The sequence below is a fragment of the Streptomyces sp. a15 genome (assembly GCF_059026085.1).
The window spans coordinates 1-56,664 of record NZ_JBWLKM010000009.1 but is presented as its reverse complement, the minus strand read 5'-3'; the positions used below and the strand labels follow the sequence as shown (position 1 = coordinate 56,664).

Sequence of the window (56,664 nt, the reverse complement as noted above, 5' to 3'; positions counted from 1 at the left end):
CCGCTCACCGAGGCGCTTGAACTCCTCGCGGTGCGCGTGGACGTCGGCGAGCTTGGCCGGAGCCGCGGCGACGACGCCGTCCAGACCGGCGAGCAGCGCGCGACGGACGGGACGTGACAGCCCCCGGAACCGCGTCGGCTCCTGAAGGGTCACGTCACCGCCCGACAGCGCGCACGCCAGGCGCAGCACGTCGGTCACGGTGTCCAGCAGCAGGTCCGCGCCCACCTTCAGCCGGGCCTCGTTGACGACGGCACGGTTCTCCCGGACCGGTATCGCCTCCGGCTGGGGCCCGCTCGCGCAGTGCCCCGCGAGCGTCTTCAGGTCGCTCAGCCCCTCCTCGCCCAGCGGCGTCGCGCTGCCGGCCAGCGCCAGGTACAGGCCGGTGACCTCGTCGTCGAGCGCGCCGCCGAGATGCAGCACCGTCATCCGGTCGCCTGCCGCGGCGATCAGCTCGTCGTGGGCGGCGAGCATCTCGGCGTAGGTGTGCTGGTAGTGGCCGTACGACGGGAGGGTGAGCAGGTTCACCACACCCCGGCGCAGCTGATCGAGCACGCCGGGGCGCGCCTTGCTGTCGTCGAGGGCCTCGGTGATGCAGCGCATCCAGAAGTCGAAGGTGTCCGGCACGTTGGCCGGGAAGTCGACGAAGTAGACGTTGTGCCCGACGTGGTCGCCGACCATCTCGCGGACCGTGCGCAGCGTGCGTACGGCGGTGTCGACGACCGTGTCCTCCGACAGCCCGGACAGGTGCCGCAGCAGCGGTGCCGACAGCTTGAAGCCGACGGACATCAGCGCGGCGTCGAACTGCCGCGCCGCGACCTCGCCCTCACCGGCCGGACCGGTGGGGGAGGGCAGGCGATGGGTGTGCCGGACGACCAGCGGTTCCAGACTCTCGACCATTCCGGGATGATCGCAGAGCGGCCCAGGCCACCGCACCGGAGTTTTCGACCGGTGTTCGAGTCAGGAGCGCTGGTCCTGCTCGGCCTTCTTCTCCTTGATGCGCACCGCTTCCTGGCGCACCTCGGCCTGGGTGGCGCGCTCCTTCTCCAGCCACTCGGGCCGGTCCTGCTTGAGCGCCTCGATCTGCTCGGTGGTCAGCGGCTCCGTGACGCCGCCGCGCGCCAGGCCGGCGATGGAGACGCCGAGCTTCGCCGCGACGACCGGGCGAGGGTGCGGGCCGTTGCTGCGCAGCTCCTGCAGCCACGCGGGCGGGTTCGCCTGGAGCTCGTTCAGCTCGGAGCGGGTGACGACCCCGTCCTGGAACTCCTGAGGGGTGGCCGGGAGGTACACACCCAGCTTCTTCGCCGCGGTCGCGGGCTTCATCGTCTGGGTGGTCTGGTGCGACTTCATGGTGTCCAGACTATCGACCGCGCGCGAGACGTCCGACCACGGCGGGTAGCCTGGCGTGGTGACAGGCTCTGCGGCATCCCCTTCGTTCCGGCTCGCATACGTCCCCGGAGTGACCCCCGGCAAGTGGGTGCGGATCTGGCAGGAGCGCCTGCCGGACGTTCCGCTGGAGCTGGTCGCGGTGCCGGCCGCCGAGGCATCCGATGTGTTGCGGGCCGGCGACGCCGACGCGGCGCTGGTACGGCTCCCGGTCGACCGTACGGTCTTCAGCGCGATCCCCCTCTACGAAGAGACGACCGTCGTCGTGGCCCCCAAGGACCACCTCGTCACGGCGGTGGACGAGCTGTCCGCCGAGGATCTCGCCGACGAGATCCTGCTGCACCCCCTCGACGACGTCCTCGACTGGGAGCGGCCCCCCGGACAGCCCGCCCTGGAACGCCCCGCCACGACCGAGGACGCCGTCGAACTCGTGGCGGCGGGCATCGGCCTCCTGGCCGTCCCCCAGTCCGTGGCCCGCCTGCACCACCGCAAGGACCTCACCTACCGCACCCTCGTAAACGCCCCCCAGTCCGGCGTCGCCCTGGCCTGGCCCGAGGACGCGACCACCGACCTGGTCGAGGACTTCATCGGCATCGTCCGCGGACGGACGGCCAACAGCACCCGCGGGCGTACCAAGCCCGAGCCCGAGGCCCGCCCGGAGCGCAAGCGGGCCGAACAGAAGGGCGGCGGCCGCAAACCGGCCGGGGGCAAGCCGACGGGCAAGGGCTCCCGCGGCGGTTCCGGCGGAGCCCGCGGTGCGGGCGGCTCCCAGGGCGCCCGCCGCGGCAAGCCGCGCCGCCGGTCGTAACCCGCGGCGCCGTCAGGCCGCGAAGGACGCCTTCCCCGCCGTACTCACCACCTTGTCGCCGTCGGCCCGGGCGAGCAGCCCGGCGGACACCCACGCGTCCACCACCGACCGCACCCGGGACACCAGTGCCCCCTTGCCCGCGAACGGCGCCGCGGCCCAGATCTCGTCCAGCAGGGTCGTGCCGTCGGCCTTCGCCGGATTGGCCACGCCGGAGTCGACGGTGCCGAGGACCACGCGGGGTTCGGAGCGCCGGAAGTAGGCGTGCGTCGGGTCCTCCGTCCCCTCGGAGAACGGGGCGAACTCGGTGCCGTCCAGGGTGTAGTGGAGCGGCTTGCCGGTCACGGGCGTGAGGGTGGGCAGCAGGTCGCCGGAGAGGCCGGCGTTGCGGTACAGGCCGAACGGCAGGTGGTCCGTGGCCGGGTTGCGGGCGACGAGGTTGACCGGACCGTAGAAGAGGGTCTGCAGCGACGGGTCGTCGAGGGCCTTCTCCACGCGCAGCCGGAAGGGTATGGCGACGCGCACGGTGTCGCCGGAGCGCCACGTCCGGGACACGGTGAAGTAGCCCCCGGGAGTCGGAGTACCGGACACCGCACTCCCGTTGACCGTGACCCGGAACCCGGCACTCGCCCAGGACGGCACGCGCAGCCGAAGCGCGAAGGCGGCGCCGGCGCCCCCGATCCTCAGCGTGGTCCCCTGCTCCGCCGGATAGGCGGTGGTCTGGGTGACCGTGACGCCCTTCTCCGCCCAGGTCAGCGTGGACGGGCTGTAGAGGTTGACGTACAGGGCGCTGCCGTCGGCCTTCTTGAAGTACACCGAGTCCTGGTACTTCGTCGCGCTCTCCATACCCGTGCCCTCGCAGCAGGTCGTGCCCTGCTTGGGCGTGTAGTCCCGCACATGACCGGGCGTCAGCCCGATGAAGTACGTGACGAGCGGCTTCTCCGCGTCGGCCTTGTCCTGCTTGGAGCCGAGCACCTGGTTGTAGAGCGCCCGCTCGTAGTAGTCCATGTACTTCGGGGACTGCTCGTGGAAGAACAGCATCCGGCTGAGCTTCAGCATGTTGTACGCGCAGCAGGTCTCGGCGGTCGTCGCGCTGATCGTCCCCGCGATCACCCCGGAGGCCTTCCAGAACTCCGCGGTGCTGGTGCCTCCGATGCCGTACATGCGTCCCGGTACGACCATGCCCCAGAAGTTCTTCGCGGCGGTGAGGTAGCGCTCCTCGCCCGTCGCGTCGTACAGCCGGACCAGACCGGTGAAGATCGGGATGTGCTGGTTGGCGTGCAGGCCGTCGAGGATGTCGGTGTTCGCGGCGCAGGCGTCGATGAGCTTGTCGAGGTCGAACAGCCTGGCCAGCGCGAGGTGCTCGGCCTTCCCGGTGAGCGCGTGCAGGTCGACGATCGCCTCGACGATGCCGCCGAACTCGCCGCTGGAGAAGATGCCCCACATCCGCTGGAGGGTGGCGTCGGGCAGCTTGGACAGCCGGGAGTACATCCAGTCGCACAAGCCGGACGCGAGGTCGAGCGCCCGCGCGTCGTCGGTGGCGCTGTACGCGTCCAGGAGACCCTTAAGGATCTTGTGCGCGGTGTAGTAGGGCGCCCACACCTTGGTGTAGTCGGGGCTGGTCCTCGACTCCAGGTCGATGAACTGCGTCTCCGGGTACGCCGCGAGGAACCCGGGATGGCTGGGCCCGCCCCAGGTGCGGCGCAGGGTGGCGGTGAGGCCACGGCCGGAGGCATCGGCGAAGGTCCCGCCGGTCGTCTCGTCGAAGGCGTACGAGGCCAGGTCGCCGCGGCCCGTCGCGGCGTCGGCGGCTCGCGCGGTCTGGAGCTGGGTGATCTCGCCGGCGGTCAGGGCGCGCGACCAGACATTGAACTCGTCGTAGGCGCCCGCGAGGACCGGGTCGCCGGAGTAGTTCGAGCGGCCGAGCCAGTTGTTGGCGAGCGTGCCGAGGGCCGCCGGGGTGAGGGACATCGACGCGTTCCGCGCCACGGCCGTCCCGTTGACGTACAGCGTGCCGGTGCCGCCCGCGATCGTCACCGCCAGATGGCTCCACTGGTTCAGCGGTAGGGCGGCGGTGCCGTTGAGGCCCTGCTCGCCGCCGGGTCCGCTCGTCGTGATGGCGAAGCGGGGTACGCCGTTGGCGTTGCGCGCGGCCAGATACAGGTAACGCGTGGTGTTGTCGCCGAAGTCGAAGATCCGGGTCCAGTTGGCGTCGTGCGTGGGCTTGACCCAGGCGGACAGGGTGATCGCCGAGGCGCCGCCGAGGACGCCGGCGGGGAGATCGACGTACTGGTACGAGCCGCGCACGTTCTCCGCCGAAGTCCCGAACTTTCCGGGGGAGTTCAGGACGACCGGGTCGTGGCGCAACGCCTCGCGCACCTCGGTCAGCGCCCCGATCATGGTGCGGATCTTGTCGACGAAGACCTGCTCGCCGGTGCCGGCGTACGCCTGGGACAGCATGGTCAGGAAGTGGCCGGGGTAGTGGCCGCGCAGGTTGCCGTTGGCCTCACCGTCCAGGCCCTCCCAGCCGCCGGGGGCGACCGCGCCGCCCGTGGCGAGACCGGCGTTGGCGCGAAAGACCTGGAGCAGCCGGTTCACGTCGTAGCCGCGGGCGTGGTCGAGCATCAGCTGTCGCTTGTCGGCGAAGACGCCCTGCCCCAGCTTCACGTCCTCGAGCGCGAAGGGCCGTACGGTCCACACGGACGGTTCCTCCGAGACTGCGGCGACGGCCCGGCCGGTCGCGGCGTACGAGATCGCCGGGGTGGCCGCGGCGAGCGCCGCGGCCTGGAAGAGGTGCCGTCTGGAGAGGGGCGGTGCCATGGGTGCGCCTCCACGGGGCCATGTTCACGGGTGGTTCAGGGCATTCAAGGGTGTTCGGCATATCGAACTGCGTGCGGGTGATCGACCAGACGATAGGGAGGGGACAGAGGAGCGTCAACGGGTCTGGAGTGGTCAGTTCCGGCCGTTGGACGGGGCGTCGGCGTGGATGTCGGTTTCGGTGACGCCCGTCGTGACCCCGCGGCGTAGGCCCGTGGCGGCGCCCCCGGTGGCAGAATCGCCCCGTGGACCGGGGGATCCTGGAGCGCGAGACCGAGCTGGTGCGACTGGCTGCGGCCGCCCGGGAGGCGGCGGACGGGGCCGGATCGGTGGTGCTCGTCTTCGGAGAGGCGGGCATCGGCAAGTCGAGCCTGGTCAAGGCCTTGCCGGAGCGGCTCCCGGACCAGGCCCGGATGCTCGTCGGGGAGTGCGACGACCTCGCCACGCGACGGCCGCTCGGCCCGTTCCGCGACCTCGTCGGATCCGTCGGCGCCGAACTGGCCCGGGCGGTCACGGAGGGCGGCGACCGGCCGCGCGTCTACGAGGCCCTGCACGAAGAGCTGGCCGGGAGTCCGCATCCTGCGGTACTCGTCGTCGAGGACGTCCACTGGGCCGACGAGGCCTCCCTCGACGCCCTGCGCTTCCTGGTGCGGCGCGTGGAGCGACTGCCCGCCCTGCTCGTCCTCACCTACCGGGACGACGAGTTGACCAGCGGGCACCCCCTGCGCCACCTCCTCGGCCAGCTCTCCCGCGTGCGCCGCGTCCACCGGCTCCCGCTGGCCCGCCTCTCCCTGGCCGCCGTGCGCACGCTGAGCGCGGCCGGGCGGCTCGACGCGGCGCAGGTGTACGCCGTGACGTCGGGCAACCCGTTCTTCGTCGCCGAGGTCGTGGCCGCGGGCGGCACCGGGGGCGTGCCGCCGACCGTCGTCGACGCCGTGCTCGCCCGACTGCGCGGGCTCGACTCCGCCACCGTGGCCGCCCTGGAACAGCTCGCCGTCGTCCCCTCGGCCGTCGAACGCCCGCTCATCGACGTCCTGCTCGCGGACGGCGTGGCCGTCCTGGCGGCGGCCGAGCAGCGCGGCCTGCTGGCCGTGGCCCCGGAGCGGGTGGCGTTCCGGCACGAGCTGATCCGGCGGGCCGTCGCCGACTCCCTGCCCGCCGCCCGGCGCATCGAGCTCAACCGCACCGTCCTCGCGGCCCTCGTCGCCCGGCCCGGCTCCGACACCGCCCGCATCGTCCACCACGCCGCCCAGGCCGGCGACCGGGACGCCATCGCCCGGTACGGCCCCGACGCCGCCAAGGACGCCGCGGGCGCGGGCGCCCACCGTGAGGCCGCCGCCCAGCTGCGGCTCGTCCTGCGGGACCGGCACCGCTACGCCCCGGCCGACCTCGCCGACCTCCTCGAGCGCTACGCCGTGGAGTGCTACACCGTCGCCGACTCGGCCGCCGCCGTCGTCGCCCAGCGGGACGCGGTCGCCCTGCGCCGCGCCCTCGGCGACATCCGCGCCCTCGGCGCCGACCTGCGCTGGCTGTCCCGCATCCACTGGTGGGCAGGCGACGCCGACCCGGCCGAGGAAGCCGCCCGCGAGGCCGTCGCCGTCCTGGAACACGCGGGCGACGACCGGCTGCTGGCGCTCGCCGTCAGCAACACCGCCCAGCTGCGGATGCTGTCCGAGCGCTACGCCGAGGCGGTCACGCACGGCGAACGCGCCATCGCCCTGGCCCGGAAGGCGGGCGATCCCGCGATCCTGTCGCACGCCCTCAACAACGTCGGTACGGCCCGCTGGCGGGGCGGAGACCCCGGCGGGCGCCGGCAGTTGGAGGAGAGCCTCGACGTCGCCCTCGCCGCCGGCGAGGTCGAACACGCCTGCCGGGCCTACGCCAACCTGATCTGGAACCTGCTCGACACCCTCCAGTACGCCGAGGCCGACCGCTTCCTGCCCCCGGCGATGGACCTGGCCGACCGCGCCGAACACCTCGGCTTCCTCAACTACCTCCACGTCGAGCTGGCCATGCGGCGGCTCGCGGCCGCCGACTGGGACGACGCCGAGAAACACGCCGAGTTCGGGATGCACGACTTCGTCCCCGCCCGCTGCCCCGCCCTGACGGTCCTCGCCCGGGTCCGCATCCGCCGCGGCGGGCCGCCCGGCGCCGAGGAACTCCTCGACGAGGCCTGGGAGATCGCCGTACGGACCAGGGAACTCCAGCGCACCGGGCCGGTGGCCGTGGCCCGCGCCGAGGCGGCCTGGCTGCGCGGGGATCCGGCCGGCGTCGTCGCGGCCGTCGAACCGGTCCACGCCCAGGCCTGTGACCTGCCGGGCGCCCCCTACCGCGCCGAGCTCGGCTACTGGCTCACCCGGGCCGGCCACCCGGTCCCGGCCGACGACACGGACCATCCCTACGCCCTGCAAGCCCGCGGACAGTGGCAGCGGGCCGCAGAGCTCTGGCAGGCGGCGGGCTGCCCCTACGAACACGCCGTCGCCCTCGCGCAGAGCCCGGAACCCGCCGACCGGCTCACCGCGCTCACGGCACTCGACGCGCTGGGAGCCGAGCCGCAGGCCCGGCTGATCCGCGCCGAACTGCGGCGCCTCGGCCTGCGCCACATCCCCCGCGGCCCGCTCGCGGCGACCCGCGACAACCCCGCCGGCCTCACGGAACGCCAGCTCCAGGTGGTGCGACTGCTCGTCGACGGCCTGACCAACGCGGAGATCGCCGCCCGGCTCGTCGTATCCGTCCGTACGGTCGACAACCACGTACGCGCGGTCCTGGACAAGCTGGGCGCGCCCACGCGGCGGCAGGTCGCGGTCCGCGCGACCGAGCTGGGCCTGTCGGGCGGCCGCGAAACCTAGGTACCGGCCAGGCCCGAGCTGGGTGACGGTCACGGATACCTACGCCTGCGCGACCCGCGTAGAACGGGCGGATCGACCCGAAACGACAACCCGGGGGAACCGCATGACCAGCACACCCGCCCAAGCAGCCCGACGCGAACTGGCGAACTTCACCGGGGAGTTGATCGGCCCCGCCGACACCGGCTACCAGGACGCCCGTGCCGTCTACAACGCGATGATCGACAAACGCCCCGCGCTCGTCGCCCGCTGCGCCGACGCGGACGCCGTCGCCCGAGTGATCGGCTTCGCCCGCGCACACGACCTCCCGCTCGCGGTCCGCGGCGGCGGCCACCACGGCGCCGGACTCGGCACCGTCGACGGGGGAGTGGTCGCCGACCTGTCGCCCCTCAAGGACATCCACGTCGACCCGGAGGCCCGTACGGTCCGGGTCGGCGGCGGCTGCGTCTGGGGAGAGGTCGACCGCGCCACCAACGCGCACGGCCTCGCCACCCCCAGCGGCATCATCTCCACCACCGGGGTCGGCGGCCTCGCCACCGGCGGCGGGCTCGGCCACCTGACCCGCAGGTGCGGCCTGACCATCGACAACCTGCTGGAGGCCGACCTCGTCCTGGCCGACGGCCGGCAGGTGCGGGCGAGCGCCGACGAGAACAGCGACCTGTTCTGGGCGGTCCGGGGCGGCGGCGGCAACTTCGGCGTCGCCACCTCGTTCCTGTTCCGGCTGCACGAGGTCAGCACCGTCATCGCCGGGCCGACCTTCTGGCCCGTCGAGATCGGCGCCGAAGTCCTCGCCGCCTACCGGGACTTCCTCCCGACCGCGCCCCGCGAGCTCAACGCGTTCTTCCTGTTCGGCACCGTCCCGCCCGCCCCGCCGTTCCCCGAGGAGTTCCAGCTGCGCAAGACCGCCGGTGTCGTGTGGTGCTACACGGGAGACGACATGGAGGCGGCCGCACGGGAGATGGCCCCGCTGCTCGACGTCCTGCCGCAGCCGATGCTGCACGCGCCCGGGCCCATGCCGCACCCCGACATGCAGGCCATGTTCGACGGGCTCTACCCGCCGGGCCACCAGTGGTACTGGCGCGCCGACTTCGTCGACGACATCCCGGACGAGGCCGTCGACCTGCACGCCAAGTTCGGCGCGGAAGTGCCCACCATGCAGTCGACGATGCACCTCTACCCGATCGACGGCGCCGCCCACGACGTCGGCCCGGACGAGACGCCCTGGGCCTACCGCGAGGCGCGCTGGGCGTCCGTGTACGCCGGCGTCGACCCCGACCCGGCCAACGCCGAGCTGGTCAAGCGGTGGACCGTCGACTACTTCGAGGCACTGCACCCGTACTCGGCGGGCGGCGCCTACGTGAACATGATGATGGACGAGGGCCAGGAACGCGTCCGCGCCAGCTATCGCGGCAACTACGACCGCCTGGCCCGCATCAAGGCCGCCCACGACCCGGACAACGTCTTCCGCCTCAACCAGAACATCCAGCCGGCGCCGAAGCCGCGGTACGAGGCCCGGCCCTGAAGTCAGCCCCAGTGGGTGGCCGAGCGACTAAGGGTTCTGCGTGAGGACGAAGTCCAGCGCGGCGCTGACGTCGACCAGTCCGGCTCCGGTGGCCTTGTCGGGCCCGAGCCGGGCGCGGCTGCCGAACCGTGGGTGACTGGTGCCGGCCGTGACGTCGGTGGCGGTCCTGGCGAGGGCCTCGGAAACCTGTGCGGGAGTGAGCCCCGGCCGGGCCCCGAGCAGCAGGGCCGCCGCGCCGGCGATCTGCGGTGCCGCGGCGGACGTACCCGAGAACAGCGCCCAGCCGTCGTCCTGCGCGGTGCCGTCCGGGCCGGCGTCCGGGTCCTCGGGGTCCGGCAGGCTCTCGCCGACGTCGATCTCACAGCCGGGCGGCACCGGCAGCATGAGGTACTGGGCGCGGGGCAGCATGCCGACCAGACCGGACACCGTCGGCACGACGACGCCGTCGATCCAGGGACTGGCGTACCCGCTCGCGTAGTTGGACGCCCGCAGCCGGCCGTCCGGACCCGCGAACACCCCGCCGGCGGCGATCACACCGGGCACCTGCGGCTCGATCGTGAACTGGCCGTTGCCGCCCGAGAAGACGACGACGATGCCCTGCTCCACCGCGTCCAGGATCTCCAGTGCGAAGATCACGTCGGACTGACTCGGCGGCCCCATCGGAGGGAACTTCTGGTCCCCGCCCCACGAGTTGGTGAGAACCTGCGGGCGATCGGCCTTCGCGCGCACGAATCCCGCCACGGCGGCCGTGAGGTCGCCCCGCCGGTCGCTCGCCCGGTACGGACGCAGCCGCGCGCCCGGCGCCACGGCGAAGATGTTCGCCGATTCACCGGTGCCGTGCCCGATCGGGTCCTCCGCGGGGCTGGTACCGGGCACGAGCGCGACGGTCGGACCGACGTCGTAGTCGTGCGCGGCGAAGTAGGCGTGCGGGGCCTGCCCCGTGTCGACCATGGCGACCAGCACTCCGCGGCCCACTTCCCCCGCGCCGTGGGCCGGCCTCGCGTTGAGGAGCCTGGCCACGTCGTGCGGAAGCGTCAGGTGGAACGACGTGACCGTCGGCGGCTCGGCGGCGGCCGGGAGCACGCGCATGGGGGTGCGGGGCCGTTCCAGCGCGACGGCCTCGATGGCGTCCTCGCCGGGCGCGGCACCGACACCGAGGGCGGCCGGTTGACGGTCGCCGACGATGTCGAGATGCGTGACGGAACGCACCCGGTTCATCGCCACCCGCTGACGCACCTCGTAGCTGGCGATCCGTCCGCTGGTCAGCTGTTCGTACGCGGCCGGCGTACCCGCCACGGTGAAGCCCAGGCGGCTCTCCGCGGTCACGGTCAGTCCCGCCGTCCGTGCGTACTCCTTGGCGCGCTCCTGGGCGTCGCCCTCGGCGTGGAACGGCTCGGCCGACCGGAGGCTGCTCGCCCGGGTCATCGGTACCCCGCCCCGAGAGCGGGCGGAGACATAGCCGTACACGGTGTCCGGAACGTCCTGCCCGTATGCGGGAGTTGTCGGGCTGGTCATCTGTCCTCCAGAGGTGGAGGCCCGGACGCACGCGTCACGGCAGCCGGTCACGAGCTCCGGGCGTGGGGGTCGGCAGCACGGTGACGGACCTCGCGGTATTCGCGAGCGCCGGCGGCACGGGCAGCGACTGGGGACGTGAGCGGTTCCCGAGACGCGGGACCTCGAACGCCTCGGCGAGAGTCCGGCCCGATCCGGTCAGCAGCGCTCCGGCGGTCATCGGCAGCACGTCGATGCCATGACGGGAGCACCACGGAACCAGGTCGCCGGCCGAAGCGTCGGCCCGCAGCTCGACCAGGGCCTCGACGAACTCCTCCTCGGACGCGTCACCTCGCCCTGATGTCACGTGTTTCTCCTGGTAGTTCACTCATCCCCTCAAGCTTCGCATTCGTTGCACAGCTCCGCAAAAGATGGTAAGTGGGTGCGATTGCCGTCGGTCGGTCACCGCGGCCGCTCCGGAACCGTCCGTACGAGCCAGTCGTACGCGGCCCGCGCCGTGAACTCCGCCTGCCCGCCGCGCAGGAGAAGGCCCGCCGTGGCGAACTCCGGGGCGTCGGCCTGCGCGGCGACGTACGGGATCGCGATGCAGCGCATCCCGGCCGCGTGGGCCGCGGCGGCGCCCGGCGCCGCGTCCTCCAGGACCACGCAGTCGGCCGCGTCCGCACCGAGCCGGCGGGCCGCCTCCAGGAACACGTCGGGGGCGGGCTTGCCCCGTGCGACCTCGTCGGCCGAGACGGCGGTCCGGAGGTATGTGTCCAGGCCCGTGCCGGCCAGGATCGCGTCGATGGCCGGGGGCGACGACCCCGACGCCACGGCCATCGGGACGCCCTCGCCCGCCAGCAGCTCCACGAACGTCCGCATCTCGGGGTAGGCGGAGGTGGACGCGCGCGCCAACTCCAGATAGCGGCGGTTCTTGGCCGCCAGGAGCTCCTCCACCGGCGCGCGAAGCCCGTACAGCTCCTTCCAGTGGGTGACCGTCTCCTGCGTACTGATGCCGACGTACCGCTCGTGGTCCGCCCAGGTGAAGTCCGGGACACCGTGCTCGGCCAGGATCTGCCGGCCCGCCTCGTAGTAGTTCGGCTCGCTGTCCACGAGTGTTCCGTCGAGATCGAAGATGACCGCGGGGGCGCCGAAAGTGCTCATGACCTCATGATTTCAAAGGTCACGTCCGAATGATTTCAATGGTCACTTCCGAGCAGCACGCCCGATCGACTCCACCAGCGGCAGCAGCCGCTGCGGAACGCGTTCGCGCAGCGCCACCTCGGTGCGGGTGCGGACGACGCCCGGCAGGCTGATCAGCTTCTGGATCACGTCCTCCAGGTGCGCGTTGTCCCGCGCCACGACCCGGGTCAGCAGATCCCCGCCGCCCGTGATCGAGAAGGCCTCGACGATCTCCGGTACGGCGGCCAGCGCGTCGCCCACGTCGTCCAGATTCCCCTGGGTGACCTCGATGTGCACGAACGCGAGCACCGGGTGGCCCAGTGCGGCGGGGGAGAGGGACGGGCCCGTGCCGGTGATCACCCCGTCCCGCTCCAGCCGGTCCAGGCGTGCCTGCAGGGTTCCGCGGGCCACCCCGAGGATGCGGGCGTACTCCCGCACGCTTGTGCGGGGCTGCTCCAGCAGCAGTCGCAGGATGCGGGTGTCGAGCTCGTCCACGGCCATGCGGTCCGGCCTCCTCGTACCTGGTCCGTTGGCTCGCCAGTGGACGAGCCGAAAGCATTGTGCCTGTGCCAATGGTTCAGCATTCCAGGAGCCACTTGAGCCAGATGGGTCCTTGATGTTGTTATGGACGCGTCGATGGCGCTGCGGATCCCGCGGCGCTTTTCTCATGCCAGGGGCCGAAGAGGGCGAAGGGGGCGGGAGGCAGTGCTGAAGAGGGTGTTCGTGGCGCCGGACCCGGGAGGGGCGCGGCTGCGGTTCGCCGCGCGGGCCGTGCTCGGCATCGTGGCGGCGGTCGTCGTGAGCGGGCTGGCCGGGCACTCGCTCGTCGGGGCCGTCACCGGCGGACTCGCCGCGCTGCTCGCCCTGTTCACCGTCACCGACGCCACCGTGCGCGGCCAGGCGGTGACCACCGCGCTGCTGCCCGCCGTCGGCCTGCCCGTGCTCGCCGCCGCCGCCGAACTGCACGACCACCCCGTCGCCCGGGACCTCACCTTCCTCGCCGTGATCGGCGCGGGCGTCTACGCGCGACGCTGGGGGCCGCGCGGACACAGCCTCGGCGTGTTCGCGTTCATGACCTTCTTCGTGGCCCAGTTCCTGCACGCCACCACCGACCAGCTGCCCGAGCTGTACGCCGCCGTCGTGCTGGCCGTGCTCACCGCCGCGGCCGTCCGCTTCGGCCTGTGGTGCTACGAGCGCCGTCTGCCCCCGGCTCCCGTCCCCGCCCCGCCCGGCGGCACCGGCTTGGCCCGCGTGACCACCCGCCAGGCGATCCAGGCGACCACCGGCGCCGGCTTCGCCCTCGTGGTGGGCCAGCTGGTGTCCGGACAGCGCTGGTACTGGGCCGTCGGCGCCACCTGGTGGATCTTCGTCAACACCACCTCGCGCGGCGAGACCCTGGTCCGCGGCTTCCGCCGGGTCCTCGGCACGGTGATCGGCATCGGCCTCGGCCTGCTCCTCGCCGTCCCCCTGCACGGGGCGGCGCTCCCCACGGCCGTGCTGCTCACCGCCTGCGTCTTCGGCATCTTCTACTCCGCGGCCGTGTCCTACACCTGGATGATGCTCTGCGTGACACTCCTCGCGGAGCTGCTCTACGGCTTGCTGGGCGTCCTCGACCCCGCGCTGCTCGCCCTGCGGCTCGCGGAGACCGGGATCGGCGCGCTCGGCGCCGTCCTGGCGGTGCTCTTCGTGCTGCCGGTCACCACCCACACCGTCACCGACGCCTGGATCCAGCGGGCCCTGCGCTGCGTCCACGCGTGCACCGCGGAGGCCGCCGCCCGTCTCGCGGGCAACGCGAGCGCCGACCCGGTGTCCCGCGTGGCCGAACTGGAGCAGCTGCTGGGCCGGGTACGGCTGTCGGTCGCCCCGCTGGTGCACCCGCTCAACCCGATGCTCGGCCGCAAGCGGCGTGCCCGCCGGGTGCTGGCCCTGCTCGACGACTGCGCCCGGGAGATCCGGGGCCTGGCCGCCGTGGCCGCCGATCCGGAGGCCTCGCACGACGCCCGCCTCGCCGCCGCCTGCCGGCGTGTCGAGGCCGCGGTCGAGGCGCTCATCGGCGACGGGCTCCGTGCGGGCAGGCGCGAGCGCCTCGCCGTGCCGGCGCCCCGCCCGCCCGCCGCGGAACCCGCGCTGGCCCACCTGCACGGCCTGGAGCGCGCCCTCGCGGAACTCGCCATGCCCCTGCGGACGCCGTCGCGTTCGCCGCTGGTCGACGCCTGAGCAGCCGACCCACCGCAGCCGAATAATCCCACCCTTTTGGTCTAGACCTCGCATGATCGCTGCTACCGTCACCCCGAACGGCACCGGAAGAGATGGGGACCGCGGTGACAGACAGCGGCAGGCGGCGACAGCGGGCCTTCATCGGGTCCTTCACGGCGGCCGGAGGCCCCGGGATCGTGACGGCGGAGGTGGACGGATCCACCGGCGCGCTCACCGTCCTGAGCAGCCTGGACGGCCTTCCCGACCCGTCGTACCTGGCCCTCGCGCCCGACGGGAACACGCTGTACGCGGTCAGCGAGACGGCCGAGGGCGCGGTGGCCGCGTACCGGGTGAGTGGTGACCAGCCCGAGCCGGCCGGCCCGCCCGTGTCGGTCGGCGCGAGCGGGCCCACCCACCTCAGCGTCCACGCCGGCCACGTCCTGACCGCCAACTACGGCTCCGGCAGCGTCACCGCCGTGCCCGTCCGCCCCGACGGCACCCTCGCGTCCGCCCCGTCCGGCGTCCTCCTGCACACCGGCTCGGGCCCGCACACGCCCCGCCAGCAGGGACCGCACGCGCACCAGGTGCAGCCCGACCCGAGCGGACGCTGGACCGTCAGCGTCGACCTCGGCACCGATTCCGTGCGCGTGTGCACACTGGCTGACGGCGCTCCCGTACTGCACCGGGAGAACGCCCTGCGGCCCGGCTCCGGGCCGCGCCACCTCGCCTTCCACCCCGACGGCTCGTACGCCTACGTCGTCAACGAACTCACCCCGACCGTCACCGTCTGCCGCTGGGAGGCCGCGGACGGCACGCTGAAGCCGCTGACGGAGACGCCCATCCTGCCCGGTTCGCCGACGGGCGACGCCTACCCGTCAGGCATCGCCGTCTCGCCCGACGGCCGCTTCGTGTGGATCGCCACCCGCGGCGAGGACGTCCTCTCCACGTTCGCCGTCGAGCACGAGGGCCTGCGGCTGATCGGCACGGTGCCCTCGGGCGGCCACTGGCCACGGGCGATCACCGCGGCGGGCGGCTTCCTGTACGCCGCGAACGAGCGCTCCGGCGACGTCTCCTGGTTCGCCGTCGACCCGGACACCGGACTGCCGCGCCGTGCCGGCTCGATCGAGGTGCCCGCGGCCTCGTGCGTGGTCATCGGCTGAACCGAGACCGCCGCCCAGCCCGGGCACGGGCCGGCCTCCGGCCCCGGACATGGCAGGGCCCGCTCCAAACGTGGAGGGGGCCCGTCGGCGTACGAGGGTGCCGTGCGGGTCAGCGGCGGAGCCGCCGGCCGCAGGAGCACACGCGGGCACGGGCCGGCCTCCGGCCCCTGACACGGCGAGGGCCCGCTCCCCGTATGCGGAGCGGGCCCTTCGCCGTACGAACGTGCCGTCCGCGTCAGCGGACCGGCGCACCCTGCGGCTGCGGCGGGGCGATGCCCAGCGCGGTCGTGTACTTGGCCAGAGCGAGCTTGCCGATGGCCGGATACGGGCCGAGCGGCTCGGCGGCGGAGCAGCCCGCCTCCGCGGCCGCCTCCGCGACCAGCGCGGAGTCGATCTCCGGCCCTATCAGATACGGCGCCAGCGCCAGCTGCTGGGAGCCCGAGGAGCGGAGCTGCTCGGCGACGGACGAGATCGACCCCTCCTGGTCCAGCGCCGCGGCCATCACCGGCACGGCCAGGCGCGCGGCCAGCAGCATGCCCGTGATCCCGGCCGCCTGCACGGCCTCCTCGCCGCCCACCGAGGCCAGGATGATGCCGTCCGCGGCGGTCGCCACGGTGAACAGGCGGGCACGGTCGGCACGGGCCAGCCCGGCCTCCGACAGCCGCACGTGCAGCGCCTCGGCGAGCAGCGGGTGCGGGCCCAGCACATCGGTCAGGTCGGCCGCGATCCGGCTGTCCATCACGGCCTGGCGGATCCGGCGCAGCAGCGAGCCGTCCGGGCCGGCCAGCAGCGGCACCACGACGGCCACGGGGCCGTCCGGCTCCTTCACGTCCGCACCGGCGGCCTTGGCCTGCTCGTAGCGGGCGGCGCGCACCTCGGCGGCGTGCACCAGCACGGCCTGCAGGGTGGGAAACTCCGCGTCGTCCCCGTCGAGGTACCCGATCCGGGCGTCGAGGCCGGGGAGCTCGGAGCGCGCGATGCTCACGACCTCCTCGGCGAGACTGCGCGTGGCGATGCCCGGCGTGCCCGGCACCGCGAGCAGGAGCGCGGGCGCGCCCTCGGGTGCCGCCAGCGGCTCGGGTCGGCGGTGCCGCCCGGGCTGGCGAGGTCGCGGCATTCGTACTGGCAGGCCGGACGCGGGCCCAGTGGGGGAGCTCATGGCGTCGCATGTTACTGGCTTCCTGGGCTCCCCTGTTCGGGGAGGGTGCAGGTGAGCGGTATCCGTCCGGTTTTGTCTGATGAGTTACGTACGGATCCGAAGTGATCAGCGGTTTTCCCCGGCGCGCGTCACAAGTCGCGGGGAGCGAAGCGGTACTTGTCGGACACGTGCCGCGCCACGGGATCAATCACCCTTCCCGGTCACGACGTAGAGCATCTTCTCGTCACCCGGCAGAGTGAGCGCACCGGCGGCCAGATCGCTCGCGATGCGCACCGAGCCGTGCAGCGGATCGCCCTCGGCCGCCACCCGCCGGGCGTGCGGCAGCCGCTTGGCCAGCTCCTCCTCCAGCGGTACGACGAGCGGGTCGCCCATCTTGAACAGGCCGCCGGTGAGAGCGACTCGGGGCTCGCCCGTGGCCGGGCAGACGGCGGCCAGGGAGTCGGCCAGGTGCCGGGCCGCCGCACGCAGGATGCCCGCGGCGACGGGGTCGTCGGCGGCGCACGCGGACACCTGGGGTGCGAAGGAGGCGAGGACGGCGGGGCGGTCGGGGCGCGGGTACAGCTTGCCGGGCAACTCCGTCATCGGGCCGAACACCTCCTCGGCGCACGCCAACAGCCGTACCGAGCCGCCGTCCCGCCCGTCGTGGGCGCGCAGCGCCGCCTCCAGCCCGGCCCGGCCGATCCAGGCGCCGCCGCCGCAGTCGCCCAGCAGATGGCCCCAGCCGTCCGCGCGACGCCAGCACACCAGGTCGGTGCCGATCGCGATCAGCCCCGTGCCGCCGGCCACGACCGCCCCGGCGCGCGGACCGAGGGCGCCGGTGTAGGCGGTGACGGCGTCGGCGACGAGGGCGACCGTACGGATCCCGAACTCCCGGGCCAGCGCGTCCGGGAGTTCGGCACGCAGTGCGTCACCCAGCGTGGCGAGCCCGGCCGCGCCGACAACGGCCGTACCCAGCCCGTCGACACCCGCCTCGGCAGCCAACGCACGCACCATAGGCACCAGTTGCTCCATGAAGTGCCTCGCATCGATGCCCCGGTCACCGGTGCGCACCGGCTCCCGGGACTCCCGCTGGGGGAGCGGGCCGCGCCCGGAGACGCCCACGACGACGCGGAGGCCGGAGCCGCCGGAGTCGACGGCGAGGAACCCGTCCCCCGCACCGGTCACGGCAGGCGCCAGTCCACCGGCTGTCCGCCCAGCCCGACCAGCAGGTCGTTGACCCGGCTGAAGGGACGGGAGCCGAAGAAGCCGCGGTCGGCCGACATCGGCGAGGGATGGGAGGACTCCACCGACGGCAGGTTGCCGAGCAGCGGACGGAGATTGCGGGCGTCGCGGCCCCACAGGATCGACACCAGCGGCTTGCCGCGCGCCGCCAGCGCGCGTATCGCCTGCTCGGTGACCTCCTCCCAGCCCTTCCCGCGGTGGGCCCCCGGGCTGCGCGGCGCCGTGGTGAGCGCCCTGTTGAGCAGCAGCACGCCCTGCTCGGTCCACGGCGTCAGATCGCCGTTGGACGGCTGCGGCAGCCCCAGGTCGGTGTTCAGTTCACGGAAGATGTTGATCAGGCTGCCGGGCAGCGGACGCACGTCCGGCGCGACCGAGAACGACAGGCCCACCGCGTGCCCCGGCGTCGGGTACGGGTCCTGTCCGACGATCAGGACCCGCACCTCGTCGAAGGGCTGCTGGAAGGCCCGCAGAACGTTCGGTCCGGCCGGTAGGTAGGTGCGTCCCGCGGCGATCTCCGCACGCAGGAAGTCGCCCATGTCGGCGATCCGTCCGGCGACGGGTTCGAGGGCCTGCGCCCAGCCCGGTTCGACGATTTCATGCAAGGGTCGTGGAGCCACGGGCGTCACCCTACTGCCGTACGGGCGGCGGGAATCAACCAGTGGCCAAGGCCGGCCGGACAGCCGGCCGGTAACCGCATCCGGTTCATCCGACCACCGCGGCCCGCACACACAGCACGTCCGGCAGATGCGAGGCCAACTGCCGCCAGCTGTCGCCGTCGTCCGCCGACGCGAACACCTCGCCGTTGCGGTTGCCGAAGTACACGCCCGCCGGGTCGGCGTCGTCCGTGCACATCGCGTCCCGCAGGACCGTGCCGTAGTGGTCCTCCTGGGGCAGGCCCGCGGTGAGCGGCTCCCAGCTCTTGCCCGCGTCCGTAGTGCGGAACACCCGACATCGCCGGCCGGCGGGGATCCGGTCCGCGTCGGCGTTGATCGGGAACACATACGCCATGTCCCCGCGGCGGGGGTGGGTGGCCATCGCGAAACCGAACGTGGACGGCAGGCCCTCGCCGATGTCCGTCCAGTGCGCGCCCGCGTCGTCGCTGCGGTACACACCCCAGTGGTTCTGCAGATACAGCCGGTCCGGCGTCACCGCGTCCTGGGCGATCTTGTGCACGCACTGGCCGAACTCCGGGTTCGGATCCGGCAGGAACACCGCGGAGACCCCGGAGTTGGACGGCTCCCAGCTGGCGCCGCCGTCCTTAGTGCGGAACACGCCGGCCGTCGAGACGGCCACCGTCACCGCGCGCGGATCCCGCTTGTCGGTGAGTACGGTGTGCAGGCCCTCACCGCCGCCGCCCGGCACCCACTGGGACCGGGTGGGATGCTCCCACAGGGGGCGGACCAGCTCGAAGCTCTCGCCGCGGTCCTCGGAGCGGTACAGCGCGGCCGGTTCCGTGCCCGCGTACACCACGTCCGGCTCGGCGGCCGCCGGGTGCAGCTGCCAGACCCGCTCCAGCGAAGCGTCCGTGTCCTGCGGGAACTTGACGGCCGGCTGCGCCGGTTCGGTCCAGGTCCGGCCCAGGTCGTCGGAGTGGAACACGGACGGTCCCCAGTGCGCGCTGTCGCCGCCGGCCAGCAGCCGCGGGCGCTCTCCCCGGGTGTCGAGGGCGACCGAATACACCGCCTGCGCGTTGAAGTACGGACTCTCGTCGAACTCCCACGCGCCACCCCGCCTGCGCCCGATGAACAGGCCTTTGCGCGTGCCCACGGCGAGCAGTACTTCGGTCATGCCGACCACCTCCGCGACGTCTTCGTCTCAGGACATTCGCCAGTCTGCACCCCACCACTGACAGTCACCCCTGGAAACGACTCCGCCGCAGGTCAGGGCGGCGAGGGTAACGCGCCGGGCAGGTCCGCGCGACCGTTTCGGGCAGATTCCGCACCGTCGAGGGACCCGCCGTGAGGCGAGTCGGGGACGCCTGCGTGAGCATCGAAGAGGCGTCTCCCGTATGGGAGTGCGGTACGGCACGGTCGTGCGCTCACTTCTGGCGCTGATGAGGAGGATGCCTTCGATGGCGTTCCGTGGTCCGAGGGTGTGGCTGTGGCGCTGGCGGCGCAATCCGCTCAAACGCGGGGCCGACGTGCTGGAGGCCTGGGTGGTGCTCGGCGCCTGGGTGCTCACCGTCCTCGCCGGAGTACTCGCGGGTCTGGCGGTGACCTGGTCCGTGGAGCGCGAGCTGGCCCGCGAGCGCGTCGAGTGGCGGCCCGTCGTGGCCCGCCTCACCGACCAGGCGCCCGGAACCTCTGACGCGCCCTCCGAGACGCCGCGCGGCGAGCGGGTGTGGGCCGAGGTGAGCTGGAGCATGGCGGACGGCTCCGCGCACACGGGCCAGGTCCGGGTCCCGCCCGGCAGCACCTTCGGGTCGCCGGTCACGGTGTGGACGGATCCGGAGGGCCGCCTCGTCTCGAAGCCCGCCACCGCGTCCCAGGCCCGCCTGCGGGCCGCCCTGATCGGAGGCCTGATCGGGGTGAGCGTCGGCGCCGTCCCCTTCGTGGGCGGCCGAGTTCTGCGCGGCCGACTGGAGCGCCGCCGCATGGAGCGGTGGGACGCGGAGTGGGAGCTGCTCGGCCCGCTGTGGGGGCGTACGACGGGCTGACCGCGCGGGTCCGCGTACCCATCACACCGGCACGCGGACCCGAACGGCGAAGCAGCTGCCTCGCTCACGTGGGGTGACGGTGTGCTACCCGGCGAGAAGGATCCTTCGGGCGGAAGTTCAGGCGTCGTCGGGCAGCGGGCGTACGACGGGCTGACCGGGCGGTTCCGCGGGCCCATGACACCGGCACGCGGACCCGAACGGCGAAGCAGCTGCCTCGCCCACGCGGGGTGATGGTGTGCGAACCGGCGAGAAGGCCCCTTCGGGCGGGAACTCAGGCGCTGTCGGGCAGCGCGCGGGCCAGGACCGTGTCCAGATCGGCGGTGTCGGGCAGCGTGCCGAAGGCGTGTCCCCAGTCGCCCCCGAGCCGGGTGGCGCAGAAGGCGTCGGCGACGGCAGGCGGGGCGTGCCGGACCAGGAGGGAGGCCTGCAGGGTCAGGGCCATCAGCTCCACCAGCCGCCGCGCACCGGCCTCGGAGGTCTGCGCCACCTGCCCCTTCAGCCGCGTCACCGCCGCGTCGAGGCGGGCATCCGCGCCCTGCGCCAGGGCGAGTTCGGCGAAGAGGGCCTGAGCGCTGCCGGACTCGCGCCGCAACGCCCGCAGTACGTCCAGCGCGTTGACGTTCCCCGAGCCCTCCCAGATCGACAGCAGAGGGGCCTCGCGGTAGTGGCGGGGCATGCCCGACTCCTCGACGTACCCGTTGCCGCCGAGGCACTCCAGCGCCTCCGCGGTGAAGGCGGGGCCCCGCTTGGTGACCCAGTACTTGCCCACGGCGGTCGCGATCCGGCGGAACGCCGCCTCGTCGGTGTCGCCCCGCACCGCCCGGTCGGCCGCGCCGGCCAGCCGCAGGCTGAGCGTCGTCGCCGCCTCCGACTCCAGTGCGAGGTCGGCCAGGACGTTGCGCATCAGCGGCTGATCGAGGAGCCGCGCCCCGAACGCGCTGCGGTGGCGCACATGGTGGCCCGCCTCGACGAGGGTCCTGCGCATCAGCGTCGCGGACATCATCACGCAGTCCAGCCGGGTGCAGTTGACCATCTCGATGATCGTCTTGACGCCCTGTCCCTCGGGACCGACCAGCCAGGCCACCGTCCCGTCGAACTCGGGCTCGGAGGAGGCGTTGGACCGGTTGCCCAGCTTGTCCTTCAGCCGCTGGATGCGGAACGTGTTGCGGCTGCCGTCGGGCAGCACCCGCGGCACGAGGAAGCACGACAGTCCGTCCGGGGCCTGCGCCAGCACCAGGAACAGGTCGCACATCGGAGCCGACGTGAACCACTTGTGCCCGCGCAGCGTGTACACACCCGGCTCGGCCGTGGGCGTCGCCGCCGTCGTGTTGGTGCGGACGTCGGAGCCGCCCTGCTTCTCCGTCATCCCCATGCCGGCGAGCAGGCCGCGCTTCTCGCTCGGCACCCTGAGCTCCGGGTCGTACTCGCGGCCGGTCAGCAGCGGTTCGTAGACCTTCGCGAGCTCCGGCTGCCTGCGCAGCGCGGGGATCGCCGCGTACGTCATCGAGGTCGGGCAGCCGTGGCCGGCGTCCGTCTGTCCCCACACCAGCCCGCCGGCGGTACGGGCGACATGGGCTCCTGGACGGCCGTCCGCCCAGGGCGCGCCCGCCAGCCCCTCGCCGACCGCGACCCGCATCAGGTGGTGCCAGCTCGGATGGAACTCGACCTCGTCGACACGGTTGCCGTACCGGTCGTGCGTCCGCAGCTCGGGCTCATGGCGGTTGGCCAGCTCGGCCCACTCCTGGGCCTGCGCGCTGCCCGCCCTCAGACCGAGCCGCCGGATGCCCTCCTCGGCCCACCCGGCACCCTCCCGGCGAAGCCCCTCAAGGAGGGCCGTGTCCTCGGCCGCGTCGTACGGGACCAGGGGAGGGGGCTGGTTGGTGACGTCGTGCGTGGTGGACCGTTCGTGCGTGGTGGACCGTTCGTGCGCGAGTATCGAGACCATAGGACCATGTTGCACTATCACTGCGATCGCAGCAATGATGCAACAAGGAGAGGACTCGTACAGTACGTGACCATGCGAAGGAACGTGCAGGCCGGCGGGGTCGACCTGCGGCCGCTGTCCGCCCGGTCGGTCGTGCTGAGCCTGCTGCTGGGCGCGCATCCGCCCGAGCTCCCCGTCAAGGACCTGGTCCGCGCGGTGGAGCCCTTCGGGGTCGGCGGCTCCACACTGCGGGCCGCGCTCAGCCGGATGGTGGCCGCCGGAGACCTGCGGCGCACGGACTCGGTCCACCGCCTCAGCGACCGGCTGCTCGCGCGTCAGCGCCGCCAGGACGACGCCGTACACCCCCGCACGCGCGCGTGGGACGGCGACTGGGAGATGGTCGTGATCACCGCGACCGGCCGTGGCCCCGCGGAACGTGTCGACCTGCGCGCCCGCCTGACCGCCCTCAGGCTCGCCGAACTGCGCGAAGGGGTCTGGCTCCGGCCCGCCAACCTGCTCCGGCCGCTCCCGGACGACCTCGACGAGGTGGCCCAGCACTACAGTTCCCGCCCCGACCGTCCCGCGCCGGAGCTGGCGGCGAGCCTGTGGCCCCTCGACACCTGGGCGGCCACGGCCCGGGCACTGCTCGACCACGTCACCCACGTGGCCCGTCCGGACCGGCCGGCCGACCGGCTCACCGCCTTCGCGGCCGTCGTGCGGCACCTGCTCGCCGACCCGGTCCTGCCCCCAGGACTGCTGCCGGAGGACTGGCCGGGCACCGAACTGCGCACGGCGTACACGGACTACCAGGAAGAGCTGGCCGACACGGTGCCTCAGCGGTCTCGGCACACTCCCGGCGCATGACACGGCGGCCGTACGAAGCGCCGTGCGGGGACGCTTCGGACGGCCGCCTCACCTATCGTGGGGGGCTTACCGGGCTTACCGGGATTACCTGTAGGTGATGTCCGACGTGCTGTAGAGGCAGTTCGTGCTGTCGGGGCCCGTCCCGACCGCAGTGGTGTTGTTGTACTTCTGGCAGGGCACGACCTTGCGGCTCGAGTCGTTGAGGATCGTGATGCCGCGCAGCGTCGCCACGTCGTTGCGGTTGACGTTGATGCCGACGAGCCGTGCGGTGGAGCCCGTCCCTGTGACCTCGATGTTGCTGAGGTTCACCTTGCGGGTGTACTGCGTGGAGCAGTCGCCGCAGGAGCGGTACAGCGTCTTGAACTCGCTGACGGCGAAGTTCGAGATGTTCACTGTGCCGGGCCCGTTGTGCTGGAACACCTTGTCGGCGGCCTTCTTCGCGCCACCGCCGGTCACGGTGTAGGTCGAGCCGCCGCGGAAGGTCGCGGCATCCTCGCCGACGTCCTCCCACCAGACGTTCTGCAGGGTGCAGTTGCCCTCGCAGTGGATGCCGTCGGCGCCGGGCGCGCCGATGATGACGTTCTTCAGCGTCGCGCCGGCCGCGAGCTTGAAGATCGGGTCCTGGCCCTCCTCCTGGCCGTCGCCGGCCAGGTTGCCGCTGCCGTAGTACCGCACCATGCCGCCGTCCCGGACGCCGGACACGTTGATGGTCGAGCTCACTCCCTGGCTGCTGGAGGGGGTCGGCCAGGTCGCCGCGCTCGCCGTGGGCGCGTTGAATGTCATGATCATGACACCCGAGAGCCCGAGCGCGGTTAATGAGCCGGTGAGTGCGCGCCCGCGGGCGCGCGAGGGTGCTGCAGAAGTCATGTCCCGATTCCTTCTGTGCTGTGAGGGGTTGGTCAGAGCTTTCCGGTGCCCGCGCCCCTCGTCACCGAGGCGACGACGGAGGAGGCGGGCTCGGCGGTGTAGCTGTACGGAGCGGTGGTGAAGGTGCCGACCTGCGAGACCTCGGTGGCGGCTCCACCCAGGTCGTTGCCCCGCAGGTTGGCGAATCCGTCGACGTCGCTGCTGCGGTTCGTGGTGACCGCGATCTTCGTCGTACGGAAGACGTTGTTCTCGACGAGCATCTGAGCGCCCATACGGGAGTGCACGGCGGTGTCGGCGCCCTCGACGTAGTTGTCGTAGAAGTGGCCGGTGCCGAAGCGCAGGCTCGGGATGCGCGAGTACACGTTGCTGAAGTGGTTGTGGTGGTACGTCACCTTCAGGTGCCCGGTGTCCTCGCTCGCGTTGTTGTCGCTGTGACCGACGAGCGAGCCCTTGAAGTGGTCCTTGAAGGTGTTCCACGACACCGTGACGTTGTCGGAGCCGTGGTTGATGTCCAGCAGGCCGTCGTAGTAGTCCTTGTCGTGGGTCCGGTCGGCCGAGAAGGAGTTGTGGTCGATCCACACCTTCGTCGACGCCTGGACGGTCACGCCGTCGGCGGGCGCGAGCGGCTTGCTGATGTTCAGGTTGCGGACGACGACGTTGGTGACGTTCTTCAGTCGCAGCCCGCCCCCGGTGAACCCAGACGAGGAACCGACGCCCAGCACCGTGGTGTTGGAGCCGACGTCGACCTGACCGCTCAGCGAGATCAGGCCGTTGACCCTGACGACCTTGGCGGTGTTGCCGGTCACGGCCGTCTTGAAGGCGCTCAGCGACGAGACGGTGACCGCCGTGGCGCTGCCGCCGCCGGTCGTCCCGGCGCCGAACCCGATCGGCGAGGTCTCGGCGGCGCCGGCCGACTGGGGGAGGGCCAGCACGGCCACCGTCGCGAGAACGGCCGCGCCGGCCGCCAGTACGGATCTTTGCGCGTGTGTACGTGGGGGGAGAGTACGCATGCGGGTGCGTCCCTTCGATGGTGCCTGCGAGTGCTGGGTTGGTCATGTACGTGAATGTTGTACGCCATGTTGTTCGCCGTGCACGTGCAGAGTGGGCTGTGTAGGGCCCGGGCTGAGCGAGTGGGTCACACTGCTGAACGGAACGTAGGGGGCAAGCGCTTTCTAGTCAACGCTTTGCGCAGAACGTGTTCGGCCGTTCCTGGTAGGTGGCGCGAGCGAATTCTTTCGAAGTGTGGGAGCGCTTCCACGTAAGCCATGTGCATGCCACGATGCTCCGCGGATGCTTCCCTTCCGAAAGGGGCGGGTCGATGACGACTCCACGGATGCGTACGTTCATCAGCGGGCTGGTGTTCACGTTGCTGGCCGTCGGAATGGCCGCCCTGTCGCCCGGTCCGGCGGCCGCCGGCGCCTCCGGGGCGGCTCGGCAGGACGCGCTGCCCGGCTCCTTCACCTGGTCCTCGACCGGTCCGCTGATCGCTCCCAAGTCGGACGCCGGCCACCCGATCGTCTCCGTGAAGGACCCGACGGTCTTCCGCCACAAGAACCGCTGGCACGTCTACGCGACCACCGCCGACACCGCCGGCCGGTGGAGCCTGGCGTACACCAGCTTCACGGACTGGTCCCAGGCGGCCGCCGCACCGCAGACCTTCCTGGACGCCAACCCGAACATCGGCAACCGGTACGCGGCCGCGCCCCAGGTGTTCTACTTCGCCCCGCAGAAGCTCTGGTACATGGTCTACCAGACGGGCCCGCCGTCCTACTCCACCACCACCGACCCCTCCAAGCCGGAGAGTTGGAGCGCACCGCGCTACTTCTTCGACAGTGAGCCACCCGTCGTCACGGAGAACAAGGGCAACGGGTTCTGGCTGGACTTCTGGACGATCTGCGACAAGACCGACTGCTACCTGTTCTTCTCCGACGACAACGGCCACCAGTACCGCTCCCGGACCACGCTCGCCGAGTTCCCGAACGGCTTCCGCGACACCGAGATCGTGCTGGCCGAACCCAACCGCTTCGACCTGTTCGAGGCGAGCAACGTCTACCGCCTCGGCGACAGCGGCAAGTACCTCATGCTCGTCGAGGCGCTGGCCACCAAGTCCGACTGGCGGCGCTACTTCCGGGCCTGGACGGCCGACAGCCTGGGCGGCACGTGGACGCCGCTGGCGGACACCGAGGCCAACGCGTTCATCCGCGCGAACAACGTGACCTTCGAGGCCGGGCAACCCGCCTGGACCAAGGACTTCAGCCACGGCGAGCTGATCCGCGACGGCGTCGACCAGAACCTCACGATCAACCCCTGCCGACTGCGCTACCTCTACCAGGGCATCGACCCGGCGGCGAGCGGCGATTACTCCCAACTGCCGTGGCGCCTGGCCCTGTTGACCCAGACCAACTCCACCTGCTGACGACCGCGCACCACGTCCGAAGAGCCGCGACCGGAAAGGGACAAGGACGTGCCCCTCACCCCCCGCAACTCCCCGACCAGATCCTTGCGTTCGGTGCTCATGACGCTGCTCGCGGCACTGGTGCCGTTGCTCGCGGCGACCCTCCTCACCGCGCCGGCCGCCTCGGCCCGCCCCGAGCGGGCCGCCGCGGCCCCCACCGCGACGCTCACCGAAGTCGCGGACTTCGGCACCAACCCCAGCAACCTCCAGATGTACCTGTACGTGCCGGACAGCGTCACCGCGAACCCCGCGGTCGTGGTAGCCGTGCACTACTGCACCGGCTCCGGACCCGCCATGTACTCCGGCACCGAGTGGGCCTCGCTGGCCGACCGCTACGGATTCGTGGTGGTCTACCCCTCGGTCACCCGCGCCAGCAAGTGCTTCGACGTCTCCTCGCCCCAGGCGCTGAAGCGGGGCGGCGGCAGCGACCCCGTCGGCATCAAGTCGATGGTCGACTGGGTCACCCGCACCTACTCCGCCGACCCGGGCAGGATCTTCGCCACCGGCATCTCGTCGGGCGCGATGATGACGAACGTCCTGCTGGGGGACTACCCCGACGTCTTCTCGGCGGGCGCCGCCTTCTCCGGCGTACCGTTCGGCTGCTTCGCCACCACCGACGGCTCCGAGTGGAACAGCGCGTGCTCGGGCGGCACGGTGACCCACACCCCGCAGGAGTGGGGCGACCTGGTCCGTGCCGCCTACCCCGGCTACACGGGCCCGCGGCCGCGCATGCAGGTCTGGCACGGCACCGAGGACGACGTGCTGCGCTACCCCAACTTCGGGGAGGAGATCAAGCAGTGGACGAACGTCCTGGGCGTCAGCCAGACCCCGGCCGCCACCGACCAACCCGTCTCCGGCTGGATCCGCACCCGCTACGGCGCCACCGGTGACCGTGCCCCCGTAGAGGCGATCAGCCTCCAGGGCGTCGGCCACAACCTCTACGCCAACGGCATGGCGGCCCGCGCCCTCACCTTCTTCGGCCTGGACACCTCGGGGCCGGCTCCCCAACCCCAGCCGGGTGCCTGCAAGGTGACGGCCTCGACCAACGCCTGGAGCACCGGCCTCACCGGTTCGGTGACCCTCACCAACACCGGTACGACCTCGGTCAACGGCTGGCAACTCGGCTTCACCCTGCCCGCCGGCCAGACCATCACCAACGGCTGGGGTGCCACCTACGCGCCGTCCTCCGGAGCGGTGACGGCGACGAACGTGTCGTACAACGGCACGCTCGCCCCGAACGCGAGCGTCACCATCGGCTATCAGGCGAACCACACCGGGAACAGCGCGGCTCCGGGTGCGTTCACGCTCAACGGGAAGGCCTGCACGGGCTGACGTCCCGGGCCGCACGGCGGTCGGGGCACGCTCCCCGGCCGCCGTGTCGCCATCAGTACGGCAGGATGCGCCCCGACGGTGTCCTGCGGTCGATCTTGGTGTCGCGCGAGGTGCTGGGCCGGCGGCTGACGCGGATGCGGGTCTGGCGGTTCATGGCGCTCTCCTCCTGCCTGAGGCCATCAGCCTCGTCGCCCTCGGCGCCGGGCACATCGTGCCCGGGGAGACATCGCCCCCGACCTTGCGGGAGCAGTCGCCGGGGGTGCCGTACTCCTCCGGGAGGACACGGGCCCCTACACCTGCGCGGCGTTCACACCGACCGGTGGTACTGGTCCGGAACGTGCACGTCCGCGCCCAGTTCCCGCGCGGCCTGCCGTGCCCACGACGGGTTGCGCAGGAGTTCGCGGCCCAGGAGTACGGCGTCGGCCTCGTCGTTCGCAAGGATCTTCGCGGCCTGTTCGACGTCCGTGATGAGGCCGACCGCGGCGACCGGGAGCGAGGTCTCGGCCTTGACGCGGGCGGCGAAGGGCACCTGGTAGCCGGGGCCGGTCGGGATGCGGACGCCGGAGGCGTTGCCGCCGGTGGAGACGTCGAGGAGGTCGATGCCGTGGGCCTGGAGGTCGCGGGCGAAGCGGACGGTGTCGTCCGGCGTCCAGCCGCCCTCATCCAGCCAGTCCGTCGCCGAGATACGGAAGAAGAGGGGCTTGTCGTCCGGCCACACCTCCCGGACGGCGTCGACGACTTCGAGGGCGAAGCGGGTGCGGTTCTCGTAGGAGCCGCCGTACGCGTCGGTGCGGTGGTTGGAGTGCGGGGAGAGGAAGTTGCCGATCAGATAGCCGTGGGCGCCGTGGATCTCGGCGACCTCGAAGCCGGCGGCTAGGGCGCGGCGGGCCGCGTCCGCGAACTGGCCGACGACCTCCTGAACTTGATCGACCGTCAGCTCGGTCGGCACCGGGTGGTTCTCGTCATACGCGAGTGCGCTCGGCGCCACCGGCTGCCATCCGTACGCGTCCGGCCCGAGCGGCGCGCCGCCCGTCCACGGGCGGTCGGTCGAGGCCTTGCGGCCCGCGTGGGCGAGCTGGATGCCCGGGACCGTGCCCTGGGACACCAGGAAGCGGGTGATCCGGCGGAACGCCTCGACCTGGGTGTCGTTCCAGATGCCGAGGTCGTACGGGGAGATCCGCCCCTCGGGGCTGACACCGGTGGCCTCAACGACGATCAGGCCCGTTCCGCCGGCCGCGCGCGCCGCGTAGTGCGCGAAGTGCCAGTCATTGGGGGCGCCCGTGTCGGGTCCGTCCGGTGCCGCCGAGTACTGGCACATCGGGGGCATCCAGACCCGGTTCGGGATGGTCACGTCACGCAGGCTGCAGGGCTGGAAGAGGGAGCTCATGGCGAGCTGCTCCGATCGTCGCGGGGCCGATGGACGAGTCGTACGATAGGCATCGTAGTACGGGAAGTGTCAAACTACGAGACCTCTCGTACAATGGAACCCCCGAGCATGTGGAGCCGCCGTGACCTCCCCCGTCGTCAGCAGCCGTGATCTCCCGCATCCGGCGCGCGAGGAGATCCGGCTGGAATCCGTGCTGCACGCGTTGTCGGACCCGATGCGGCTGCGGATCGTGCGAGAGCTCGCCGCTGTCGGCGACGAGCTCTCCTGTTCGCACTTCGTCCTGCCCGTCACCAAGTCCACGACCACGCACCACTTCCGGGTGCTGCGGGAGGCCGGGGTGATCCGGCAGATCTACCGGGGCACCGCCAAGATGAACGGCCTGCGCCGGGATGACCTAGACGACCTCTTCCCGGGGCTTCTGGACGCCCTCCTCGACGCCGCCGGCCGGCAGGCCGTCCGCCTCGGTGACTCCGGCGTCGGCTGAACCCGCCTTCGTCGGCAGGTGGTTGAAGAGCAGGTTCAGTACGATCGCCGTCAGGCAGCCCGCGCTGATGCCGCTGTTCATCACCGTCTGGAACCAGTCCGGGAACTTCTCGTAGATCGTCGGCACGCCGACCGGCAGGACGCCCATGGCGACCGAGACGGCCACCACGGTCAGGTTGTTGTTGCCCTTGAAGTCCACCTGGGCCAGCGTCCTGAGGCCGCTCGCCGCGACCGTCCCGAACATCACCAGGCCCGCACCGCCGAGGACCGGCGCCGGGATGGCCGCCACCACCGCGCCCAGCTTGGGCAGCAGGCCGAGCAGCACGAGCATGCAGCCCGCGGCGGCGACGACCCAGCGGCTGCGCACCCGGGTCATGCCGACGAGGCCGACGTTCTGCGCGTACGCCGTGTACGGGAAGGTGTTGAAGATGCCGCCGAGGACGGTGGACAGGCCGTCGGCGCGCAGGCCGTCCGAGAGGGAGCGAGGGTCCACCTTCCGGCCCGTCATCTCGCCGACCGCGATGAAGTCACCGGTCGTCTCGGTCATGCACACCAGCGCCACGACCAGCATGGAGATGATCGCCGACGCCTCGAAGGTGGGCGCTCCGAAGTGGAACGGCGTGCTGATGCCGACCCAGTCGGCGTCCCCGACCCCGCCGAAGTCCGTGAAGCCGAAGGGGACGGCGACCGCCAGACCCACCACGATGCCGATCAGCACCGCGACCCGGCTCAGGAACGCCGGCGCGAACCGCTGCACGGCGAGCACCACCACCAGGACGAAAGCGGCGAGGGCGACGTTCTTCGGCTCCCCGAAGTCCGCCGCCCCGGCGCCGCCCGCGACCCAGTTGCCCGCGACCGGCAGCAGCGAGATGCCGATGATCAGGATGACCGTGCCGGTGACGAGCGGCGGGAAGAACCGCAGCAGCCTGCCGAAGACGGGCGCCAGCAGCACGATCGCGAGCCCCGCGACGATCACCGAGCCGTAGATCGCGGGCAGCCCGCCGCCTGTGGTACCGATGAGCACCATCGGCGACACGGCCGCGAACGTACAGCCCTGCATGATCGGCAGCCGCACGCCGAACCGCCAGAAGCCGATGCACTGGATGAGCGTGGCGATCCCGCACACCAGCAGGTCCGCGGTGATCAGATACGCCAGGTCCGCGGGCGACAGCTTCATCGCACCGCCGACGATCAGTGGCACGGCCACCGCGCCCGCGTACATCGCGAGCACATGCTGCAGACCGAAGGCGGCCAGTTGTCGTACGGGTGGGACCTCGTCGACGGGATGCACGGGTGCGGTCGTTGCCATGGGCACTCCAGAGCGGCGGATGGCTGGGAACATGCGAACAGCACGAGACCGTACGAGGCTTGAACAGTTTGTTGATTTCGACGCTGTTGCCGATGTGTGTCATGCCCACCCAGTTGCCCGCGAAGCCGCTATGGAGCGGCCGACCGTGCCGCCGCCAGCAGTGATTCCCAGTCCGGGAGCTTCACCACGCCCCGCCCGAGCGAGGCCCCGAGCTCCGCCTCGGCCCGCTCGATCGCCTGCCACCCCGCCCACTGGACGGGCCGGATGCCGTCGGCGCGCAGTGCCGTGAGCGGGTCCTCGGGGAGATCTTTGTGTACGAGCGCGGGGGCGTCCGCCAGCAGCGAGGCCACCGTCTCCTTGGCGCACGGACGGTTGGTACCGATCACGCCCGTGGGCCCGCGCTTGATCCAGCCCGCCACGTACTCGCCCGGCGCGACGACGCCCTCGCGCAGCACCCGGCCGGCGAGATTGGGCACCGTGCCGCTCGCCGTGTCGAACGGCAGCCCCTCCAGCGGCACCCCGCGATAGCCCACCGAACGCAGCACCAGCTGGGCCTCGATCTCCTCGAACACGCCCGTGCCCGCCACCCCGCCACGCCCGTCCGGCGCCGTCCGCTCGAACCGCACCGCGCCCACCCGCCCCCCGTCCGCGAGGACTTCGACGGGGCGCAGGAAGAACCGCAGGTGAATCCGGTGCGGCGCGGGGTCTCCGGCCGGGGCCTGCGCCCAGCCGCGCAGCACCTCCACGTTGCGGCGCTGAGCCGCGGGCAGTCCGGAGGGGTCGACGTAGGCCGGGTCCAGGGCCAACTCCGCCGGGTCCACGGCGACTTCGGTGCCGGGCAGGGCACCCAGCTCGCGCAGCTCCTTGGTGGTGAAACGGGCTTGGGAGGGGCCGCGCCGCCCCACCATGTGGATCTGGGACACCTGGCTCGCGGCCAGCGCGGTGAGGGCCGTCTGGGGCATGTCGGTGGGGCTCAGTTCCGCGAGGCCTCGTGCCAGCATCCGGGTGACGTCCACGGCGACGTTCCCCACGCCGACGACCACCGCCGACCGGGCGCCGACCACGAAGCCGTCGGCGGCGGAGTCGGGATGCGCGCTGTACCAGGACACGAACTCCGTCGCCGACCAGCTGCCCGGCAGGTCCTCGCCCGGGATCCCGAGGTGCCGGTCGGTGGCGGCGCCCACGCAGTACACGACGGCGTGGTAGAGCTCCCGCAGCCGCGCGGTGGACACGCCTTGGGGGCCGATCTGAATCCCTCCGAGGAAGCGCACCCGTTCGTGCTCCAGGACCGTGCGCAGATTGTTCTGCAGCGACTTGATCTTCTCGTGGTCCGGCGCCACGCCGTACCGCACCAAGCCGTACGGGCAGGGCAGCCGGTCCAGGACGTCGACACGCACCTGGGCGTCCTGCTGGACGAGGCTCTGGGCGGCGTAGCACCCGCTGGGCCCCGAGCCGACGACGGCGACATGCAGCACGGCGGAACTCCTCACCGGGGGACCCGAGGGTCGACGGGAGAACGCTGTCACCTCCAGCATTGCACCGCCGCCGCTCCGCTGACAGGGTGCTGTGCGCAGGACGGGCACGCGTGTCCGTTTTTCTGGAGTGTGATCATGCGGTTACGTTGCGTGTGTGCTAGAAGCATCCTTTCTTAATCTTTCCGATCGCTGTCCGACGGACGGCGCGGTGTCCGTGTGGCCCGCGTGGGAAGTGCGGGAGGGCGAGAGCGCGACCTCGTGGTTCGACGTCCGGCTGGAGTTCGGCGACGGTGCCCGGGTCGACGTGCTCGCCGTGGTGGCCGAGGGGTGTGTCTCGCTGGAGGACGTCCGGGCCCAGCCGGCGCTGTCCCTGGACGACCTGGCCGTGCTCGCGGACTGGATCGAGGTCCCGCTCGCCGAGGCCTCGGGACTCGGGCCCGAGCCCGGACCCGAGGTGGCCGGGCCGCGCCGCGCCCGCCCAGCGTGGCCGCGCGGCATCGAGGGACGGTGGCTCGTCGCACAGGAGTACCGGGCGGCCCAGGAGGAGGGCGTCGACCCCGTGCTGGCGGTGATGTGCGCGACCGGGCACAGCCGCCGCAAGTCGCTGCGGCTGATCGCCCAGGCGCGTGACGCGGGCTATCTGACGCCACGTCACGCGCGGCGCTGAGCAGCCCCGTTGGGTGACGACCGACTAATGGGTCACTGCATGTCCCGCATCCGCGTGATCTCGCTGGTCTGCTGAGCGACCACGTCGTCGGCCATCTCCTCGACCCGGATGTTGTTGCCCTGCGCCTTCACCTCCGTGGCCATCGTGATCGCCCCCTGGTGATGCGTGATCATCAGGGTGAGGAAGAGCTCGTCGAACGCCTCGCCCTTCGCCGCGCGCAGCTTCTTCAGCTGGGCCTCGGTCGCCATGCCGGGCATCGAGGTGTGATCGTGGCCGTCGCCCTTCTCGTCCTCGCCGTGCTCCGACAGCCAGGCCCGCATGCTGTCGATCTCCGGTCCCTGGGCGGCGCCGATCCTCTCGGCCAGCTTCTCGAGCTTCGACGACTCGGCGCGGTCCGGGACCAGTTCGGTCATCTCCAGGGCCTGCGTGTGGTGCTCGATCATCATCCGCGCGTAGGAGACGTCGGCCGAGTTGGGGGTGTCGTCGTCGGTGCGCTGCTGTGCCGCGTCCTCGGCGGACATCGTCCGGTTCGCCTCCCCGGGCTTGCCGGGCACGAGCACCGAAGGCCCGGTCGCAGAGGCCGACTTGGCGTCAGACCCCGAGTCGCAGCCCCCGAGGGCGAGTACGGCCAGGGCGGCCAGTGAGGCCGCGGCGAGGGGTGCGCGGTACGCACGACGGAAGGGCACAACGACCTCCTGTGGCAGGCGGGGTGGGGGACACCTCGTGAGTGTCGAAGACCGTCCTAGCACGCTTCCGCGCGCAACTGATCAAAAACCTTTATTACGTGTTCGTTGCCCCCTGTTGATATGTGCATGGTGAAGACGATACTTCGGGGGTGCGTGATCCGTTCCCCCACGAACGGCACTAGGGAGGAAGCAGTGATCCTGTTGAAAGAGCCCCGAACGCGATACAGACGCCTGGGAGTTGCCGCCACAGCGGCGGGCCTCCTGGCGGCTCTGCTGACGGCCGGTCCGGCGGCCGCGACCCCCGACCCGGGGGATGCTCCGGCCACGAGCGAGGAGGTGTCCAGGAGCGACGAGGCCGAGGTCCGCGCGTCGATCGCCGAGGGCGAGATACCCGGCCAGGACGAGATCGTCCACTCGGCCAACATCGAACACCTTGTCAACATCCCCAAGGACGTCCTGCCCGGCACCAATTCGGACCTGGCCTTCCAGGGGAAGTACGCCTTCTCCGGCAACTACGACGGCTTCCGCATCTTCGACATCAGCAACCCGAAGGCGCCCAAGACCGTCTCCCAGGTCCTGTGTCCCGGCTCGCAGAACGACATCTCCGTCTCCGGCAACCTGCTCTTCCTGTCGACCGACTCCTCGCGCAGCGACAGCAGTTGCAGCAGCACCACCCAGCCCGTGACCGAGAAGTCCTCGTGGGAGGGCATGAAGGTCTTCGACATCAGCGACAAGAAGAACCCCAAGTACGTCGCCGCCGTCGAGACCGCCTGCGGCTCGCACACCCACACGCTGGTGCCCGAGCGGAAGAACGTCTACGTCTACGTCTCCTCGTACTCGCCGAACGCCACCTACCCGGACTGCCAGCCGCCGCACGACGGCATCTCCGTCATCAAGGTGCCGCGCAGCGCCCCCGAGAAGGCGACGATCGTCAGCTTCCCGGTGCTCTTCCCCGGTGAGGGTCCGGACGGCGGCGGCAACCCCGGTGCGCCCACCAACCCGGGTGTCTCCAAGACCACCGGCTGCCACGACATCACCGTGTTGCCCTCGAAGGACCTCGCCGCGGGCGCCTGCATGGGCGACGGCATCCTCTTCTCCATCGAGGACCCGGAGAAGCCGAAGATCATCGACCGGGTGCAGGACAACGTGAACTTCGCGTTCTGGCACTCGGCGACCTTCAACCAGAAGGCCAACAAGGTCGTCTTCACCGACGAGCTGGGCGGCGGCGGTGCGGCCACCTGCAACGCGGAGATCGGCCCGAACAAGGGTGCCGACGGCATCTACGACATCGTCGGCAAGGGCGACCACCGCAAGCTCGTCTTCCGCAGCTACTTCAAGATCCCCCGCCACCAGGCGGCCGTGGAGGTCTGCGTGGCCCACAACGGCTCGCTGATCCCGGTCAAGGGCAAGGACATCATGGTCCAGGCCTGGTACCAGGGCGGAATCTCCGTCTGGGACTTCACCGACTCCGCCCGCCCGAAGGAGATCGCCTACTTCGAGCGCGGCCCGGTGAACCCGGAGCGGCTCACGACGGCCGGATCCTGGTCGGCGTACTACTACAACGGCTACATCTACTCGAACGACATCGCCAAGGGCTTCGACGTACTGAAGCTCAACGACCGGCGCACCGACCCGGCGAAGTGGGTGCGCCTGGGCGAGCTCAACGTCCAGACGCAGCCGGACTACTTCGACTGAGTCGTACGCGGCCCGGGACCGCACTCCGGTGCGGTCCCGGTGGCGAAGAACCGTGACAGATCCCTGTCGCACGTCCCGCCGGACGCCGCCTCGGCGTCCGGCGGAACCCCCCCAGCTCCCAGTCGAGCCGGTAGCGCTTGAACAGCTCGGCCCGCAGCACGGGCACGGACATCGGCACCCCCGGCACCAGGGCCGCGAAGACGGCGCCCATCAGCAGGGCGCGCAGCATGGCGTAGTCCGCGTCGACGTCCTCGCAGCCGTGGCGGGCGACCGTCTCCCGCAGCAGCTGGGCCAGGCGCTGCTGCTCCGGGCACTGCACGAAACCCTCGGCCTGCAGGATCCCGGCCATGTGCTGGCGCATCAGCACGGCCTGATCCCGCGCCAGACCCAGGATCGCGTCGATGGCCCGGGCCATCCGCTCCCGGCCGTCCTCGGTACGCGGCTCGCCCTCCAGCGCCTCCTCCAGCGTGCGGTGCATGAGCCGGTGCACGGCGGACTGCACGAGTCTGCGCTTGCCGGGGAAGTAGTACGACACCAGACCGCGCGCCGAGCCGGCTCTGTCCGCGATGTCACCGAGGGTCGTCGCCTCGTATCCGCGCTCGCTGACCAGCTCGACCGCCGCCTGCAGAAGGCGTTCCCGGGAACGCCGGCGCAACTCTTCGTTGACCGAGGCGCTGCGCGGGGACATGCTGTAACTCCTGCGTTGACTGGCTATCAGCCAACTATACTCAGCGCGTCCGGACCGGCCTGCGAAAGGGCCTGGTCGGGGCTGCTGCCGTCCTGGGCGACGCGGGGGATCGTCCAGGACGGTCGAGCAGGTCTGATACAGGCTCAGCCCACCAGATCCAGCACCGGCCGCAGCCCGTCCGGCCGCTCTGCCACCGGCAGATGGTCCACGAAGTGCACCCGGCAGCCCAGCGCCGCCGCGCCGCCGTCCGCCCGCCGGTCGTCACCGACCATGAGGGCGTCCGGCGGCTCGACGCCGAGTGCGGCGCAGGCGGTCGCGAACAGCCGGGGGTCCGGCTTCTGAATGCCGTGTTCGTACGACAGGACGTACGTGTCGACGCAGGAGTCGAGGCCGTGCTCGCGGAACACCGGCCGCAGATCCCACCCGATGTTGCTGACCACGCCGACGCCGATCCCGCGCTCGCGCAGCGTCCGCAGCACCACGGCGGCGTCGGGGTAGGGCGCCCAGGCGACCGGGGACATGTGCCGGTCGTACAGCGCGTCGTACAACGCGGGATCCGGGAGCGGTACTTGGCGGGCGACGCCGGTGTACGCGGCCCGGTGCAGCTCGGCGCTCTTGTCGCGGATCTCCCAGACGTGGGCGAGCTCGTCGGGGATCTGCTCGACGGGGTGGGTTCCGCCGGGCAGCGCGCCCACCCTGTCCAGAGCATGCGCGGTACCCAGCAACTCGGGCTCGGTGAGAGGCAGCTCGGCCTCGGTCAGGACGGCTCGCAGCCAGGTCTCGGTGGACTCGATACGGAAGAGGGTTCCGGAGAAGTCGAACAACACGGCGGCCATGGGGTGATCTTAGGGGGCGACGTTCCACGCCGAGGGAAGAGCGCTGCCGCAGAACACGCAGACGAAGTCGTCCTCGCGTACCACGGAGCACTCCCGGCACCGCTCGCACCGCCGGAACACGACCTCGTGCGTGAAGCGGCCGGGATGTCCGATGCCCGCGAGGTCCAGGGCGTGGGCGACGGCGTGCCACGAGTCGAGGTCCGGGCAGTAACCGGTGGACTGGTTGGTGACCTCGCGGACCGTCCAGCGCCCGAGGTCGCGGTGGAACCCGATCTCCCCCCGCGGCCAGGACGTCGCCGCCGCCCGCGCATGCCACGTGTTCGCTTCTGCGGGGCGCGAGCCGCAGCAGGCCGTCCAGGGCGACGACGAAGGTGAACGGCTCCGCGCTCTCGGCCGTCCCGCGCTCGGCCTGCCAGAGGGCGAGATCGTCGGCGGAGCGGACGATCCGGCCCGTGCTGTCCGGCCGTACCGTCGATCTCAGTTCGGGCGGGCCGATGTAGCGGTAGCTGCGCGAGGGCGGGGTCACGGGTGTCGGCGCTGGTGGACCCAGACCGCCACGGCCACGACCATCGCGCCCAGCAGCCAGCCGCCGATGACGTCCGAGGGCCAGTGGACGCCCAGCCACACGCGGGTCAGGCCGACGCCGACGACGGAGATCACGGCCACGGTGACGGCCGTACGCCACAGGATCCGGTCGGCGCCGTGGTGGTGCAGCAGCCACAGGAGGAGGCCCAGTACGACTGTGGCGGTCAGGGCGTGGCCGGAGGGGAAGGCGGCGTAGTGGGCGGAGTCGACGGGGTCGGGCCAGACGGGCCGCGGGCGCCCGACCGCGGCCTTGAGGCCCTGCTGCAGCGCGGTGCCCAGCGCGGCGGCCACCGCCAGCCATCCGGCCGTCCACCAGGCGGAATGCCGCCACACCAGCCATACGACGACGACCGCGCACAGGATGCGCATCGTCCACGGGTCCCAGACCCAGTCCGTCAGGATGCGGGACGTCTGGGTGACGTCCGGGTCGTCCACGGCCCAGCGGTGAGTGGTGTCGGCGATGTCGCCGTCCAGGGTGAACAGGGGATGCCACTCGGCGGCGACCAGGGCGATCAGCAGCGCCGAGCACAGCGCGAGGATGCCCGCGGCGCGGGCGGCGCTGCGGTACGCCGGCGGGCGGGGCGGGGAGTCGACGGGCGAAGTGTGCATGCTGCGATCCTCGCCGAACCGTGGGGCACGAAGCCAATCCCACGTCCCGCGAACCCTCTCGGGCACCTCACCCCAGTGCCCGCAACCCCGGTACGAACGCCAGCAGCACCGGCACGACCGGCACCAGCGCGGCCGCCGCCGTCAGCCGCAGCCGACGGGCCGCCGTGAACCGGTCCGGGGGCGCGAGCAGCCGGTGGACCCGCTGCGGCACCTGCGCCTGCGGGGTCGGGCAGGGGCCGAACACGCCCCGGTCCTCGTTGAGCCCGACCAGGGCGAGCGCGGTGGTCAGCCGGCCGAAGCGGCGGGAGGCCATGTCGTCGGCGGCGAGTTCGACCAGCCGGTGCATCTCGTCCCGGAACGCGGCGAAGACCGGCACCTGCGGGAACCCGCCCGCCAGCGCGGCCGAGCAGTGCAGCAGCCAGTCGTGCCGGGCCTGCGCATGACCCTCCTCGTGGGCGACGAGGGCGTCCAGCTGCCGGCCCTTCAGACGGCGCAGCGCGGCCGTGGTGATGACGAGCCGCGGCGCCGCGCTCCCCAGCCACCAGGCGTCGGGCCGCTCACCCTCAAGGACGACGAGCCGACTGCCGACGGCCTCTTCACCGGGCAACAACGGGGCACGGAGCAGGAGTTCGGCCCGGCGCAGCCGACGGCGGGCACGCGCCCGTACGACTTCCCGGACCAGCATCGCCGCGCTCCACACCCCGCCGCAGGCGAGCGCCACCGCGGTCGCAGCGGCCCACGGTTCGGCCGTACCGAGCGTGTACGCCTCAACGACGACGTTCGGGGCGGGGGCGAACACCTGACCGCGCACCGCCTGCCAGGCGGTCGCCGCGCTGAGCGTCATCGACAGCGCACAGCACAGCAGCACGGCCGCCACCACACACTGCCACACCCACAGCGCCAGCACCGGTTCACGGTCCGCCCAGTCGGCCCGGGCCAGCAGTCGGGGAGCGACGACGGCGGTCAGGGCGCCGAGCAGCAACAGTGCCGCGGGGAGCATCATGAGCGCAGCCTATGAGCGCCGTGCCGCTCACCGGTACGGCCTGCCCCACGAAGTGACGCAGGCAACGGCCGCCTACGACGGTCCGCGCGGCCGGCGCCGCGGCGCCACCCGCGTCAGAGCGTCAGCAGCATCGCCACCATCCCGATCCCCATCGACAGCCGGCACGCCCGCGCGAGCTCCGGCCGGTCGCGCCACCCCCCGGCCGCGCCGCCGGCGGCGACGGGCACCAGACGCAGGCCGGACAGCAGCACATACCCGGTGAAGTAGAGGAGGAGCGCCCCCGTCAGCAGCGGGATCCCGGCGCCGCCGGATGCGGCGTGGTGTCCGGGGGAGGCGGCCATGACCACCGCCATGTAGACCATGGCCGAGGCCCCCACGAGGTGGTGCAGATGGTGGGCGCCGGCCCGGGCCGCCCACAGGGCGTGCAGCGCGGCAGCGCCGAACACGACCGCGTAGGCGGGCCAGGCCCAGGACGGGGGTGTGAACGCCGTGGCGGGCACGGCCATTGCGGCCATGCCGAAGCCCATCAGCGCCTCGCCGCCCGCGGCCCGGCGCTGTTCCGCGACGGTGCTGCGCATCCGCAGCAGGCAGTACGCCCCGGTCGCCGCACACAGCGCCACCAGCAGCCACCCGGGCGAAGCCGGTCCGTGCACGCCCACCTCCCCGCTCGACGGTCGATGCTCGACGGTCGGTGCTCGACGGTCGGTCAAGGAATGCCCGGGCGATGCGGGCGCGCAAGCGAGCGCAAGGGGGCAAGCGGGGAGCATTCGACGGAGCACAGCAGGTGAGCGGATACCTTTTACGGGTAAAACACCTGCTAAGCTTGTCGTCATGAGCCGTGCCGCCCCCACTCCCGTCGCTCCGCCCGCCCGCCGTCTCCCGCTCGCCGGCGTGCTGCGTCTCGGCCGGCCCTCCGACATCTGGTTCAAGCCCGCTCTGAGTGTGGTCGTCGCCGTCGCCCCGCCCAACCTGATCCTGCTGGCCCTCGACCGGCTCGACCTGGCGATGTACACGATGGCCGGGTCGCTGTGCGCTCTCTACGCACACAACCGCCCCTACGCCGCCCGGGCCCGCGCCCTGGCCTGGGTCGTCCTCGGCATGATCGGCGGCCTCGCGGTCGCCCTCCTCGCGGCCTCCCTCACCTCCAGTGCCGTCGTTCTCGTGGCCGTCGGCGCCGTCCTGGCGGCCGTACAGAAGGTGCTGTGCGACGCCACCCGGATCGGGCCGCCGGGCAATGTGGTCCTCACCTTCATCAGTACCGCCGCCCTGTTCGCACCCCAGTCCCTCGGGCAGATCCCGGTCCACCTGGCGCTGGCCGTCGCGGCGGGCGTCTGGGCCTGGCTGGTCGGCATGGCGCCCGGCCTGCTGCGCCCGCACGGCCCGGAGCGCCGCGCCACCGCACACGCCCTGCACGCGGCGGCCGCGTACGCCACCACGCGCGGCACCGGTGACGGCCACGCCCGGGCCCGCGCCGCCGCGGCCGCCGCCGTGCAGGCGGCCTGGCAGTCGCTGCTGTCCGCCGGCGCCCCCACCGGGACCCGGCGCGCCCTCGAGCGGCTCGTCGTACGCGCCGAGATCGCCCTTGCGGCGCCCGCGGACACGGACCCGGAGCGGCTGCGCGCCTGGGCCCGCGCACTGCGCGGCACCGGACCGGTCCCGCAGGCCGGCCCGTTGCCCGCCGAGACCGACGAACTCCTCGGCGTGGACGCCGAATTCGCAGCCCCGGCCCGCCCGTGGTGGAGCCGGCTCGGACCGCTGACCCCGCTCGCCGTCCGCACCGCCCTCGGCTGCGCCCTCGCGGGCTACGCCTCCCTCGCCGTCGGGGTCGGCCGCCCCTACTGGGCCCTGGTCACCGCCGCCTCGCTCTACCAGGCCAACCTCACCCTCACTTGGAGCCGGGGCGTCCAGCGCGTCGTCGGTAACCTCGTCGGCGTCCTCCTCTTCGCGGCCGTGGCACCGCTGGCGCACCTTGGCCCGGCGGCCCTGGTGCTGTGCTGCCTCGCCTTCAACTTCGGCGCGGAGGCGCTGATCAGCCGCAACTACTGGCTCGGCAGCGTCTGCGTGACCCCGATGGCCCTGCTCATCACCGAGTTCGCCGGCTACCAGGAGCCCGGCCGGCTGATCACCGAGCGGATCGTGGACACCGTCGTCGGCGCCCTGGTCGGCTTCCTCGCGGCCGTCGCCGTCACCAACCGGCGCGCGGGCACCGGCGTCGAGCGCGCGCTGACCGCCGTCGAGCGCTCCCGCGAGCGCGCCGCACGCCTCCTGGCCGAGCCGCACCCCGCGCCCGCGGCCCTGGAATCCGCCCGGCGCGCCCTCGCCGCCGCCCTCGTCGACCTGCGCGCCACCGCTGAGGCCGCGTCAGGCGAATGGTGGCAGCGGGCCCTGCCGCACGAGAGGGTCGTGCTCGCCGAACAGTCCGGACACCGTACGCTCGCGGCGACGGTACGGCGTCAGGGACTGCACCTGGACCGGCGCACGGACGAGACGACGGAGGACGTACGGCCATGACGGCGAGCAGTGGAGCGGGCGCCCCCGGAGCGACGAGGAGCGACACCGTCGCCGCGGTCGTCCGGCAGTGGCAGTCCGTCCACCCCGACCTCGACACCGGCCCCATGGAGATCATCGGCCGCATCAACCGCTCCGCCGCCCTCCTCCAGCAGGCGGAGGACGCCCCGCTGCGCCGGGCCGGGCTCAGCCGCCCCGAGTTCGACCTGCTCGGCGCGCTGCGCCGCACCGGCCACGAGCTCACCCCCGGCGAACTGGCCCGCGAGACCTTCTCCTCCGGCGCCGCCGTCACCAAGCGCCTCAAGGCCCTCACCGAACGCGGCCTGGTCGAGCGCCGCGGCGACGCCCGCGACCGCCGCGTCGCCCACCTCCGCCTCACGGACGCCGGGCGCGACCTGGTCGACGGCATCCTGCCCGAGCAACTCGCGTACGAGACCACCGTGCTGTCCGTCCTCGACCCGACCGAGCAGGACGAACTGGCCGTACTGCTCTCGGGGTTGCTCGGCCGACTGGAGGGGCGCCTCGGGGTACTGCGCCCCTGATCTCTTCCCGAGGTCGTCCCACGCTCCCGTTCCGGAAGTTTCGGAGGGTGGTGCGCCATTGACGTGACCGGCACCTGGTTCCTACGTTCGACCAGGCCGGTTCGGATCATCGATCGGCGTACGACATACCGGACGAAGGATGGATGCCGTGACAGCCGAGACGCCCGCCTCCGACACCCTCACCGTTGACCTCGGCACCGAGACCGGCCCCTTCCACGGCGGCGCGAGCGGAACCCTCTACGGCCTGTACGGCGACGGGGTGCCCAGTCGCACCCTCGTCGAGGGCATGTACGTCCGTACGGTCACCACCAAGGCCCAGGACGGCATCCAGCACCCCGGCGGCGACGCCCTGGAGATCCTGCCGCCCTTCGTCGCGGCCGGCGGCCAGGACGTGTACGTCTACCTGCCCGACTTCTACCGCGGCTTCCCGTACGAGTGGCCCGGCGCCGACGGCGAGGAACGGCTGGCCGGTTTCCTGGAGATCGTCCGCCGTCAGGTGGAGCACGTCCTGTCCCTCGGCCCGGACAGGTCCCACGTCGTGTACGTCCCGTTCAACGAACCCGAGGGCAACATGTTCGGCGAGGGGGAGTGGAGCTACGACGGGGTCTCCTGGCGCACCGACCCGCGGCACTACTTCGCGGCCTGGAAGAAGACGTACCACCTCATCAAGGGCCTCGACCCCGACGCCCGCGTCGCCGGCCCCAACACCTGCATCCTGTATCCCGAGGTCCGAGGCTTCCTGGAGTTCGCCAAGGAGCACGACGTGCTGCCCGACGTGATCACCTGGCACGAGCTGTCGTCACCGGCCGAGGTCCGCACGAACGTCGCCAAGTACCGGGAGATGGAGCGGGAGTTGGGTATCGGGCCGCTGCCGGTCAACCTCAACGAGTACGCGCACAACTACCACGTGTCCGTCCCCGGCCAGATGGTGCAGTGGATCTCCGCGATCGAGGAGTCCAAGGTCGACGCCGACCTGGCGTACTGGAACATCGCCGGCAACCTCAACGACTCGGCGGTGGAGGCGAACAAGGCCAACGGCCAGTGGTGGCTGTTCAACGCCTACGGGCAGCTGACCGGCAACACCGTCCGGGTCGTGGCCCCGCATCCCAACGTGCAGTACACCCTCCAGGGCGTCGCCACGCTGGACACGGCCAAGCGGCAGGCCCGCGTGCTGTTCGGCGGCGCGGGAGGCACCGCGGACGTCGTCTTCGAGGGCGTCGACCCCGATGTCTTCGGCACGACCGTGCACCTACGGCTCCACGAGATCCCCTGGACGGGGCAAGTCGGCGCGAGCGCCCAGCCGTTGCGGCTGCGGGACGAGGAACTGCCGGTCGTGGACGGTCGGGTGACCCTGCCGGTGAGCGACCTCGACGCGATGTCCGCCTACCAGGCCGTCCTGTCGCCCGGCGGCAACCAAGCCGCGTCCCTGCCGCCCACGATCCGGTGGCGGCGGACCTACGAGGCCGAGGACGCCACCTACACGGGCACCGGCCACTCGAAGAACGGACCCGAGGGATCCCCCTCCGACGTCGACAGGTTCGCCACCTCGGGCGGCTACCACGTGGGCGGCCTGCGCACCGGTTCCGACGGCGTGCTCGCCTTCGACGTCGAGGTCCCGCACGACGGGACGTACGACGTCAGCGTGTTCGCCAACTCCCACAACCAGGCCGAGCTGGTAAGGGAGTTCGGCCCCACCAACGTCTTCCTGCGCGTGGACGGCGAGGCTCCGCGCGAACTGCGGCTGCCGCTCGGCTACAAGTGGGCGGTGTGGGGCCACACCGACACCCGGGTCGAGCTCACCGCGGGCAGGCACCGCATCACGCTCGCCGCGCAGGACCCGGAGCTCGGCGTCACGAAGGGCGACGCGGTCGTCGACAAGCTGGACCTCGCCCTGCGCGCCGACGACGGCACCGCCCTGTACGAGGCCGAGTACGCGTCCCTCGGCGGCGGAGCGGTCGTCAGCCACGCGCACCGCGGGGCCTCGGGGCCCGGCGCCGCCGTACTCCCGCGCGGGGGCACGGACACCTTCTGGGTGCACGCGGCCGACGACGGCGAGGCGAGCGTGACCGTCGACGTCCTCGGCCCCGGGGAAGGTCTGCTCACGGTCAACGGCGAGGACGTCGGCCGCGTCGAGCGGGGCGCCGTACCGCTCTTCCTGGCCGGAGGCGTCAACAAGCTCACCGTCACCGGCGCTTCGGAACTCCTCGTCGTGGACCGCCTGCGCGTCGGCCCGTCCCGCGGCCTGCTGCCCAGCACGGCCCACCCGGCCGAGGAGGGCGCCCTGACCGGCACCGCGAAGGTGACCGGATACGCGTACGCCACCGGCGGCAAGGCGGTGGACGGCATCGGCGGCGGCCCCGACAACGCGCTCACGCTGACCGTGACGGCGGACCGCACCGGACGCCACCCGCTGACCGTCCGCTACGCCAACGGCGAGCAGGCGCCCGCCACGCACTACAACCCCGACCCCGTCTGCCGCCACGCCGACATCTCCGTCAACGGAGCCGCCCCGCGCCGCGTCCTGTTCCCCACCACCTTCCACTTCAACAACTTCTGGAACCTCTCGGTTCCCGTCACCCTGGAACAGGGCACCAACACGGTCACCTTCACCGCCGACGAACTCCCCGACTTCGGGGGCGAGTCGCGCAACCAGTACGGTCAGCGTTCCGCCTACGCACCTGTCGTCGACCAGGTCACGGTGACCTCCCTGTTCTAGAGGCCGCGCTGTTCCAGAGGACCCGCTGTTCTAGAGGATCTCGGTGGCGGTGCGGCGGTAGGTCGAGCGCCGGTCGGCGATCTCGGGCCAGCGGTCGCCGTAGATGTTGCGGGTGATGGCGGGTTCCCGTACGAAGTCGTGCGGGAACCCGAGCGACACGGTGCTCACCTCGTCGAGCCGGGCCACGGCGTCGGCGTCGAGCCGGACGTCCACACAGCCGAGGTTGTCGGCGAGCTGGCTCTCCTTGGTGGCGGCGACGATCGGCACCACGTTGCCGGGGCGTGCGAGCAGCCAGGCCAGGGCCACTTGGGCGGGACTCCAGCCGCCCTGCGCGGCGATGTCCAGGACGGCGGAGATGACGTCCTCCTCCTGAGAGGTCGGCCTGTCGTCCCAGAGGTCCAGCCGCCCCGACTCGCCCCTGCGGTACTTGCCGGTGAGCTTCCCGGCCGCCAGCGGCGCCCAGGCGAGCACGGCGAGGTCGAACGCCCGTGCCTGGGGGAGCAGTTCACGCTCCGGCGTCCGCTCCAGCAGGTTGTACCGCAGCTGCGAGCCCGCGAACGCCGTCCAACCCCGCAGCTCGGCCAGGGTGTTGGCCTGCGCGATCTCCCAGGCGGGCCAGTCCGAGACGCCGACGTACAGCACCTTCCCGGTCCGTACGAGGTCGTCGAGCGCCCGCATGACCTCCTCGACCGGCGTGAAGTTGTCGCGGGCGTGCACCCACAGGACGTCCAGCCGTTCGGTCCGCAGCCGCTCAAGGCTCGCCTCCACCGACTGCACCAGGTTCTTGCGGTGGCTGCCCGCGGCGTTGACGTCCCCTTCGCGGATCCCGCAGGTGTACTTGCTGGCCAGGACGAACTCGTCGCGCCGCCCTTCGAGCAGTTCCCCGAGGATCCGCTCCGAACTGCCGCCCGTGTAGATGTTCGCCGTGTCGACGAAGTTGCCGCCGGCGTCCGCGTAGGCGTCGAGGATCCGGGCGCTGGTCTCCTTGTCGGCACCCCAGCCCAGGTCGTCCCCGACGGTCATCGCTCCGAGACTCAGCTCGCTCACGCGCAGACCGGTCTTGCCGAACAGTGTGTAACGCACGCACTTTCCCCTTCAGGCAGATCGTGCGTACGACGCTAGGAGCTGGAGCGCACTTCAACGCAAGCGCACTTCAACGCAAGCGCAGGTCCTCAGCAAGCGCAGGTCCTCAGCGTTCGTAGCCCGCGATGTACACGCCGAACATCGCCCCGGCCCGATCCCGCAGCACCGCGATCCGCGGACCGTCCGGCACCGACGTCGGCTCCATCAGGATGGTGCCGCCCGCCTCGGTCGCCGTGGCCGAGGCCGCGTCCACGTCCGCCACGGCGAAGTACGGCAGCCAGTGCGGCGGCACCTCGTGCGGGAACTTGTCGTCCATCGTGACCATGCCGCCGAAGTCCGAGCCGTCGAGGCCCCACTGCGTGTAGTACTCCGAGGCGTTGACGCTCCAGCCGAACACCGTCGTGTAGAAGTCGACGGCCCGCTCGGGAGCCCGGGTCATCAGCTCCACCCAGCCCAGCGAGCCGGGGGCGTTGAGCAGACCCGCGCCCTCGAAGCCCGCCGCCTGCCACAGATGGAAGGCGGCGCCCTGCGGATCGGTGACGGAGGCGAAGCGGCCCATGCCGGGGACGTCCCCGGGTTCGAAGACCACCGAGCCGCCCGCCGACCTCACCTTCTCCACCGTGGCGTCCACGTCCGACACGGCGAACGTCACGTACCAGACGACGGGCTGCGGCTCCTCGCCCCCCAGCGGGACGAGCGCGGCGACCGGGAGGTGCCCGAGGTAGGCGATGGTGTAGCCGCCCATCTCCTCCCGGCTGTCCGTCTCCGTCCGCCAGCCGAAGAGGGCGGAGTAGAACTCCTTGGCCGCCGTCAGGTCCGGCGCTCCCACCTCGGCCCAGCACGGCCCGCCGGCCACCGGCTTGTCGAGTTTCATGACGTCACGGCCTTCCTCCCGACGCGAGCGTCTCCTTTCGCACGCTAGCGCCGGTCCGTCGGCACGGCCATCCGGCGGCGCGGAGCGGTCTCGGCAGACCGGGAGTGACCTGTGCGGTGGCTCAGCTCCCGGGCCGGTACCGCATCGGATGGTCCGCCGGAACCTCCACCAGCACGATCCGCGTGCCGTCCGGGTCCCTGATCCACATCTCGATCAGCCCCCACGGCTCCTTCACCGGCGGCCGGACGATCTCGACGCCCTTGGCCCGCAGCTCGTCGTACGCCGCGGACACGTCCTCGACCTGCATCCACAACCGCACGGCCGGTGACGGAGCCGCGTCGGACTGCCCGGACACCTCCAGGAAACCGCCCCCGAGGAAGTAGACGGTCCCGTGCTGCGGGCCCGTACCGAACTCTCGATGGACGGCGAGCCCGAGCTGCTCGCCGTAGAAGACACGGGACCGTTCCGGATCGGTGGGGCGCAGCAGGGTCCTGCCGCTCAGTACATGCACCATGCATCCGGAGCCTAGTGGCGGCGGGCTACTCTCGTCGGTGCCCGAGCCGCCCGAGAACCGGAGAGCCGACCATGGAAACCGCCCTGACCTTCCGCGATGCCACCGACGCCGACGTGGACGCGCTCGTCGCGCTGATCGAGTCGGCGTACCGCGGGGACGACAGCCGCAGCGGGTGGACCACCGAGGCGGACATCCTCGAAGGACAGCGGACGGATCCGGAGGGCGTGCTGGAGGTCATCAAGTCGCCCGACAGCCGGCTGCTCACGGTCGAACGCGACGGACGGGTCGTCGCCTGCTGCCAGCTCGAACACCGGGGCGTCCACGCCTACTTCGGGATGTTCGCGGTCAGCCCGGCGCTCCAGGGCGCGGGCCTCGGCAAGGTGATCATCGCGGAGGCGGAGCGGATCGCCCGCGAGACCTGGGGCGTCACGGAGATGCACATGACCGTGATCTCCGTACGCGACGACCTCATCGCCTGGTACGAGCGCCGCGGCTACCGCCGTACGGGAGAGATGACCCCCTTCCCGTACGGCGACGAGCGCTTCGGGATTCCGCAGCGCGACGACCTGCAGTTCGAGATGCTGGTCAAGGAACTCGCATAGTCGATACGCCGGTCATCGTCAGGCCGGTCATCGTCTGGCCTTTCATCGTCACGCCGTGAAGCGGCCGGTGCGTTTGATCTCCGGGTAGTCGGTGGTCGCGCCGTCCAGCTCCAGGGCCCGTACGAGCCGCAGGTGGTCCTGCGTGTTCACCACCCAGCCGATGATCTTGAGGTCGGCCTTGCGCGCGTGTTCCACGACCTCCAGCGTGAGCCGGCGGATGTTCAGGCAGACGGTCGCGGCACCGGCCGCGACCGCGCGGTCCACGATGTCGGGGCCGAACCGGCTGCCGATGAGCGCGGTCCGTACGCCGGGCACCAGCCGGGCGATCTCGGCGATCGCCTCGTCGTGGAACGAGGACACCTCCACGCGGGCGACCAGGTCCCGGCGGTGCATGACCTCCGCCAGCGCGCGCGCCGCCGCCACGTCCTTGATCTCGGCCTGCAAGGGCGCGCGCACGCCGTCCAGCACCTCCTCGAACACCGGGACCCGCTCGCCGCAACCCGCGTCCAGAGCGCGCAGCTCGTCGAGGGTCTGCTCGGCGATCGGGCCGGTGCCGTCGGTCGTACGGTCCACCTCGGTGTCGTGCATCACGACGAGGGCGCCGTCCTTGCTCAGGTGCAGATCGAGTTCGATGACGTCGAGGCCCGCCTGCTCGGCGGCGACGAAGGAACGGAGGGTGTTCTCGGGTTCGACACCCATGACTCCGCGGTGACCGATGGTGAGGAAGTTCAAGGTTCGACTCGCTTCCGTCGGGGGCGGCTCGGCAGCTCGCGCGGGCCGGGGCGGACGGGCGCGCGGGCAGATCGCAGCCTAACGGCCTCGCCCCGCGATGGACCCGGTCCGGCGACGGGAGCGGGTGTACGAAGCGGAAGGAGTTGCGGTGCGCGTGTCAGGCAGGAAAATATCCTGTGACCATCGGGGTGGCGCGGGATAATTTCCCGAGGGTGGACTTGCTGGGAGAAACCCCCTGTGCATACGGTGTCCTGACGCGAGGTTCTCCCGTGGAGGATGGGACATGACGGAAATTCTTGTGCAGGTGGGTTCGGAGGACCAGGTTCCTCCCGCGGCCAGGGTGGTGGAGCATCCGGCGTGGCCCGTGCTCAAGGATGCCGTGGAGCAGATCCGGCCATGGCAGTCCAAGGACGGGTCGATCGACTTCGACGCCGAGGGCGCTCCTGACACGGCGGACGCCGAACGCGCCGTACGGCGGGTCGTCAACGCCGTCGAGGAGCTCTCCCTGCTGCTCCCGCACGACAGCGCCTACCACCAGGCGCTGGTGAAGGATCTTCGCCGCTGGGCGGACGGCGGCTTCCGAGTCCCCGACTTCCTCGATTCGCTGCTGGCCTTCCAGCCCGCCGCGAGCCGCGCGGACGGCCTCCAGCACCTGGTCGTCTTCCCGATGTACACGCAGAACGGCAACCCGGACCGCAACCTCGAAGCGGTCGTCCTGCGCATGGTCTGGCCGGACTGGCTGGCCGAGCTGGAGCGCACCCGCTACGACAACCCGCTGTTCTGCGGCATCACCTTCGAGGACTTCACGGCCGGCTACGACACCAACTCCGCCGTGCTCTTCCCCGAGACCATCGCCGTGCGCGAGGCACCCGAGCGGTTCAGCTGGGGCGGGATCTTCTGCGACCGCGAGGCCGCCCGCTTCCGCCGGGTGACCGCCGCCGCGGTGGACATCCTGGGCCTGGAGCTGCCCGAGGACGTCGCCGACATGGTCCACGACCAGAAGCGCTGCGAGGAGGCCTTCGTCCTGTGGGACATGGTCCACGACCGCACCCACAGCCACGGCGACCTGCCCTTCGACCCGTTCATGATCAAGCAGCGCCAGCCGTTCTGGATGTACGGCCTCGAGGAGTTGCGCTGCGACCTCACCGCCTTCAGGGAGGCCGTGAAGCTGGACGCCGACGGCATCCCGCAGGCCCGTGACGTGCAGTACGCCGTGCTGTTCGACCGCATGTTCCGCTTCCCGGTCACCGGCGAGCGCGTGCGCAACTACGACGGCCTCGGCGGCCAGCTCCTGTTCGCCTACCTCCACAAGCACGACGTCGTCCGCTGGACCGACAACAAGCTGTTCATCGACTGGCAGCGCGCGCCCCAGGTCACCAACCAGCTGTGCGCCGACATCGAGCAGCTCTACCGCGAGGGCATCGACCGCCCCAAGCTCGTCCACTGGTTCGCCGGCTACGAGCTGGTCTCCACCTACCTCGCCCCGCACCCCGGCTCCCGCTGGGCCAAGGGCCCCGACGCCCTCGACCTGAGCCAGCCGCCGCGAAAACTCGTGGATGACGTGCTTCCGGACGAGTTTCCCCTGAGCATGTTCTATGAGGCCCTCTCCAAGAAGCTGAAGAACGTGATCGCCTCCACCAAGGGCATCACGGCGGAGAGTGCCGAACGGGTCGCCGCGTGAGCGATCGCGTGCACGGCGAACCAGCGCACACTGCTCAGGAGGCGAAGATCATGGGGAATGGGGCTCTCAGCGGTGCGGTGATCGCCGTGGCCGGCGCGGGCGGACCCGCGGGGCGGGCGACGCTGCTCAGGCTCGCCGAGGCGGGAGCGACCGTCGTCGGCGCGGACAACGACCCGGAGCGGCTGGCGGAGGCCGTGGACGCGGCGCGCTACAGCGCCGGCGGCGCCACCGTCACCGGCGAGACCGTCGACCTGCTCGACCTGGGCTCGACCCGGGACTGGGCCGTCCGTACCGAGAAGGAGTTCGGCCGGATCGACGGCCTGGTCCACCTCGTCGGCGGCTGGCGCGGCAGCGAGACGTTCGTCAAGACGAGCCTGGACGACTGGGACTTCCTGGAGCTGCTGCTCATCCGCACCGTGCAGCACACCTCGCTGGCCTTCTTCGAGGGGCTTCAGCGCAGCGAGCGCGGGCGGTACCTGCTCATCAGCGCGGCCGGCGCCTCGAAGCCCACCGCGGGCAACGCCGCCTACGCCGCCGCCAAGGCCGCCGCCGAGGCCTGGACGCTCGCGCTGGCCGACGCCTTCCGCAAGGCCGGGGGCGGCGACGGGCCGAGGTCCGCCGCTGCCATCCTGGTGGTGAAGGCGTTGGTGCACGAGGCGATGCGCGCCGAGCGCCCCAACGCGAGGTTCGCGGGCTTCACCGACGTCAAGGACCTGGCCGAGGAGATCGTCGGGGTCTGGGAGAAGCCCGCCGCAGAAGTGAACGGAAAGCGTCTGTGGCTGACCGAGAAGCCGTGATACGAGAAGCTGTGAACCCACCGAGGACCGACGCCCGGCGCCACCACGACCCGGACGTTCGCGGCTTCGCCAGCGACAACTACGCCGGGGCCCACCCGGAGGTGCTCGCCGCCCTGGCCCTGGCCAACGGCGGGCACCAGGTCGCGTACGGCGAGGACGACTACACCGAGAACCTCCAGCGGATCGTCCGCAGCCACTTCGGCTCTACGGCCCAGGCGTTCCCGGTCTTCAACGGCACCGGCGCCAACGTCGTCGCGCTCCAGGCGGTCACCGACCGCTGGGGCGCGGTGATCTGCGCCGAGAGCGCGCACATCCACGTCGACGAGGGCGGCGCCCCCGAGCGCATGGGCGGCCTCAAGCTGCTCACCGTGCCGACACCCGACGGCAAGCTCACGCCCGAGCTGATCGACCGGCAGGCGTACGGCTGGGAGGACGAGCACCGTGCGATGCCGCAGGTCGTCTCGATCACCCAGAGCACGGAACTGGGCACCCTCTACACGCCCGACGAGATCCGCGCGATCTGCGACCACGCCCACGCGCGCGGCATGAAGGTCCACCTGGACGGCTCGCGCATCGCCAACGCGGCGGCCTCACTGAACGTCCCGATGCGGACGTTCACCAACGCGGTGGGCGTCGACATCCTCTCCCTGGGCGGCACGAAGAACGGCGCTCTGTTCGGCGAGGCGGTCGTCGTCATCGACCAGGACGCCGTCAGCCACATGAAGCACCTGCGCAAGCTGTCCATGCAGCTCGCCTCCAAGATGCGCTTCGTGTCGGTCCAGTTGGAGGCCCTGCTCGCCAAGGACCTGTGGCTGCGCAACGCCCGCCACGCCAACGAGATGGCCCAACGGCTCGCCGAGGGCGTACGGGCCGTGCACGGCGTGGAGATCCTCTACCCGGTGCAGGCCAACGGCGTCTTCGCGCGACTCCCTCACGAGGTGAGCGTGCGTCTGCAGGAGCGGTTCCGGTTCTACTTCTGGGACGAGACCGCGGGTGTCGTGCGCTGGATGTGCGCGTTCGACACCACGGAGGACGACGTGGACGCGTTCGTGGCGGCGCTGAAGGAGGAGATGGCGCGCTAGCCGACGCGGGACCCGCGAGCTTGCATAGGTATGCGGTCACCTGAAAAGTCATTGACTCACGGGTGATCGCTTTCCTATGCTCTGCAGGCATGGAGCTGATCCAGAACACCCCCGACCTGTCCGCGTATCTGGCCGCCGACGAGGTCATCGACCATGACCAGCCGATCGTGCGCGACACGGCCGCGCGTCTCGCCAGGCAGGCGGAGGACTCGTATGCCTATGCGCGGCTGGCCTTCGAGTTCGTGCGCGACACCATCCCGCACTCCGCCGACAGCGGTGACCTTCGCGTCACCTGGCGTGCCTCCGACGTCCTGGAGCAGGGCACCGGTATCTGCTACGCGAAGGCGCACGCGCTGGCCGCGCTGCTGCGGGCCGAGGACATCCCGACGGCCCTGTGCTACCAGAAGTTCGAGGAGGTGCACGGCCTGGTCGCCGTGCGCTTCAACGGCGCCTGGCATCGACAGGACCCCCGCGGCAACAAGCCCGGGGTGAACGCCCAGTTCTCCCTCGACGGCGAGCAGCTGGCCTTCACACCCGACCCGGAGTCCAATGAGCTGGACTACCCAGTCCTGTACGCTGAACCCCACCCGGTCGTCCTCGGCGTACTCCAGGCCGCCCCCGACCGGGCGTACCTCTGGAAGACCCTCCCCACCGCACTCTGAGGCAGGCGATGACTCTCACCCTGACCGTGTCCGACGAGGTGCGCGCTCTCGCGCCCGGCTTCACCCACCTCGCGATCCAGGCGCACGGCCTCGTCAACGGCCCCAGCACCGACGCCAGTTCCGCCCTCCTCGACGACGCGGCCCGCCGGCTCGCCGCACGACTGGACGGGCGCGCCCCGCGCGAGGACGCGCACATGGCCGCCTGGCGCGAGGCCTACACGGCGTTCGGGTCGAAGCCCTCGCGGACCCGCAACTCCGCGGAGGCGCTGGCGAAGAGGGCCCTGTCGGACGGCGGGCTGCCGCGGATCAACCTGTTGGTCGACCTCTACAACGCGATCAGCGTCGCCCACCTGATCCCCGTCGGCGGCGAGGACGTCGACCGTATCCAGGGAGGCATGCGTCTCGTGCGGGCCACCGGGGACGAGGACTTCGTGACCGTCGCCGGCGGCGAGGAGGTCGTCGAACACCCCGACGCGGGGGAGGTGGTGTGGCGCGACGACGCGGGCGTGACCTGCCGCCGCTGGAACTGGCGCCAGGGGCCGCGCACCCGGCTCACCGAGGACACAGTCTCCGGGATCTTCCTGCTGGAGAGCCTGGCCCCGATGCCGGTCGCCGACGTCGAGGCGGCGGCGGCCGAACTCGCCGAGCTGCTGGAGAAGTTCAGTCCGGGAGCCCGGATCGCGGTCGGGTCCCCGGTGTCCTGACCCGCCCCGGCGGAGCGTGGCGGATCAGCGCGCCTCGGCCTCGCGGACCTGCTCCGGGGTCGGCGCGGTGCCGCCCAGATGGGCCGGCATCCACCAGGTGTCGTCCGCGTCCTTGGGGCGGACCGGGTAGGCGCGCTGGGCCGCCTCCAGCAGCTCGTTCACCCGCTCGCGCACCTGCCGGGTGATCGCACCGGCGTACTTGTCCCGGGAGGCCTCGATCGCCTCGCCGACGCGGATGGTGATGGGGGTGTGGCTGCGCTTGAAGTTGCGTGGGTGCCCCTTGGTCCACAGCCGCTGGGTGCCCCACAGCGCCACCGGGATCAGCGGTACGCCCGCCTCCTGGGCCATGCGCGCGGCGCCCGACTTGAAGCTCTTCAGCGTGAACGACGGCGAGATCGTCGCCTCCGGGAAGACGCCCACGATCTCGCCGGACCTGAGCGAGTCCAGCGCGTGGGCGTACGCCGTCTCGCCCTGGTTGCGGTCCACCGGGATGTGCTTCATCCCGCGCATCAGCGGGCCGGAGACCTTGTGGCGGAAAACAGACTCCTTCGCCATGAAGCGAACAAGACGTTTCTGCGGGAGCGCCGCGAGTCCGTCGAAGATGAAGTCCAGGTAGCTGATGTGGTTGCTCACCAGCACGGCGCCGCCCGAGCGCGGGATGTTTTCCGAACCCTTGCAGTCGATCTTGAGGTCCCACACCTTGAACAACGCCTGGGCGAGACCGACGACGGGACGGTAGACAAGCTCTGCCATGGACGGAGTGGACCCTTCCATTCTCTGCCTGGGAAAAGGAAACTCCCGGCGGGAAAGCTACGCAGCCGTAGGTTTACGGCATCTCGCAGATCGTGCCCCAAGAACGGACCGGGAGCCAGTCTTCGTTCCCGTCGAGGGCGAGATTCTCGTCACGTCCACCCAGTGATCCACCTCGGGCTTTTAAGCCGCCTTTACTCCGTGCGTACCGTTACCCGACGTACAAGCAGGTACATCTCGCACCCCAGGCAGTACCCGAACGCCGCATTCAGGAAGGCGGCGGCGAGCGCGGCCCCCGTGGCGGCGAGTCCCAGCCACTCCGGACCCAGGGTGAAGCCGACGAGGCCCAGGCCCGCGAAGACCAGTCCCACCGCCTGGGCGAACCTCGGCGGCTCGGGCGCCTCGAACTCGGTGGGCGGCCCGAGCCGCGGCCGCACGGCCCGGCGGAACAGCCGGCCGTACGGTGAACGCCCCACCCCGCCCGCCGCGCCCAGCGCGAACGCCAGGGTCTGCCAGGCCAGCAGCCAGGCGCTCCCCGTGATCAGCACGACCGCCAGCACGACGGTCGTCACGGCCGCCCCGAAGCGCGGCCCCCTTGCATCGATGTCCATGGGATCAAGGATTCCGCAGCGGACGGATCCAGGGGAGGCGGGAATCTTTGCAGTCTCGTGAATGCTGGCGCAGAAGATGACCGGACTTGTGGTGTGCGTGGCGGTGCTCGCGGCGGCGAGCGCCTACGGAGTGCTGCATCGGCAGCGGAGCGGGAGAGTACGGATGCGCGGGCGCGACGACGGAAAACGGCTCGGCGTGGCCGAACTCGGTGGCCCGCTCGGCGAGCGCGCCACGCTCGTCCAGTTCTCCAGCGCCTTCTGCGCCCCCTGCCGGGCAACCCGACGAGTCCTCGGCGAGGTGGCCGACATGGTCCCCGGCGTGACCCACGTCGAGATCGACGCCGAGGAGCGGCTGGAGCTGGTTAGGGAACTCGACATCCTCAAGACCCCGACCGTGCTGGTCCTGGACGCCGACGGCCGGGTCGTACGACGGGCGGTCGGACAGCCGCGCAAGGCCGACGTGATCGCCGCGTTGGGAGAGGCGGTCTGAGGGCAGGAGACCGGGGGTGAGCCACCTCCCATATGCCGGGACGTACTTGACTGTGCGCACCACCTATCGTCAGCCTGACCGTATGCCTTCGGAACTCCTTCTCTTCGGGCGGGTCCATGTCGACCTGGCCCGCAACGCGAGCGCGCGCTGTCCGGGCTGTTGAGCAGCCAAGGACGCCCCCGCCACTCCTCGCAGAAGGACAGCTCCATGACGGCCACGCCCGACCTCGACGCCACCCGGCTCGCCTCGCCCGACCTGCTCCGCTCGGTCTTCCGGCGGCACGCGGCGGGAGTCGCCGTGATCACCGCCCGCGGTGACGCCGGCCCCGTCGGATTCACGGCCACCTCCCTCACCTCGGTCTCCGCCGAACCCCCGCTGTTGTCCTTCGGCATCGGCACCGGCGCCTCCAGTTGGCCCGCGGTGGCCGAGACCGACCACGTCGGGGTGCACATACTCGGCGAGCACCAGCAGGACCTGGCCGCCACCTTCGCCCGCAGCGGCGCCGACCGCTTCGGCGCGGCGACCGCCTGGCGCGAGGGCCCCGAGGGCGTTCCCGTCCTCGACGACGTCCAGGCCTGGCTGCTGTGCCGGATCGTCGCCCGGGTGCCCGCCGGCGACCACCGCCTCGTGCTGGCCGAGGTCGTCCTCGGCGACTCCACGGGTCCCGGCCGCCCGCTGCTCTACCACCAGGGGCGGTTCCACGGGCTGCGCGACTGATCGGCGCGACCCCTCTTCTGCGAAGCGGTCGAGTTCCGATTACGCTGCGTTGCAAAGGTCACAGTTCAAAGCGCTTGCTTAGCGGGAACGAACTGGGTGTACTGACGAGTAATATTTCGGTCGGAGCGCGGGTCGCTCCGACCGGGATCGGCCGCTTGGGGCGCCTATGCTGCCTGCAAGTAGGCAGCCGAAAACTGACGATGCAGTAGGAGAGCCGGCGTGAGCTTGAGGATCGTTGTCACTGTGAAGTACGTGCCCGACGCCACTGGCGACCGGCACTTCGCCGATGACCTGAC

At 71.6% G+C, this 56,664-nt stretch carries 51 protein-coding genes and 2 pseudogenes (1 of these 53 only partly in view); 23 read left to right on the top strand and 30 right to left on the bottom strand.

The features are described 5' to 3' along the window. Together AC5P09_RS12440 and AC5P09_RS12435 are read right to left on the bottom strand one after the other, a co-directional pair. Positions 1-897: the 5' portion of a TerD family protein gene (locus tag AC5P09_RS12440; protein WP_493873919.1), read on the bottom strand. It extends 1,275 nt beyond the left edge of the window; only the first 897 of its 2,172 coding nucleotides appear in the window; its start codon is at positions 895-897; the stop codon falls past the left edge of the window. A gap of 60 nt (positions 898-957) precedes the next feature. Then, positions 958-1,347 carry a DUF5997 family protein gene (locus tag AC5P09_RS12435; RefSeq protein ID WP_307672996.1) on the bottom strand — a complete coding sequence of 130 codons (390 nt, stop codon included), beginning with the start codon at positions 1,345-1,347 and terminating at the stop codon, positions 958-960. Positions 1,348-1,405: 58 nt separating this feature from the next. Here AC5P09_RS12435 and AC5P09_RS12430 point away from each other — a divergent pair, with 58 nt between their 5' ends. After that, positions 1,406-2,191, top strand: coding sequence for a LysR family transcriptional regulator substrate-binding protein (locus AC5P09_RS12430; protein ID WP_493873918.1), 786 nt, complete (start codon positions 1,406-1,408; stop codon positions 2,189-2,191). Positions 2,192-2,203: 12 nt separating this feature from the next. Here AC5P09_RS12430 and AC5P09_RS12425 read toward each other — a convergent pair whose 3' ends face one another. Next, positions 2,204-5,008 (bottom strand): beta-L-arabinofuranosidase domain-containing protein, encoded by a 2,805-nt coding sequence (locus AC5P09_RS12425; RefSeq protein WP_493873917.1) that lies wholly within the window; start codon positions 5,006-5,008, stop codon positions 2,204-2,206. A 242-nt stretch (positions 5,009-5,250) separates the two neighbouring features. On the opposite strand from AC5P09_RS12425, the gene AC5P09_RS12420 reads away from it, so the two are divergent. Continuing rightward, positions 5,251-7,854 (top strand): helix-turn-helix transcriptional regulator, encoded by a 2,604-nt coding sequence (locus tag AC5P09_RS12420; protein WP_493873916.1) that lies wholly within the window; start codon positions 5,251-5,253, stop codon positions 7,852-7,854. A gap of 103 nt (positions 7,855-7,957) precedes the next feature. Further along, positions 7,958-9,373, top strand: a complete 1,416-nt coding sequence (locus AC5P09_RS12415) for an FAD-binding oxidoreductase (protein ID WP_493873915.1) — start codon at positions 7,958-7,960, stop codon at positions 9,371-9,373. A gap of 27 nt (positions 9,374-9,400) precedes the next feature. Here the strand turns inward: AC5P09_RS12415 and AC5P09_RS12410 are convergent, their stop codons facing one another. From AC5P09_RS12410 to AC5P09_RS12395, 4 genes are all read right to left on the bottom strand, one after another. Continuing rightward, positions 9,401-10,888: a S8 family serine peptidase gene (locus tag AC5P09_RS12410; protein WP_493873914.1), complete on the bottom strand. Its 1,488-nt coding sequence runs from the start codon at positions 10,886-10,888 to the stop codon at positions 9,401-9,403. A gap of 34 nt (positions 10,889-10,922) precedes the next feature. Beyond that, a complete protein-coding gene (locus AC5P09_RS12405; protein WP_493873913.1) occupies positions 10,923-11,231 on the bottom strand; it encodes a hypothetical protein in 309 nt (102 codons plus the stop codon). A gap of 95 nt (positions 11,232-11,326) precedes the next feature. After that, positions 11,327-12,028: an HAD family hydrolase gene (locus AC5P09_RS12400; RefSeq protein WP_493873912.1), complete on the bottom strand. Its 702-nt coding sequence runs from the start codon at positions 12,026-12,028 to the stop codon at positions 11,327-11,329. Positions 12,029-12,070: 42 nt separating this feature from the next. Further along, positions 12,071-12,547 (bottom strand): Lrp/AsnC family transcriptional regulator, encoded by a 477-nt coding sequence (locus AC5P09_RS12395; protein WP_307672988.1) that lies wholly within the window; start codon positions 12,545-12,547, stop codon positions 12,071-12,073. 204 nt (positions 12,548-12,751) lie between these two features. Here AC5P09_RS12395 and AC5P09_RS12390 point away from each other — a divergent pair, with 204 nt between their 5' ends. Both AC5P09_RS12390 and AC5P09_RS12385 read left to right on the top strand, forming a co-directional pair. Further along, complete coding sequence (locus AC5P09_RS12390) at positions 12,752-14,263, top strand: FUSC family protein (protein WP_493873911.1); 1,512 nt, start codon at positions 12,752-12,754, stop codon at positions 14,261-14,263. A gap of 104 nt (positions 14,264-14,367) precedes the next feature. Then, positions 14,368-15,402, top strand: a complete 1,035-nt coding sequence (locus AC5P09_RS12385) for a lactonase family protein (RefSeq protein ID WP_493873910.1) — start codon at positions 14,368-14,370, stop codon at positions 15,400-15,402. A 235-nt stretch (positions 15,403-15,637) separates the two neighbouring features. Here the strand turns inward: AC5P09_RS12385 and AC5P09_RS12380 are convergent, their stop codons facing one another. From AC5P09_RS12380 to AC5P09_RS12365, 4 genes are all read right to left on the bottom strand, one after another. Further along, positions 15,638-16,561 (bottom strand): sirohydrochlorin chelatase, encoded by a 924-nt coding sequence (locus tag AC5P09_RS12380; RefSeq protein WP_266444512.1) that lies wholly within the window; start codon positions 16,559-16,561, stop codon positions 15,638-15,640. 183 nt (positions 16,562-16,744) lie between these two features. Beyond that, complete coding sequence (locus AC5P09_RS12375; protein WP_493873909.1) at positions 16,745-17,725, bottom strand: N-acetylglucosamine kinase; 981 nt, start codon at positions 17,723-17,725, stop codon at positions 16,745-16,747. After that, positions 17,722-18,399: a uracil-DNA glycosylase gene (locus AC5P09_RS12370; protein ID WP_493873908.1), complete on the bottom strand. Its 678-nt coding sequence runs from the start codon at positions 18,397-18,399 to the stop codon at positions 17,722-17,724. The genes AC5P09_RS12375 and AC5P09_RS12370 overlap by 4 nt, the downstream gene beginning before the upstream one ends. A gap of 85 nt (positions 18,400-18,484) precedes the next feature. Then, on the bottom strand, positions 18,485-19,570 hold the full coding sequence (locus AC5P09_RS12365; RefSeq protein WP_493873907.1) for a WD40/YVTN/BNR-like repeat-containing protein: 1,086 nt from the start codon (positions 19,568-19,570) through the stop codon (positions 18,485-18,487). Positions 19,571-19,853: 283 nt separating this feature from the next. On the opposite strand from AC5P09_RS12365, the gene AC5P09_RS12360 reads away from it, so the two are divergent. Further along, positions 19,854-20,438 (top strand): Rv1733c family protein, encoded by a 585-nt coding sequence (locus AC5P09_RS12360; RefSeq protein ID WP_493873906.1) that lies wholly within the window; start codon positions 19,854-19,856, stop codon positions 20,436-20,438. 271 nt (positions 20,439-20,709) lie between these two features. On the opposite strand, the gene AC5P09_RS12355 is transcribed toward AC5P09_RS12360, so the two are convergent. Next, complete coding sequence (locus AC5P09_RS12355) at positions 20,710-22,383, bottom strand: acyl-CoA dehydrogenase family protein (RefSeq protein WP_493873905.1); 1,674 nt, start codon at positions 22,381-22,383, stop codon at positions 20,710-20,712. A 72-nt stretch (positions 22,384-22,455) separates the two neighbouring features. Here AC5P09_RS12355 and AC5P09_RS12350 point away from each other — a divergent pair, with 72 nt between their 5' ends. Next, positions 22,456-23,226: a PaaX family transcriptional regulator C-terminal domain-containing protein gene (locus AC5P09_RS12350; RefSeq protein ID WP_493873904.1), complete on the top strand. Its 771-nt coding sequence runs from the start codon at positions 22,456-22,458 to the stop codon at positions 23,224-23,226. Positions 23,227-23,310: 84 nt separating this feature from the next. On the opposite strand, the gene AC5P09_RS12345 is transcribed toward AC5P09_RS12350, so the two are convergent. After that, complete coding sequence (locus AC5P09_RS12345) at positions 23,311-24,093, bottom strand: pectate lyase (protein ID WP_493873903.1); 783 nt, start codon at positions 24,091-24,093, stop codon at positions 23,311-23,313. Positions 24,094-24,125: 32 nt separating this feature from the next. Next, positions 24,126-25,103 carry a pectate lyase family protein gene (locus AC5P09_RS12340; protein WP_493873902.1) on the bottom strand — a complete coding sequence of 326 codons (978 nt, stop codon included), beginning with the start codon at positions 25,101-25,103 and terminating at the stop codon, positions 24,126-24,128. A gap of 308 nt (positions 25,104-25,411) precedes the next feature. Between AC5P09_RS12340 and AC5P09_RS12335 the strand changes: the two genes are divergently transcribed. Together AC5P09_RS12335 and AC5P09_RS12330 are read left to right on the top strand one after the other, a co-directional pair. Then, on the top strand, positions 25,412-26,509 hold the full coding sequence (locus tag AC5P09_RS12335) for a glycoside hydrolase family 62 protein (RefSeq protein WP_493873901.1): 1,098 nt from the start codon (positions 25,412-25,414) through the stop codon (positions 26,507-26,509). 99 nt (positions 26,510-26,608) lie between these two features. Further along, positions 26,609-27,880: an extracellular catalytic domain type 1 short-chain-length polyhydroxyalkanoate depolymerase gene (locus AC5P09_RS12330; RefSeq protein ID WP_493874036.1), complete on the top strand. Its 1,272-nt coding sequence runs from the start codon at positions 26,609-26,611 to the stop codon at positions 27,878-27,880. 307 nt (positions 27,881-28,187) lie between these two features. On the opposite strand, the gene AC5P09_RS12325 is transcribed toward AC5P09_RS12330, so the two are convergent. After that, a complete protein-coding gene (locus AC5P09_RS12325; RefSeq protein WP_493873900.1) occupies positions 28,188-29,267 on the bottom strand; it encodes an NADH:flavin oxidoreductase/NADH oxidase in 1,080 nt (359 codons plus the stop codon). Positions 29,268-29,388: 121 nt separating this feature from the next. On the opposite strand from AC5P09_RS12325, the gene AC5P09_RS12320 reads away from it, so the two are divergent. Then, complete coding sequence (locus tag AC5P09_RS12320; protein ID WP_493873899.1) at positions 29,389-29,751, top strand: ArsR/SmtB family transcription factor; 363 nt, start codon at positions 29,389-29,391, stop codon at positions 29,749-29,751. Here the strand turns inward: AC5P09_RS12320 and AC5P09_RS12315 are convergent. Both AC5P09_RS12315 and AC5P09_RS12310 read right to left on the bottom strand, forming a co-directional pair. After that, positions 29,662-31,059, bottom strand: coding sequence for a nucleobase:cation symporter-2 family protein (locus AC5P09_RS12315; RefSeq protein ID WP_493873898.1), 1,398 nt, complete (start codon positions 31,057-31,059; stop codon positions 29,662-29,664). The two genes, AC5P09_RS12320 and AC5P09_RS12315, sit on opposite strands and share 90 nt — an antisense overlap. A 128-nt stretch (positions 31,060-31,187) precedes the next feature. Then, the gene (locus AC5P09_RS12310) at positions 31,188-32,534 is read right to left on the bottom strand and encodes an FAD-dependent oxidoreductase (protein WP_493873897.1); all 1,347 of its coding nucleotides are present in this window, start codon (positions 32,532-32,534) and stop codon (positions 31,188-31,190) included. A 208-nt stretch (positions 32,535-32,742) separates the two neighbouring features. Here AC5P09_RS12310 and AC5P09_RS12305 point away from each other — a divergent pair, with 208 nt between their 5' ends. After that, positions 32,743-33,201 carry a DUF6214 family protein gene (locus AC5P09_RS12305; RefSeq protein WP_493873896.1) on the top strand — a complete coding sequence of 153 codons (459 nt, stop codon included), beginning with the start codon at positions 32,743-32,745 and terminating at the stop codon, positions 33,199-33,201. A gap of 32 nt (positions 33,202-33,233) precedes the next feature. On the opposite strand, the gene AC5P09_RS12300 is transcribed toward AC5P09_RS12305, so the two are convergent. Further along, a complete protein-coding gene (locus AC5P09_RS12300) occupies positions 33,234-33,887 on the bottom strand; it encodes a DUF305 domain-containing protein (protein WP_493873895.1) in 654 nt (217 codons plus the stop codon). A 192-nt stretch (positions 33,888-34,079) separates the two neighbouring features. Here AC5P09_RS12300 and AC5P09_RS12295 point away from each other — a divergent pair, with 192 nt between their 5' ends. Then, complete coding sequence (locus tag AC5P09_RS12295; protein ID WP_493873894.1) at positions 34,080-35,582, top strand: LVIVD repeat-containing protein; 1,503 nt, start codon at positions 34,080-34,082, stop codon at positions 35,580-35,582. Here the strand turns inward: AC5P09_RS12295 and AC5P09_RS12290 are convergent. The 6 genes and pseudogenes from AC5P09_RS12290 to AC5P09_RS12265 form a co-directional block, all read right to left on the bottom strand. Next, a pseudogene (locus AC5P09_RS12290) lies at positions 35,570-36,270 on the bottom strand (TetR/AcrR family transcriptional regulator). The gene AC5P09_RS12295 and the pseudogene AC5P09_RS12290 overlap by 13 nt on opposite strands. 143 nt (positions 36,271-36,413) lie before the next feature. Further along, complete coding sequence (locus AC5P09_RS12285; RefSeq protein ID WP_493873893.1) at positions 36,414-37,106, bottom strand: HAD family hydrolase; 693 nt, start codon at positions 37,104-37,106, stop codon at positions 36,414-36,416. Between the two features lie 9 nt (positions 37,107-37,115). Next, a pseudogene (locus AC5P09_RS12280) lies at positions 37,116-37,632 on the bottom strand (hypothetical protein). After that, complete coding sequence (locus AC5P09_RS12275) at positions 37,629-38,300, bottom strand: phosphatase PAP2 family protein (RefSeq protein ID WP_493873892.1); 672 nt, start codon at positions 38,298-38,300, stop codon at positions 37,629-37,631. The pseudogene AC5P09_RS12280 and the gene AC5P09_RS12275 overlap by 4 nt, the downstream one beginning before the upstream one ends. Before the next feature lie 67 nt (positions 38,301-38,367). Further along, positions 38,368-39,303 (bottom strand): M56 family metallopeptidase, encoded by a 936-nt coding sequence (locus tag AC5P09_RS12270; RefSeq protein WP_493873891.1) that lies wholly within the window; start codon positions 39,301-39,303, stop codon positions 38,368-38,370. Positions 39,304-39,416: 113 nt separating this feature from the next. Then, positions 39,417-39,956, bottom strand: a complete 540-nt coding sequence (locus tag AC5P09_RS12265; RefSeq protein WP_493873890.1) for a DUF5134 domain-containing protein — start codon at positions 39,954-39,956, stop codon at positions 39,417-39,419. 178 nt (positions 39,957-40,134) lie between these two features. On the opposite strand from AC5P09_RS12265, the gene AC5P09_RS12260 reads away from it, so the two are divergent. The 3 genes from AC5P09_RS12260 to AC5P09_RS12250 all read left to right on the top strand — a co-directional run bounded on the left by AC5P09_RS12260 (position 40,135) and on the right by AC5P09_RS12250 (position 45,069). Further along, a complete protein-coding gene (locus tag AC5P09_RS12260; RefSeq protein ID WP_493873889.1) occupies positions 40,135-41,814 on the top strand; it encodes an FUSC family protein in 1,680 nt (559 codons plus the stop codon). Next, positions 41,811-42,353, top strand: a complete 543-nt coding sequence (locus tag AC5P09_RS12255) for a MarR family winged helix-turn-helix transcriptional regulator (RefSeq protein ID WP_493873888.1) — start codon at positions 41,811-41,813, stop codon at positions 42,351-42,353. The genes AC5P09_RS12260 and AC5P09_RS12255 overlap by 4 nt, the downstream gene beginning before the upstream one ends. Positions 42,354-42,492: 139 nt before the next feature. Further along, a complete protein-coding gene (locus tag AC5P09_RS12250; RefSeq protein ID WP_493873887.1) occupies positions 42,493-45,069 on the top strand; it encodes a cellulosome protein in 2,577 nt (858 codons plus the stop codon). A gap of 30 nt (positions 45,070-45,099) precedes the next feature. On the opposite strand, the gene AC5P09_RS12245 is transcribed toward AC5P09_RS12250, so the two are convergent. From AC5P09_RS12245 to AC5P09_RS12235, 3 genes are all read right to left on the bottom strand, one after another. Beyond that, positions 45,100-46,152 (bottom strand): aldo/keto reductase, encoded by a 1,053-nt coding sequence (locus tag AC5P09_RS12245; protein ID WP_493873886.1) that lies wholly within the window; start codon positions 46,150-46,152, stop codon positions 45,100-45,102. A gap of 106 nt (positions 46,153-46,258) precedes the next feature. Further along, complete coding sequence (locus AC5P09_RS12240; RefSeq protein WP_493873885.1) at positions 46,259-47,026, bottom strand: VOC family protein; 768 nt, start codon at positions 47,024-47,026, stop codon at positions 46,259-46,261. Between the two features lie 121 nt (positions 47,027-47,147). Then, positions 47,148-47,540 carry a VOC family protein gene (locus tag AC5P09_RS12235; RefSeq protein ID WP_493873884.1) on the bottom strand — a complete coding sequence of 131 codons (393 nt, stop codon included), beginning with the start codon at positions 47,538-47,540 and terminating at the stop codon, positions 47,148-47,150. Positions 47,541-47,611: 71 nt separating this feature from the next. Between AC5P09_RS12235 and AC5P09_RS12230 the strand changes: the two genes are divergently transcribed. Next, positions 47,612-48,142, top strand: coding sequence for a GNAT family N-acetyltransferase (locus tag AC5P09_RS12230; RefSeq protein ID WP_493873883.1), 531 nt, complete (start codon positions 47,612-47,614; stop codon positions 48,140-48,142). Positions 48,143-48,190: 48 nt separating this feature from the next. Here the strand turns inward: AC5P09_RS12230 and AC5P09_RS12225 are convergent, their stop codons facing one another. Continuing rightward, positions 48,191-48,874 (bottom strand): glycerophosphodiester phosphodiesterase, encoded by a 684-nt coding sequence (locus AC5P09_RS12225; protein ID WP_411147959.1) that lies wholly within the window; start codon positions 48,872-48,874, stop codon positions 48,191-48,193. 283 nt (positions 48,875-49,157) lie between these two features. Between AC5P09_RS12225 and AC5P09_RS12220 the strand changes: the two genes are divergently transcribed. From AC5P09_RS12220 to AC5P09_RS12200, 5 genes are all read left to right on the top strand, one after another. Beyond that, positions 49,158-50,555, top strand: coding sequence for a DUF6421 family protein (locus AC5P09_RS12220; RefSeq protein ID WP_493873882.1), 1,398 nt, complete (start codon positions 49,158-49,160; stop codon positions 50,553-50,555). A gap of 50 nt (positions 50,556-50,605) precedes the next feature. After that, positions 50,606-51,352, top strand: coding sequence for an SDR family NAD(P)-dependent oxidoreductase (locus tag AC5P09_RS12215; RefSeq protein ID WP_493873881.1), 747 nt, complete (start codon positions 50,606-50,608; stop codon positions 51,350-51,352). An 11-nt stretch (positions 51,353-51,363) separates the two neighbouring features. Continuing rightward, on the top strand, positions 51,364-52,434 hold the full coding sequence (locus tag AC5P09_RS12210; protein WP_493873880.1) for a threonine aldolase family protein: 1,071 nt from the start codon (positions 51,364-51,366) through the stop codon (positions 52,432-52,434). Positions 52,435-52,523: 89 nt separating this feature from the next. Further along, positions 52,524-53,096: a transglutaminase domain-containing protein gene (locus AC5P09_RS12205; protein WP_493873879.1), complete on the top strand. Its 573-nt coding sequence runs from the start codon at positions 52,524-52,526 to the stop codon at positions 53,094-53,096. A gap of 8 nt (positions 53,097-53,104) precedes the next feature. Beyond that, on the top strand, positions 53,105-53,800 hold the full coding sequence (locus AC5P09_RS12200; RefSeq protein ID WP_493873878.1) for a B3/B4 domain-containing protein: 696 nt from the start codon (positions 53,105-53,107) through the stop codon (positions 53,798-53,800). Positions 53,801-53,824: 24 nt separating this feature from the next. Here AC5P09_RS12200 and AC5P09_RS12195 read toward each other — a convergent pair whose 3' ends face one another. Then, positions 53,825-54,553, bottom strand: a complete 729-nt coding sequence (locus AC5P09_RS12195) for a lysophospholipid acyltransferase family protein (protein WP_266444620.1) — start codon at positions 54,551-54,553, stop codon at positions 53,825-53,827. 191 nt (positions 54,554-54,744) lie between these two features. After that, complete coding sequence (locus AC5P09_RS12190; RefSeq protein ID WP_493873877.1) at positions 54,745-55,161, bottom strand: DUF4395 domain-containing protein; 417 nt, start codon at positions 55,159-55,161, stop codon at positions 54,745-54,747. A 76-nt stretch (positions 55,162-55,237) separates the two neighbouring features. Between AC5P09_RS12190 and AC5P09_RS12185 the strand changes: the two genes are divergently transcribed. After that, positions 55,238-55,651 (top strand): TlpA family protein disulfide reductase, encoded by a 414-nt coding sequence (locus tag AC5P09_RS12185; RefSeq protein ID WP_493874035.1) that lies wholly within the window; start codon positions 55,238-55,240, stop codon positions 55,649-55,651. Positions 55,652-55,858: 207 nt separating this feature from the next. Further along, the gene (locus AC5P09_RS12180) at positions 55,859-56,368 is read left to right on the top strand and encodes a flavin reductase family protein (protein WP_493873876.1); all 510 of its coding nucleotides are present in this window, start codon (positions 55,859-55,861) and stop codon (positions 56,366-56,368) included. The last annotated feature ends 296 nt before the right edge of the window (positions 56,369-56,664 follow it).

Coding starts and splice junctions, on each gene's coding strand:
- AC5P09_RS12380 (WP_266444512.1), bottom strand. CDS start 16,561: ATGAGCTCCCCCACTGGGCCCGCGTCCGGCCTGCCAGTACGAATGCCG.
- AC5P09_RS12235 (WP_493873884.1), bottom strand. CDS start 47,540: ATGGTGCATGTACTGAGCGGCAGGACCCTGCTGCGCCCCACCGATCCG.
- AC5P09_RS12435 (WP_307672996.1), bottom strand. CDS start 1,347: ATGAAGTCGCACCAGACCACCCAGACGATGAAGCCCGCGACCGCGGCG.
- AC5P09_RS12355 (WP_493873905.1), bottom strand. CDS start 22,383: ATGGTCTCGATACTCGCGCACGAACGGTCCACCACGCACGAACGGTCC.
- AC5P09_RS12275 (WP_493873892.1), bottom strand. CDS start 38,300: ATGCACACTTCGCCCGTCGACTCCCCGCCCCGCCCGCCGGCGTACCGC.
- AC5P09_RS12285 (WP_493873893.1), bottom strand. CDS start 37,106: ATGGCCGCCGTGTTGTTCGACTTCTCCGGAACCCTCTTCCGTATCGAG.
- AC5P09_RS12415 (WP_493873915.1), top strand. CDS start 7,958: ATGACCAGCACACCCGCCCAAGCAGCCCGACGCGAACTGGCGAACTTC.
- AC5P09_RS12360 (WP_493873906.1), top strand. CDS start 19,854: ATGGCGTTCCGTGGTCCGAGGGTGTGGCTGTGGCGCTGGCGGCGCAAT.
- AC5P09_RS12335 (WP_493873901.1), top strand. CDS start 25,412: ATGACGACTCCACGGATGCGTACGTTCATCAGCGGGCTGGTGTTCACG.
- AC5P09_RS12180 (WP_493873876.1), top strand. CDS start 55,859: ATGACGGCCACGCCCGACCTCGACGCCACCCGGCTCGCCTCGCCCGAC.
- AC5P09_RS12240 (WP_493873885.1), bottom strand. CDS start 47,026: ATGAAACTCGACAAGCCGGTGGCCGGCGGGCCGTGCTGGGCCGAGGTG.
- AC5P09_RS12250 (WP_493873887.1), top strand. CDS start 42,493: ATGGATGCCGTGACAGCCGAGACGCCCGCCTCCGACACCCTCACCGTT.
- AC5P09_RS12195 (WP_266444620.1), bottom strand. CDS start 54,553: ATGGCAGAGCTTGTCTACCGTCCCGTCGTCGGTCTCGCCCAGGCGTTG.
- AC5P09_RS12260 (WP_493873889.1), top strand. CDS start 40,135: ATGAGCCGTGCCGCCCCCACTCCCGTCGCTCCGCCCGCCCGCCGTCTC.
- AC5P09_RS12345 (WP_493873903.1), bottom strand. CDS start 24,093: ATGACTTCTGCAGCACCCTCGCGCGCCCGCGGGCGCGCACTCACCGGC.
- AC5P09_RS12190 (WP_493873877.1), bottom strand. CDS start 55,161: ATGGACATCGATGCAAGGGGGCCGCGCTTCGGGGCGGCCGTGACGACC.
- AC5P09_RS12365 (WP_493873907.1), bottom strand. CDS start 19,570: ATGACCGAAGTACTGCTCGCCGTGGGCACGCGCAAAGGCCTGTTCATC.
- AC5P09_RS12400 (WP_493873912.1), bottom strand. CDS start 12,028: ATGAGCACTTTCGGCGCCCCCGCGGTCATCTTCGATCTCGACGGAACA.
- AC5P09_RS12425 (WP_493873917.1), bottom strand. CDS start 5,008: ATGGCACCGCCCCTCTCCAGACGGCACCTCTTCCAGGCCGCGGCGCTC.
- AC5P09_RS12185 (WP_493874035.1), top strand. CDS start 55,238: ATGACCGGACTTGTGGTGTGCGTGGCGGTGCTCGCGGCGGCGAGCGCC.
- AC5P09_RS12395 (WP_307672988.1), bottom strand. CDS start 12,547: ATGGCCGTGGACGAGCTCGACACCCGCATCCTGCGACTGCTGCTGGAG.
- AC5P09_RS12230 (WP_493873883.1), top strand. CDS start 47,612: ATGGAAACCGCCCTGACCTTCCGCGATGCCACCGACGCCGACGTGGAC.
- AC5P09_RS12270 (WP_493873891.1), bottom strand. CDS start 39,303: ATGATGCTCCCCGCGGCACTGTTGCTGCTCGGCGCCCTGACCGCCGTC.
- AC5P09_RS12200 (WP_493873878.1), top strand. CDS start 53,105: ATGACTCTCACCCTGACCGTGTCCGACGAGGTGCGCGCTCTCGCGCCC.
- AC5P09_RS12220 (WP_493873882.1), top strand. CDS start 49,158: ATGACGGAAATTCTTGTGCAGGTGGGTTCGGAGGACCAGGTTCCTCCC.
- AC5P09_RS12205 (WP_493873879.1), top strand. CDS start 52,524: ATGGAGCTGATCCAGAACACCCCCGACCTGTCCGCGTATCTGGCCGCC.
- AC5P09_RS12340 (WP_493873902.1), bottom strand. CDS start 25,103: ATGCGTACTCTCCCCCCACGTACACACGCGCAAAGATCCGTACTGGCG.
- AC5P09_RS12350 (WP_493873904.1), top strand. CDS start 22,456: ATGCGAAGGAACGTGCAGGCCGGCGGGGTCGACCTGCGGCCGCTGTCC.
- AC5P09_RS12410 (WP_493873914.1), bottom strand. CDS start 10,888: ATGACCAGCCCGACAACTCCCGCATACGGGCAGGACGTTCCGGACACC.
- AC5P09_RS12325 (WP_493873900.1), bottom strand. CDS start 29,267: ATGAGCTCCCTCTTCCAGCCCTGCAGCCTGCGTGACGTGACCATCCCG.
- AC5P09_RS12315 (WP_493873898.1), bottom strand. CDS start 31,059: ATGGCAACGACCGCACCCGTGCATCCCGTCGACGAGGTCCCACCCGTA.
- AC5P09_RS12255 (WP_493873888.1), top strand. CDS start 41,811: ATGACGGCGAGCAGTGGAGCGGGCGCCCCCGGAGCGACGAGGAGCGAC.
- AC5P09_RS12215 (WP_493873881.1), top strand. CDS start 50,606: ATGGGGAATGGGGCTCTCAGCGGTGCGGTGATCGCCGTGGCCGGCGCG.
- AC5P09_RS12330 (WP_493874036.1), top strand. CDS start 26,609: ATGACGCTGCTCGCGGCACTGGTGCCGTTGCTCGCGGCGACCCTCCTC.